General features: G+C 61.0%; 37 protein-coding genes and 5 pseudogenes. 18 read left to right on the top strand and 24 right to left on the bottom strand.

What is annotated here, in order from left to right:
• Positions 1-51 precede the first annotated feature (51 nt).
• The 4 genes from polA to cbiR are packed head-to-tail and all read right to left on the bottom strand — an operon-like array spanning position 52 to position 5,051.
• Positions 52-2,682 carry a DNA polymerase I gene (gene polA, locus JCM12178_RS06430; protein WP_054649795.1) on the bottom strand — a complete coding sequence of 877 codons (2,631 nt, stop codon included), beginning with the start codon at positions 2,680-2,682 and terminating at the stop codon, positions 52-54.
• A 14-nt stretch (positions 2,683-2,696) separates the two neighbouring features.
• Positions 2,697-3,692: a DHH family phosphoesterase gene (locus JCM12178_RS06435; protein WP_054649797.1), complete on the bottom strand. Its 996-nt coding sequence runs from the start codon at positions 3,690-3,692 to the stop codon at positions 2,697-2,699.
• Positions 3,693-3,699: 7 nt separating this feature from the next.
• Complete coding sequence (locus JCM12178_RS06440; RefSeq protein WP_054649799.1) at positions 3,700-4,203, bottom strand: bifunctional adenosylcobinamide kinase/adenosylcobinamide-phosphate guanylyltransferase; 504 nt, start codon at positions 4,201-4,203, stop codon at positions 3,700-3,702.
• On the bottom strand, positions 4,200-5,051 hold the full coding sequence (gene cbiR, locus JCM12178_RS06445) for a cobamide remodeling phosphodiesterase CbiR (RefSeq protein ID WP_054649802.1): 852 nt from the start codon (positions 5,049-5,051) through the stop codon (positions 4,200-4,202). The genes JCM12178_RS06440 and cbiR overlap by 4 nt, the downstream gene beginning before the upstream one ends.
• A gap of 49 nt (positions 5,052-5,100) precedes the next feature.
• Between cbiR and JCM12178_RS18625 the strand changes: the two genes are divergently transcribed.
• Complete coding sequence (locus JCM12178_RS18625; protein ID WP_172677077.1) at positions 5,101-5,250, top strand: hypothetical protein; 150 nt, start codon at positions 5,101-5,103, stop codon at positions 5,248-5,250.
• Here the strand turns inward: JCM12178_RS18625 and JCM12178_RS06450 are convergent.
• A pseudogene (locus tag JCM12178_RS06450) lies at positions 5,247-8,341 on the bottom strand (UvrD-helicase domain-containing protein). The gene JCM12178_RS18625 and the pseudogene JCM12178_RS06450 sit on opposite strands and share 4 nt — an antisense overlap.
• A 105-nt stretch (positions 8,342-8,446) precedes the next feature.
• On the opposite strand from JCM12178_RS06450, the gene JCM12178_RS06455 reads away from it, so the two are divergent.
• The 4 genes and pseudogenes from JCM12178_RS06455 (at position 8,447) to JCM12178_RS06465 (ending at position 13,278) form a co-directional block, all read left to right on the top strand.
• Positions 8,447-8,923, top strand: coding sequence for a MarR family winged helix-turn-helix transcriptional regulator (locus tag JCM12178_RS06455; RefSeq protein ID WP_054649804.1), 477 nt, complete (start codon positions 8,447-8,449; stop codon positions 8,921-8,923).
• Positions 8,924-9,191: 268 nt separating this feature from the next.
• Positions 9,192-9,356, top strand: a complete 165-nt coding sequence (locus tag JCM12178_RS19475; protein WP_245628655.1) for a biotin/lipoyl-binding protein — start codon at positions 9,192-9,194, stop codon at positions 9,354-9,356.
• Positions 9,356-10,120: an efflux RND transporter periplasmic adaptor subunit gene (locus tag JCM12178_RS06460; RefSeq protein WP_245628656.1), complete on the top strand. Its 765-nt coding sequence runs from the start codon at positions 9,356-9,358 to the stop codon at positions 10,118-10,120. The genes JCM12178_RS19475 and JCM12178_RS06460 overlap by 1 nt, the downstream gene beginning before the upstream one ends.
• Positions 10,121-10,129: 9 nt before the next feature.
• Positions 10,130-13,278, top strand: a pseudogene (locus JCM12178_RS06465) (efflux RND transporter permease subunit).
• Between the two features lie 904 nt (positions 13,279-14,182).
• Here JCM12178_RS06465 and JCM12178_RS06470 read toward each other — a convergent pair.
• Positions 14,183-15,292, bottom strand: coding sequence for a hypothetical protein (locus JCM12178_RS06470; RefSeq protein ID WP_054649806.1), 1,110 nt, complete (start codon positions 15,290-15,292; stop codon positions 14,183-14,185).
• 196 nt (positions 15,293-15,488) lie between these two features.
• On the opposite strand from JCM12178_RS06470, the gene JCM12178_RS06475 reads away from it, so the two are divergent.
• Together JCM12178_RS06475 and JCM12178_RS06480 are read left to right on the top strand one after the other, a co-directional pair.
• Positions 15,489-16,175 (top strand): SDR family NAD(P)-dependent oxidoreductase, encoded by a 687-nt coding sequence (locus JCM12178_RS06475; protein WP_083465772.1) that lies wholly within the window; start codon positions 15,489-15,491, stop codon positions 16,173-16,175.
• 25 nt (positions 16,176-16,200) lie between these two features.
• Positions 16,201-17,076, top strand: a complete 876-nt coding sequence (locus JCM12178_RS06480; protein ID WP_054649810.1) for a carbohydrate kinase family protein — start codon at positions 16,201-16,203, stop codon at positions 17,074-17,076.
• A 1-nt stretch (position 17,077) separates the two neighbouring features.
• Here the strand turns inward: JCM12178_RS06480 and JCM12178_RS06485 are convergent, their stop codons facing one another.
• A complete protein-coding gene (locus JCM12178_RS06485; RefSeq protein WP_054649812.1) occupies positions 17,078-17,749 on the bottom strand; it encodes a D-lyxose/D-mannose family sugar isomerase in 672 nt (223 codons plus the stop codon).
• A gap of 268 nt (positions 17,750-18,017) precedes the next feature.
• On the opposite strand from JCM12178_RS06485, the gene JCM12178_RS06490 reads away from it, so the two are divergent.
• The 9 genes and pseudogenes from JCM12178_RS06490 (at position 18,018) to JCM12178_RS06525 (ending at position 26,847) form a co-directional block, all read left to right on the top strand.
• Complete coding sequence (locus JCM12178_RS06490; RefSeq protein WP_054649814.1) at positions 18,018-19,064, top strand: UDP-glucose--hexose-1-phosphate uridylyltransferase; 1,047 nt, start codon at positions 18,018-18,020, stop codon at positions 19,062-19,064.
• Positions 19,065-19,191: 127 nt separating this feature from the next.
• A pseudogene (locus JCM12178_RS20465) lies at positions 19,192-19,323 on the top strand (galactokinase family protein); the annotation flags it as partial.
• 139 nt (positions 19,324-19,462) lie between these two features.
• Positions 19,463-19,714: a GHMP family kinase ATP-binding protein gene (locus JCM12178_RS19485; RefSeq protein WP_245628657.1), complete on the top strand. Its 252-nt coding sequence runs from the start codon at positions 19,463-19,465 to the stop codon at positions 19,712-19,714.
• Positions 19,715-20,352: 638 nt separating this feature from the next.
• The gene (locus JCM12178_RS06500) at positions 20,353-21,381 is read left to right on the top strand and encodes a LacI family DNA-binding transcriptional regulator (RefSeq protein WP_054649818.1); all 1,029 of its coding nucleotides are present in this window, start codon (positions 20,353-20,355) and stop codon (positions 21,379-21,381) included.
• Positions 21,372-22,397: an aldose epimerase family protein gene (locus tag JCM12178_RS06505; RefSeq protein ID WP_054649820.1), complete on the top strand. Its 1,026-nt coding sequence runs from the start codon at positions 21,372-21,374 to the stop codon at positions 22,395-22,397. Before JCM12178_RS06500 ends, JCM12178_RS06505 begins: the two co-directional genes overlap by 10 nt.
• A gap of 3 nt (positions 22,398-22,400) precedes the next feature.
• On the top strand, positions 22,401-23,498 hold the full coding sequence (locus JCM12178_RS06510; protein ID WP_054649822.1) for an ABC transporter ATP-binding protein: 1,098 nt from the start codon (positions 22,401-22,403) through the stop codon (positions 23,496-23,498).
• Between the two features lie 72 nt (positions 23,499-23,570).
• Positions 23,571-24,833 carry an ABC transporter substrate-binding protein gene (locus tag JCM12178_RS06515; RefSeq protein ID WP_054649824.1) on the top strand — a complete coding sequence of 421 codons (1,263 nt, stop codon included), beginning with the start codon at positions 23,571-23,573 and terminating at the stop codon, positions 24,831-24,833.
• Between the two features lie 64 nt (positions 24,834-24,897).
• Positions 24,898-26,016: a carbohydrate ABC transporter permease gene (locus tag JCM12178_RS06520; protein WP_054649826.1), complete on the top strand. Its 1,119-nt coding sequence runs from the start codon at positions 24,898-24,900 to the stop codon at positions 26,014-26,016.
• Positions 26,017-26,019: 3 nt separating this feature from the next.
• Positions 26,020-26,847: a carbohydrate ABC transporter permease gene (locus tag JCM12178_RS06525; RefSeq protein WP_054649828.1), complete on the top strand. Its 828-nt coding sequence runs from the start codon at positions 26,020-26,022 to the stop codon at positions 26,845-26,847.
• On the opposite strand, the gene JCM12178_RS06530 is transcribed toward JCM12178_RS06525, so the two are convergent.
• On the bottom strand, positions 26,837-27,400 hold the full coding sequence (locus tag JCM12178_RS06530) for a cysteine hydrolase family protein (protein WP_054649830.1): 564 nt from the start codon (positions 27,398-27,400) through the stop codon (positions 26,837-26,839). The two genes, JCM12178_RS06525 and JCM12178_RS06530, sit on opposite strands and share 11 nt — an antisense overlap.
• 100 nt (positions 27,401-27,500) lie before the next feature.
• Between JCM12178_RS06530 and JCM12178_RS06535 the strand changes: the two genes are divergently transcribed.
• On the top strand, positions 27,501-28,445 hold the full coding sequence (locus tag JCM12178_RS06535) for a GlxA family transcriptional regulator (protein WP_054649832.1): 945 nt from the start codon (positions 27,501-27,503) through the stop codon (positions 28,443-28,445).
• A gap of 57 nt (positions 28,446-28,502) precedes the next feature.
• Here JCM12178_RS06535 and JCM12178_RS06540 read toward each other — a convergent pair whose 3' ends face one another.
• The 11 genes and pseudogenes from JCM12178_RS06540 to JCM12178_RS06590 all read right to left on the bottom strand — a co-directional run bounded on the left by JCM12178_RS06540 (position 28,503) and on the right by JCM12178_RS06590 (position 38,824).
• On the bottom strand, positions 28,503-29,207 hold the full coding sequence (locus tag JCM12178_RS06540) for an amino acid ABC transporter permease (RefSeq protein WP_054649833.1): 705 nt from the start codon (positions 29,205-29,207) through the stop codon (positions 28,503-28,505).
• 68 nt (positions 29,208-29,275) lie between these two features.
• A complete protein-coding gene (locus JCM12178_RS06545) occupies positions 29,276-30,028 on the bottom strand; it encodes a basic amino acid ABC transporter substrate-binding protein (protein ID WP_054649835.1) in 753 nt (250 codons plus the stop codon).
• A 63-nt stretch (positions 30,029-30,091) separates the two neighbouring features.
• Positions 30,092-31,627: an ABC transporter ATP-binding protein gene (locus JCM12178_RS06550; RefSeq protein ID WP_054649837.1), complete on the bottom strand. Its 1,536-nt coding sequence runs from the start codon at positions 31,625-31,627 to the stop codon at positions 30,092-30,094.
• 3 nt (positions 31,628-31,630) lie between these two features.
• Positions 31,631-32,548 carry an ABC transporter permease gene (locus tag JCM12178_RS06555; RefSeq protein WP_054649839.1) on the bottom strand — a complete coding sequence of 306 codons (918 nt, stop codon included), beginning with the start codon at positions 32,546-32,548 and terminating at the stop codon, positions 31,631-31,633.
• 6 nt (positions 32,549-32,554) lie between these two features.
• On the bottom strand, positions 32,555-33,634 hold the full coding sequence (locus JCM12178_RS06560) for an ABC transporter permease (RefSeq protein WP_054649841.1): 1,080 nt from the start codon (positions 33,632-33,634) through the stop codon (positions 32,555-32,557).
• A gap of 15 nt (positions 33,635-33,649) precedes the next feature.
• A complete protein-coding gene (locus JCM12178_RS06565) occupies positions 33,650-34,783 on the bottom strand; it encodes a BMP family ABC transporter substrate-binding protein (protein WP_054649843.1) in 1,134 nt (377 codons plus the stop codon).
• 108 nt (positions 34,784-34,891) lie between these two features.
• Positions 34,892-35,370: pseudogene (gene gpt / locus JCM12178_RS06570) on the bottom strand (xanthine phosphoribosyltransferase).
• 41 nt (positions 35,371-35,411) lie between these two features.
• A complete protein-coding gene (locus JCM12178_RS06575) occupies positions 35,412-36,881 on the bottom strand; it encodes a dihydrolipoyl dehydrogenase family protein (RefSeq protein ID WP_054649845.1) in 1,470 nt (489 codons plus the stop codon).
• Positions 36,882-36,906: 25 nt separating this feature from the next.
• Entirely contained in the window at positions 36,907-37,296 is a 390-nt protein-coding gene (locus JCM12178_RS20260) for a glucokinase (RefSeq protein WP_054649847.1), read from the bottom strand.
• A complete protein-coding gene (locus tag JCM12178_RS20265) occupies positions 37,293-37,865 on the bottom strand; it encodes a glucokinase (RefSeq protein WP_054649849.1) in 573 nt (190 codons plus the stop codon). The genes JCM12178_RS20260 and JCM12178_RS20265 overlap by 4 nt, the downstream gene beginning before the upstream one ends.
• A 65-nt stretch (positions 37,866-37,930) precedes the next feature.
• Positions 37,931-38,824, bottom strand: a complete 894-nt coding sequence (locus JCM12178_RS06590; RefSeq protein WP_054649858.1) for a glycosyltransferase family 2 protein — start codon at positions 38,822-38,824, stop codon at positions 37,931-37,933.
• 222 nt (positions 38,825-39,046) lie between these two features.
• On the opposite strand from JCM12178_RS06590, the gene JCM12178_RS06595 reads away from it, so the two are divergent.
• Positions 39,047-41,695: a cyclic nucleotide-binding domain-containing protein gene (locus tag JCM12178_RS06595; RefSeq protein WP_054649851.1), complete on the top strand. Its 2,649-nt coding sequence runs from the start codon at positions 39,047-39,049 to the stop codon at positions 41,693-41,695.
• Here the strand turns inward: JCM12178_RS06595 and rfbD are convergent.
• From rfbD to JCM12178_RS18635, 5 genes and pseudogenes are all read right to left on the bottom strand, one after another.
• Positions 41,688-42,560 carry a dTDP-4-dehydrorhamnose reductase gene (gene rfbD, locus JCM12178_RS06600; RefSeq protein ID WP_172677078.1) on the bottom strand — a complete coding sequence of 291 codons (873 nt, stop codon included), beginning with the start codon at positions 42,558-42,560 and terminating at the stop codon, positions 41,688-41,690. The genes JCM12178_RS06595 and rfbD overlap by 8 nt on opposite strands.
• Positions 42,560-43,576 carry a dTDP-glucose 4,6-dehydratase gene (gene rfbB / locus JCM12178_RS06605; protein WP_054649853.1) on the bottom strand — a complete coding sequence of 339 codons (1,017 nt, stop codon included), beginning with the start codon at positions 43,574-43,576 and terminating at the stop codon, positions 42,560-42,562. Before rfbB ends, rfbD begins: the two co-directional genes overlap by 1 nt.
• A gap of 80 nt (positions 43,577-43,656) precedes the next feature.
• Positions 43,657-44,103 carry a tRNA (cytidine(34)-2'-O)-methyltransferase gene (locus tag JCM12178_RS06610; protein WP_054649855.1) on the bottom strand — a complete coding sequence of 149 codons (447 nt, stop codon included), beginning with the start codon at positions 44,101-44,103 and terminating at the stop codon, positions 43,657-43,659.
• 25 nt (positions 44,104-44,128) lie between these two features.
• Entirely contained in the window at positions 44,129-44,836 is a 708-nt protein-coding gene (locus JCM12178_RS06615; protein ID WP_054649857.1) for a molybdopterin-guanine dinucleotide biosynthesis protein MobB, read from the bottom strand.
• 11 nt (positions 44,837-44,847) lie between these two features.
• A pseudogene (locus JCM12178_RS18635) lies at positions 44,848-45,068 on the bottom strand (ABC transporter ATP-binding protein); the annotation flags it as partial.

Genomic DNA, 45,068 nt, shown 5'->3' on the forward strand with positions numbered 1-45,068 from the left:
ACCGCTTTTGCAAAAGCGGTTTCCCTCTCCCCTTCCTCTCAGCCGCCGGAGCTAATGGGCTTCAGCCCAGTTAACGCCGATGCCGAGATCCACTTTGAGGGGCACGTTGAGGTCGGCGGTGTTCTGCATGAGCTGCTGGATGCGTTCGCCCGCTTTCCGGGCGTTTTTCTCTGGCACTTCGAGGACGAGTTCGTCATGCACTTGCAGGATGAGCTGTGCGTCGAGGTCACGAAGGGTCTCGTCCTGATGGGCTTTGATCATGGCCATCTTGATGATGTCGGCGGCACTGCCTTGAATGACGGTGTTGACTGCCTGTCGGCGGGCCTGTGAGATGACCTGATTGTTGCGGGAGTGCAGCTCGGGGAGCAGGCGTCGGCGACCGGCGAGGGTGGTGACGAAACCGTGCTCTTCGGCGTCGTGGATGATGCTTTCGTAGAAGCCTTTGAGGGTGGCGAGTTTCTCGAAGTAGCGTTCGATGAACTCTTTGGCCTCGTTCATGGTGATGCCGAGTTCGCGGGCGAGCTTTTGGGGTCCCATGCCGTAGATCAGGCCGAAGTTGACGGTCTTGGCGTTGCGGCGTTCCTCGGGGGTGACGTCGTCGTTTGTCTTTTCCGAGAGCAGGGCCGCGGTGGTGGTGTGAATGTCGGCGTCGTTGTTGAAGGCGTCGACGAGCGCGGGATCTGCGGAGAAGTGGGCGAGGACGCGCAGTTCGATCTGGGAGTAGTCGGCGGCTGCCAGCAGGTTGCCTTTTTCTGCGGTGAAGCAGGCGCGCATGCGTTTGCCGTGCTTGCCCCGGATGGGGATGTTCTGCAGGTTCGGGCGCGAGCTGGAGAGGCGTCCGGTTGCAGTTGCCAACTGGTTAAAATGGGTGTGGATTCGCCCGTCCTCGGCCGCTAGCTTCGGGAGCGGTTCGAGGTAGGTGGAGCGCAGTTTTTCCAGCATCCGGTATTCGAGGATGTCCTCGACGATGGGGTGCTGGTCGCGGATCTTTTCCAGCACGGTGTTGGCTGTGGAGAGCTGCCCTCCGGCGGTCTTTCCGGCCGGTTTGAGGCCGAGGGTGTCGAAGAGCACGGTGGCGAGCTGTTGGCTGGAGCGGATGTTGAACTCTTCGCCCGCCTTGTCGATGATGTCGCGGGTGAGAGATGAGAGCTGGCCGCTGACTTCTTCGAGGAACCCGTTGAAGGCATCGTTGTCGATGGCGACTCCGGCGCGTTCCATGGCCACGAGCACGGGGATGAGCGGGATTTCGAGGTCGCGCATCAGCGGGCCGAGCTTGGCGTTGTCCACCTGCGGCATCACGCCTTTCATGTAGGCGAGGGCGGCGAGGCCATCAGCATCGGGGTGCAGGTCGTCGGTGACGTGGGAAAAGTCCTGTCCGGCGTGCAGAGACTGCTTGAGGCGGTCCCAGCCGTAGCCGCGCGCTTCGGGGTCGAGCAGGTAGGCGGCGAGACTCAGGTCGTACCACTTGGTGCTCGGGATGTCCGCCCAGCAGGTGTCGTGGCGGATAAGCTCCTGCAGGCTGGGCGTGGCAAGCAGCCGGGCTTTGCCGAGGCGTTCGGCCAGCGGTGCGGCTTCGTTCTTGTAGAAATATTCCTTCTTGCCGAGGCCGATGCGGAAGCCGCCTTCCACGGGGCAGAGGCCGACGTCGGCGTTGTCGAAGTCGGGCAGGGCGTCTGCGTCGGCAACTGTTACGACCTCAAGCGGGGCGAGATCCTTGACCGGTTCCGGGGCGGTGCCGAAGAGTGAGAGTTGGGTCGCGCCGGACGGTTCGGCCTGTTTCTTCGGAGCCTTGGCTGGTTGGTCCGCAGGTGCGGGGACGGCGGCTGCGAGGGAGCGCAGTTCGTAGCCGAGGAGGAAGTCGCGCAGAGCTTCGCGGTCGGGGTCGCTTACGCTGAAGGCGGAAAGCTCGTCATCGCAGCAGTCCAGCTTCATGCGGGTCAGCTCGCGGTAGGTAAAGATGTTTTCCAGCTCCGGCTCGACCTTTTCGCGCAGTTTGGGCGGCAGGGATTCGTATCCTTCTCGCAGGTCTTCGAGGGTCGGGAAGTCGGCCATGATCTTTTTGGCAGTGACGGGACCGACCTTGGGGATGCCGGGGATGTTGTCGGACGAATCGCCGATGAGGGCCTGAAAATCGGGCCACTGGTTCGGCTCCATGCCTTCCTCTTCGCGGAAGCTCTCAAGGGTGATGATCTTCTCTTTGCGTCCGGCCTGATTCAGGATGCAGACGTTTTTATCAAGACATTGCTTGAGGTCCTTGTCCGAGGCCACAATGACCACCGGGCGTTCGGCCTTGAACTTGTTGGCCAGCGCTGCGATGCAGTCGTCGGCTTCCACGCCGTCGGAGACGATGAGGGTCACGCCGAGCATCTTCACGCCTTCGCGGACCGGATCGATCTGGGCGGCGAGGTTCTCGGGCATGGCCGGTCGGTTGGCCTTGTACAGGTCATAGAGCTCGTTGCGGAAGGTCGGCCCCTTGCCGTCCATGAGGAAGGCAACGTATTTCGGCTGTTCGTTCTTGAGCAGGTTGAAGAGCGAGCGCAGGGTGGTGTTGATGGCGCCGGTGGGGAATCCGTCCGAGCGCGTCAGGTCCGAGCGGGCGTAGAAGGAGCGGTACAGCAGCGCGGTCCCGTCGATGAGGTAGACGGGGTCCTTGTCGAAATTGAGGCGGTCTTTGAGGGGCATGGCTTTAGGGGGGGCTAGATGCGTTTGATCACGCCCCGTTTGCCCTTGCCGAGCTTCTTGAGCATGAAGATTTCGGGGTCCTCGTCACCGAGGCTTTCCAGCGGCACTTCGGCCCTGGCTGCTTCCTTGTGTCCGCCTGCGGAGCCGAGGTCGCCGAGCAGGTTGCCGGCCATCTTGCCCATGTCGCGGCGCATGCCGTCACCCCGGAAAATGACAACGAGTTTGTCATCGTAGACACCGGAGACGACAAGCCACGGCACGCCGTGGATGCGGGTGAAGAAGTCGGCTACAATAACGAGGATGTCCGGGTTTTCCACGTTTCCGGCGTGGGCAAAGAGGCCTTGTCCCACGCGGCGGAGGTTGTAGAAGGAGCGGGAGAAATAGCGCATCCAGTCGAGGTGGAACTCGCTGCGGCTGATGCGGTTCATGAGTTTTATGTCCGCGAACTTGTTCAGGTACTTGAACGCGGCCATGTCCGTGTCCGTGAATTCCCGCTCAAAGCTCCGGGTGTCGCTCTTGATGCCGTACATAAGCGCGGTGGCCAGCAGTTTCGCCGGGCGGATGCGCATGTTGTACAGGTATTCGGTGAGCATGGTGCAGGTGGCACCGTACTTGGGGCGAACGTCCACGAAGGGGGCTTCGGGCTTCTGGTCTGGCAGGATGGGGTGGTGGTCGATGATGATGGAAAAATCGAACTGTTCAAATTCCGGGTTGTGATGCGGCTGCGAATCCACCAGCGCGAATTTGTCGTACTGGGCCACAAGGTTCGGGATGACCTTGCGGGTGGGGATGCGCAGGTAGCGGATCATGGCCAGATTGTCCGGCCGTTTGATCTCGTTGATCTGCCCGATGCCTACGTGGGCCACCTTTCGGGTCATGATTCGCTTGAGGGCGAGGGCCGAGCCGAGGGCGTCGGGGTCGGCGTTAATCAAGATGAGCCAGGCGTCGTCCTTGTTGAACTGTGCCGTCAGGTTTTCGACTTGCTCGTCCAGCTGCCTGAAGATTGCCATGCTTTCCCTATTTGAGTTTGAGCGGCAGCCCGGCGGCCACGAGATGAACCGCATCCGCAATGCGGGCAACTTCTCGATTCAATGCGCCGAGGCTTCGGATGAAGGCCCTGACCGTACCCGACATGGGCAGGGGGCCCAGACCGGCTTCACAGGAAACCAGTATCAGCTCCGCTCCTCTCCAGTTTTCAAGAACATCAAGTAATTCCGAGATGTTCTCGGTTTCGCTCCTTGCCTCGCGGGATGCAAAGAGCCAGAAATCAAGACTGTCCGCAATCACAGACCGAAAGTCCGTGTTAGCTTGTCTGAGCTTTTGAGGCAAGTCCCGACCTGCCTCAAGCACCTCGATTTGAGGATTTCTTTCGTGACGATGGGTGTTTATCTGCCTTCGGAATTCCTGATCCCCCGCCTTTCCGGTTGCTATGAAGGCATGCGGGCCGGGGTGGGATTCCAGCAGTTCAAGGGCGTAATCCGACTTGCCGGATTTGTTGCCGCCGAGAACGAGCGTTATCATCGTTTCAACCCCCATCCGTCAAGCAGTGCATCCAGTTCGTTCAGCGAGGCTGTCAGGTGTGCTTCGCGAAATACTTCCAGAACAACGGTTTTCAGGGACGCCGCGCGTTTCAGCCAGTCGCGGAGCACGTCCCTGCCGCGGTCGTCCAGCCGGGTCAGCGGCCCGTGTTCCCCTCTGGGGCCGGGGCCGTAGACGTGAAGCATGCGCACTCGCTCCCACAGGCCCGGTATATCCGTCAACCCCTTCTGCCCGAAGGCGAGATAATGGCCGAGGTCGAGGCAGAAACCAAATCCGCAGCGGATTGCCGCGTTTGCGCATCCCGTCAGGTCGTTGTTCTCGATGTTCTCCAGAAGCACCGTTTCCGGGTCCGTCCCGGCTTCGTGCAGCCGTTTGGCCAGAGGCTCCAGTGCTGCCGCATCATCCGGGGGATGGAGCACATAGGCCGCGGGGCGAAGATAGTCAACCTTCCGGGCCAGTCCGAGAATGGTTTCTGCCACGGCGTCCACGCCCAATGCCCATGGCAGGTCCAGCGGAAGATGGACGTGATAGCCGAGCGGCAGGTCTGCGAGGTCCGGGGCAAGGTCTTCGTCCGTATAGTTCAGGCAGGCCTCGGACTCGAAAAAAACCAGCGCTGCCTCATCCACTTTTCCTGCCAGAAAACGGCAGTTGCCGGACACCGTATCCGGGATCACGAACGAGGGCGCAGCCACCGTGAACGGGGCGTCGGAAATGCGACGGGCGTGCAGATTCTTCCCGTTTTCGTCAGGTTTTGATGCACCAGCGCCCGCAGGCTCATGAGAGGCGGAATCACAACCGCCTGAAAGGGAATGATTATCGTTTGAAGGCATGGCTATTGCTTACAGACTGTATCGACAACCTCATCCGGGAGTGTTTGCCATGAAGGCCGTCCGGAACATCGCGCAACACGCGCTCAATCCACTGCACATTTTTTGCCGCCTGCGTCAGGCGGGCATGAATCATCGTGCGGCGAGGATTCTGTGTCGCGTGTACGAAACCTGCCTCTACCGCATCGTGTTTCCCATTTAGTCCAGAAGGCTGATCTGCTTTTCCTTCTGAACCTTTCTGGCGGTCATGGTGCTTTTGGTAAAGAGTTCTTCGGGGATTTCCCTGAGATATCGAGAGGGCGGCAGGTTGAGCCGCTTTCCGAACAGTTGGCGTGATTCCGCGCGGCTGAGGAAGAGCATCCGCTTGGCGCGCGTCATGGATACATAAAGCAGCCGCCGCTCCTCGGCGAACGACTGTCCCCGTCCCGGCGTGAGCGTGACCTTGGCCGTGAGCAGGTCCAGCCCGGCAAACGGCATGATGCCCTCCTCCAGCGCCGGGATGAATACGGCTTCGAATTCCAGCCCCTTGGCCGCGTGCATGGTCATTATCTGAACCTTTTCGGCAGCCTTGCTGATGAGCTCGGTCTCGCTCTGCAGGCTGACCCAGTTCACCAGCCCGGCCCAGCCGCCGCGCCTGTCAAACTCGGTCTTGAGCTGGCGGAACGCCTTGCTTTCCCAGAAAAACTGGTCAAATGGCGGCACTTCGGCGAGGTAGGCCGAGAGTCCGATAGGCCCTTTTGCGAGGATGTGCTCCGGCACTTCCAGTACTTCCTCGCTCCCCACCATGGTCATGCCGAGGAAGCTGCCTGCCGCGTCGAGGATGAGCTTGCAGCGCGGGTCGTTCCAGAAAGCCTCGGTCTCGGGCGTGGAAACCGGCAGGCCGAAACGCTTGAGCGCGGACTCCATGAGCGGAACCAGTGCCTTGAAGCGCACCAGCACGGCGATGTCTCCGGGCGTCACGGTGGTGTGCCCGGTGCTGTCGGCGATTGTATGGCTGGTTGCCCCGATGAGTTTCTTGGCTCGATCCGCGATCCATGCCGCCTCGCGCATGCCGTCCGGCGATTCGAAGGTGTGCATGACGGGTTCCCTGTCGCGGCGTGCGATTATACGCGTGTCGTCCGGGAACAGGGATTGCGCGGCCGTGAGCACGTTCTGTGCGGAGCGGTAGTTTTCGTCCAGCGTCACGGTCTTGAGCGAGGGCCAGAATTCCTTGAGCCTTGCCTCGGCATCATCGGCGGCGCCGCGGAACCCGTAGATGGACTGGCGCGGGTCGCCAATGCAGAAGACGCCTTCTCCGGACTCGGGGGCGATGCCTTTTATCACCGCCAACTGGAGCGGGGTGAGGTCCTGCACCTCGTCCACGAGCACGTGCTTCCACGGCTGGTGGAAGGTGGGCGCGCCGGTCTGTTCCAGCATGAATTCGAGAAGGTCGGTGTGGTCCAGCAGGTTCCAGTGGTTCTTCTGGTTGCCGTAGTTGATGTGGGCCTCAAAGATGTCATCGGGGATATCTTCAAGACGCTCGCGGGAAAGATTGTATTTGTCCCAGTAATGTTTGAGGTGTTTCTTGTCTATGTCCGGATTGACCTCGTGGAACAATCGGATGGCGGCCTCTTCGGGCAGGATCACCGGGGTCTCGGAGTAGGCGTGTTTCCAGTAGTCGAAGCACAGGGAGTGGAGCGTTCCGGCCTGAGGCGGATTTTCGTCCTCGCCGCGTTCGCGCTGCAGCCTGTCGCGCAGTTCCTGTGCGGCGCGCCGGGTGAAGGTCAGGCAGAGAATGCTTCTTGCGCGTTCTCCTTTGTCCAGCAGACGGTTCACGCGGCCCATGAGGGTCTGGGTCTTGCCTGTGCCGGGGCCGGCCATGACCAGAATCGGCCCGGGGCCTGCCTTGATGGCCTTCTGCTGGGCCTTGTTATAGGTAATGGCCTCTTCCTGCGGGGTGCTCGGCATAGTCATGGGCGGGCAGGCAAGCGTGGCTGCCTCGCCTTTTTCCGGGCGAGGAATGGTCACCAGCGTGCCGCCGCTCTTGATCTGGTCGCGCTCCTGCTGGGTGAAGACAGTGATGACGCCGAATTCGCCGTCAAAACCGGGAGTGCGGATGACGCGGCCCTCACGCATTCTGCTTATGCCTTCGGCCAGTGCGCAGCCGTATTTTTTGAGGTCGTCCTCGGGGGCGCGCTGCAGGATGGTCAGTTCGGAGCCGAATTCGGCGATGAGGTCCATGTAGAGCTTGTGGACTTTTTTGGAGCCGGGGCCGACGCCAACGACTTCGGACAGGACTTCCTTGAGCGGGATGAGCGAGGTGAAACCGGGCTGCCCTGCGGGCTGCACCGGCTCGTCGCGGTCTGCAAGTTCCAGCACGCGGGCATAGACGCCTCTGGTGACGGGCTTGCCGCAGACCGGGCAGAGCCCGCCGCGCGCCTCGGTTTCGTGCGGGTCCATGACCACGCCGCACTTGCGGTGGCCGTCCATGTGGTACTTTCCTTCCTCCGGAAAGAATTCCACGGTGCCGAGAAATTTGTTGCCCAGTCCCTCGCCCTTAAGCGCTCGGTAGATGCCCTCAAAGGACATTTCCGCGCGGAAGAGGTTGGCCTCGCGCCCCAGCTTTTCACCGGAATGGGCGTCGGAGTTGGAGATGAGCCGGATGCGGTCCAGCTCGCTCCATGTCCAGTTCATGTCCGGGTCCGAGGAGAGGCCGGTCTCCATGGCGAAGATTTCCTTTGCGTAGTCGCCGTAGCATTCGGCTATGGAGTCGAAGCCGGATTTGGAGCCGAAGAGCGAGAACCACGGGGTCCAGATATGCGCGGGCACCACGAAGGCCATGGGGTGGGTGTTCATGACCAGATCGACCAGATCGCGCGAATCAAGCCCGAGGATTGGGCGGCCGTCCGACTCGATGTTGCCGATGGCGGCCAGCTTCTCGTTCAGGCGTTTCACGGATTCGAGGTCCGGCATGTAGACGAGGTTGTGAATCTTTCTGGTCTTGCCCGCGCGCTTGTATATGGAACTGATCTCCGCTTGAAGCATGAAGCGCGTGGTCCCTGCCAGCGGACCGGACGTGCCGGGTATCTCGTCTTCGAGCCCCTCTGCATTCTTGAGGGTGAAGAGCCCGGAGCCGTCGTCCACGAGGTGTTCCTCGATTTCCTCAACCATGCGGGGTGGGTGAAATCGCCGGTTCCGAGGACGTTGAGGCCCTTGATGCGGGCCCATGCGGCAAGATTCCTGATGGTGAGATTCTTGCTTGTGGCCCGTGAGAAACGAGAATGAATGTGCAGGTCGGCGGTGAATCGTTCCATGCCGGAACACTATGCCCAACCGCCTCATATTGCAACCCGACGGCGGAAAAATTCACCTTGACGGGTGTAGTTGTTGCGCCTACAACAAACCGCATGAAACCTGACATGATAAAGGCCAGAGATTCCTTTGGCTATCTTTCCTATAAGACGAGTCGGCTTATTGTGAACGGGCTCACGGCGCTCTTTGTTGAGAACGGCGTGGACATCACCGTGGAACAATGGCGGGTGCTTTTGCCTCTGCACCAGTATGACGGCCTCCCGCAGGGCGTCATCGGCGAGGCCTTGCTGCAGGAGAAAACCGGCATCAGCCGCCTTGCGGCTGGGCTGGAGCGACACGGCTACATCCGCCGCGAACCGGACGAGGAGGATCGCCGCCTGAAGCGGCTGTTCATTACCGACGCCGGGCGCGAAGTGGTGGAGAAGACCATGCCGCTGGCCGCCTCGCTCATGGCCGAGGCCGAGAAGGGCATTCCAGAGGATGAAGTGCACCTCGCCAAGAGCGTCATGCACCGTGTACTGGAAAACCTCCTTGGTCACCCCGACCCCGCAGTAGTCTGTTGCGACGACGAAGAAGGGGTCTGACTGTCCCGTCCCAGTCCCGAGCATGGCTCTCCGAGCCAAACGAGATCTCATCAAGCCGACCCCTGTAGCGGTCACGGTTTGAGTGCTATAGACTTTTTACGCAGAACCAGAGGGTATATCTCATGAAACGTATCATAACCAGCGTGCTTCTCTTCCTGCTGGCCGTCACTCCCGCGTTGCGGACAAGCCCGAGGGCGGCGGACCGCCTCCGGCTGTTGTTGTTACCGCAAAGGTAACGGCGGGCAAGGTCGCCCCGCAGACCGAGTACGTGGGCACAGTCTTTTTCTCTGAGCAGTCCAGCGTGGCGGCGGAGATAGAAGGCAAGGTCGTGGAAATTCCGGTGAACCACGGCTCTCACGTCAACAAGGGTGACGTGCTGGTTCAGCTCTCCACGGATATCATCGACCGCAAGATCGCCACGCCCGGGCGTTGATGAATCAGGCCCGCGCGGACTACGAGACCGCACGTCTTGAAGGCGAGCGCGTCAGCAAGCTCTTCGACTCCAAGTCCGTTGCCAAGGGCGAATACGACAACAAGCGTCTCGGTGCCGAAGCCGCCCAGATGAAATTTGTCGCATCCCGCGCAATCATGAATCGCCTGCAGCTTGAAAAGGAAAAGAAAACCATTCGCGCGCCGTTTGACGGCATCGTGCTGGAGCGTACGGTCAGCCGCGGCGAATGGGTTGGCGTAGGAACGGTCGTCACCGAGATGGGCCGCGACGACGAATACGATGTCGAGTGCAACGTCCCGGCCCGGGCCTCCTCCGTGATCCAGGAGGGCCTTGAAGTGGTGGTCCGCGTGAGCGACCGGGAAATCCCTGGCAAAGTCTACGCGGTCATTCCCAAGGGTGACGTCTCCACCCGCACCTTCCCGATCAAGATTCGCGTGAAGAGCCCCGGTTTTCTTGCTGAAGGCATGGAGGCCCGCGTGGCGCTGCCTTCCGCGCCCGCCGGGAAAACGCTCATCGTGCCCCGTGACGCTGTCATCTCGTCCCGTGGCCAGATGGTCGTCTGGGCCGTTGTTGACGGCAAGGCCGTACCCATGCCGGTCCGCGTGACCGGGTTCAAGGACCTTGAGGCGGGTGTGACCTCCGAAAAGCTGCAGGAAGGCATGACCGTGGTGGTCAAGGGCAATGAACGGCTGCGCCCCGGCCAGCCCGTGGCCCCGAAACCGCAAACGCCTTCCAAAGAGCAGTAGGGGGACCGCATGGATATCGTCAAAACGGCTATTTCCAAGCCGGTCGCCGTCCTTGTGGGCGTCATCCTGATTTTGCTTTTCGGGATTCTTGCGCTCTACGGACTGCCGTATCAGCTCACTCCCAGCGTGACCGAGCCGGACATCTCCATCACCACGACATGGCCCGGTGCCACGCCGTACGAGATTGAACGCGACGTCATCGAGGAACAGGAAAAGGTTCTCAAGGGCATACCCGGACTTGTGGAAATGGAATCCACCTGCTCCAACGGTCTCGGCGAACTGACCCTGACTTTCGAGATCGGCACGGACGTCAACGGCGCGCTGCTGCGCGTCTCCAACAAGCTGGACGAGGTGCCGGACTATCCCGACGACGTGGACAAGCCGATCATCTCCGCGTCCGGTGCGTCCACCTCGCCGGTCATCTGGATGATTCTGCGGACCCTGCCCGGCAACGAGCGCGATCCGCAGACCTATCGGACCTTCTTTGAAAACGAAGTCCGGCAATATATCGAGCGCGTTCAGGGCGTCTCCGACCTCTTCATGGGCGGCGGGCGCGAGGACGAGATGCAGGTGGTCGTGGACCCGGTCAAGCTGGCCGCCTACAACCTGACCATCGGCAAGCTCATGGAGGTCATGCAGAGCGCAAACATCTCCATGTCAGCGGGCAACCTCGGCCTTGGACGGCGCGACTACCGCGTGCGTACCCCGGCCGACCTGAATTCGCCGGAAAAACTCCTGAACATGGTCGTCAGCTCTTCCGGACAGTTCCGCGTATTGCTGCGCGACGTCGCCACGGTGCAGCGCGGCAACGACAAAGCCAGCGTGGTCATGCTCCACAACGGTGTGGAAGGCATGGCCGTCGGCGTGAAGCCGGAACCGGGCAGCAACGTGCTCGATCTCACGGACCGCGTGTACGATGTCGTGGAGGGTCTCAACGCCGGGATAATGAAGGACAACGATGTCCAGCTGGATTGGGTCTATGACCAGCGACCTTACATCAACGGCGCCATTGATCTCGTGCAGCGAAACATCATCATCGGCGGCCTGCTGGCAATCACCGTGTTGCTGGTGTTCCTGCAAAGCGGCACAGCGACCGTCATTGTCGCCGTCGCCATTCCCATCTCGATCATCGGCGCGTTCATCATTTTCGCCTTTGCCGGGCGAAGTCTGAACGTCGTCTCAATGGCGGGCATATCATTCGCGGTCGGGATGCTCGTGGACAACGCCATCGTCGTTCTTGAAAATATCGACCGACACCGAAACATGGGCAAAGGGCCGTTCGAGGCTGCCTATGACGGGGCAAGCGAGGTATGGGGCGCGGTGCTCGCATCGACCCTGACCACCGTGGCCGTGTTCCTGCCCGTCGTGTTCATGGAACAGGAGGCCGGGCAGCTCTTCAAGGACATCGCCATCGCGGTGACGGGCGCCATTATCCTTTCCCTGTTCGTGTCTGTTTTGGTCATCCCCATGCTCGCAAACCGTCTTTACTCCTTTGCCGCCAAGCGCCAGAGCAACTCGCCGCGCGACCCGCAGGGCATGAAGTTCCTCAAGCGGGTCATGCTGCCGCTGACCAAGATCGGCGGCAAGGCATCGGACTTCATCATGGGCCTGCTCGAGCGCGGCATCGCCACGTGGAAGGCGAGGTTGGTGACCATTCTTTCGCTGACCCTTGCCTCGATACTCATGGTCTGGGCCTTCTTCCCCAAGATGGAGTACCTGCCGCAAGGGAACCGCAACCTGATCATCAACTTGCTTATCCCGCCTCCGGGACTTTCGCTCGATGAGCGCGAGTCCATGGGCAGATATGTCTTTGAGCAGACCAAGCCCTACTTTGAGAAAGAAATCGACGGCCTGCCGAAACTCGAAGACATGTTCTTTGTCTCCGCGCCGACCATCAACCTGTTCGGTGCCATTTCCAGCGAAGAGCAGCGCGCCGGTGAACTGATTCCCATGTTTTCGCGCGTACTGAACTCCATGCCCGGTGTGTTCGGGGTCTCGCTTCAGGCCAGCATCTTCGAGCAGGGGCTTGGAGAGGGCCGCAACATCTCGGTGGATATCAGCGGGTCGAGCCTTGAAAGCATCGTTGCCGCCGCCGGGACCATGTTCGGTATGGCGATGAAAGAGATTCCCGGCTCACAGGTCCGTCCTGTCCCCTCGCTGGAGTTGCTGTATCCGGAAGTGCGCTTTGTGCCGGAGCGTGAACGTGTCCGTTCTGCCGGGCTGACAGCCCGCGACCTCGGCGTGGCCGTGGACGTGATTCTCGATGGCCGCAAGATCGGGGACTACAAGGAAGAGGGCAAGAAGAAGATCGACCTTGTCCTGAAGGCTCGGACGAGGACGTGAAGACGCCGGAAGACCTTGAGCGCGCTCTGGTTGCCACCCCTCAGGGCTGGGCCGTGCCGCTTGATTCCCTTGCAAAGGTCGAGCGCACCTACGGGCTGAACCAGATTCGCCACCTTGAACGCAAGAGGACCATCACCCTGCAGATCACCCCGCCCAAGACCATGCCGCTGCAGCAGGCCATGGAGACGGTGGATCAGAAGCTCATCCCTGCCGTGAAGGGCATGGGGCTGCTGCAGAATCTGGAAGTGCGTCTCTCCGGCGCGGCGGACAAACTCACCGTTACCCGCAACGCGCTGCAAGGCAACTTCCTGCTGGCGCTGCTCATAACGTATCTGCTGATGGCGGCCCTGTTCGAGAACTTCATCTACCCGTTCATCATCCTCTTCACCGTGCCGCTGGCCGGTGCTGGCGGGTTCCTCGGACTGAAGCTCGAAAACTGGTTCATTGCCCAGCAACCAATGGACATCCTGACAATGCTCGGGTTCGTCATCCTGATCGGTGTCGTGGTCAACAACGCGATCCTCATCGTCCACCAGTCGCTCAACAACGTGCGCGAGCACGCCATGGAGCATCTGGATGCGGTGCTTGAGGCCACGCGAACACGATTGCGACCAATCTACATGTCAGCGTCCACCTCGATATTCGGCATGCTGCCGCTGGCAGTGGCACCCGGGCCGGGTTCGGAGCTGTACCGCGGCCTCGGAGCGGTCGTGCTCGGCGGGCTGGCGCTCTCCACGGTCTTCACTGTGTTCGTCATCCCCGCGCTGCTGATGTTCTTCATCAAGATGGAGAAAGTCGGCAGCAAGGCCGCCTAGCGGTCCCAGAGATAAAACAAGCCCCCGGCAGCGTCTCGTTGCCGGGGGCTTTTCTTATGCGGCCCCATGGAAAAAGATCGGTCTCTTTCTCCTTCACAGGCGGTTTGATGTCGTCCATTCTCAGTCTTCCGGTTGGGTGATTGTTTCTTCTTGTTCGTACTATGAGGTGCTAAGCACTGCTCCAATATGTAGTAAATGCCGGATCGCCATATTGTTTGTGTGTTCCGTGCTATATATCATCCCAAAATAATACACGGTCTGCCACTGGTAGACTCTGGCGTCTAACTTACCTCGACATTTGTCGGTCCACTGCCCATTCGCCTTTTGCGGCAAGCCGATTTGACTTAATGCCCAACAGTCTAGCTTCAATTAGCGTCAATAACAGCAAATGAATGCCTTGCTTTACTTTTTACAACGAGTGCGGGTGCTGTGTCGATGGGCGATGGTGGCAATCCTTCCAATTGACCCTGACATGTCAAATCTTGGGAGCAAGATGTAGTCTAGGTGGTCGGATTTGTTGAAAGAAGCGATGGTCTGCGAACCCCGGCTGTGGTGACAAACAGTGCCATGAAACCAGTAGCTTTGATATGCCAGGCCAAACTGAATCCGGTTGGGCTAGTTTCTAGTAGATCGGTCCAATGGGGCTACCGGAAGTGAGGTGGGCAAGAGGGCACAAGGTCGCTGGACCCAGTAGGCTTGTATCAGCCATGTTTCTTGCCACCTGGGTATAGAAAACCCGCGCGGCATGATGTCCTTGGATGGAGTTATCAACTCGAAAGCGGACGACGGAAGTTCTCCCACCGAAGCTGCGAGTCGGTGATTTGATGTTCTTCCCAATCAGGCTCCCCCAGAGGTTCCGTTCTTACTATCCAGCTACTCAAACCACGGAGTGCTGACATGGTTTTCATTTTTCTTTGACGAACTTTGCAATCGTCTTGCCGAGAAGGGTGTATCCCGTTTTGTTGAAATGATTCCAGTCAGTTGGTCCGTGCACGAAAGAGGTGTGCGCAAGCTTCCTAACATCTTGAGAAAATCGAATGGGTTCAAAGCCATGAGTGATGGCGATCTCGTTTAGGCGTTCTTCCAGATGTTCAGAGCGGATTCTTGATTCTTGGGCTTCTTCCGTCGTGATTTCATAGATAGTGATAGGCGCAGGAATGTAGACGAATCCCTTGCGGGCATTAGGCCAGAATTGGGCCACTTGTTCGATGGCTTTGTCGAATATGCGGATAGCGATGGTAATTTGCTCTGGGCTGTACTTGGTGAGCATACCTTCTAATCCATCTGGAAGCATGACCGTCTTTCCGCTGATTTGGGCTGGGTAGTTTTTTCCTGAGGGTGGTGGGGTGCGTTCACGGGTGGAAGAATAGATTAGCCCTTCAATATACCGGCTGATAAGGTTTCCTGCTAGAAAGATGTCTTGCGTCCTGGGTAGGTTCCCTTGAACGTGACGTTTTTTCATCATGCTTTCAAAGCGAGAAAAAGCATCGTCGTCAAAGAGTTCCTTTCTATCGAAAATGGGAGTGAAATGACGAGAGACAAATTGAAGATTGTTTCTGATGTCATTGCCCTCATAGAAATAGACTATGACACTTTCGGGTGCAGGTATATCAAAACCCATGTCTTTGAGGTAGAGATATGTGTTTAGCGCATATATTGCTGCACCATCATAGTTTCCGGAGCCAGCGCGTGAAAGCGCGATGACGTCTTTGCCCGTTTCATCGTGCAAAACATGTGTTGCCTGATATTTCGTGTCTGCGCGGAAGTGGTTGTCCACAAACCAATCCCCCTGTCCGGCACCGTATGAGTCGCCAATGATTGCAACATAAGGAGCTTCGGGCGTTACACCGGATTTGGAAGTCTGCCCAAGGGTGCGCAACTCTCGGCATTGGTTGTTGAATACGTTTCGAGGCATGAACGGCAGGGATACACGAATCATAGCTTCAAGAAGGCCATAGCCGACCAGAATGCCTAGAATAACTAGAGAAATATTGAGGGATATTTTTTTTATCATGAAGTTCAGGTGGATGCTTTTCAGAGCGAGTGATTTGATATCGTTAGGCCGATCGGACTCTGGATGTCATATCTTCTGAAAATGTGCAACATCTCGTTTTCTCCCTCCGGGGTGGACATCATCCGGATTTCCGGAGATTATATACTTTTGACTGTATGAGAATCAGGCTTTCCCTAGGAACTGCCAGTGAGGAAATATGACTGAGATAGCAATAATAACCGGCGTTTCCAAAGGGCTTGGACGTGCGCTGGCGCTTCGATTGATACAGGACGACGTGACCGTTGTCGGCGTCTCGCGTTCCGAACCGGGGGATCAGGAACTCAAGCAGGCAGTGGAGCAAGGGAAATTGCTGCATGTCGCGGCGGACGTGACCGAGGCGGGAGTGGCGGAAACCGTTGTGGCCCGGGCTGCCGAGGCCGGTGCGGTGCGGCATCTGTTCAACTGCGCAGGTGCGGGCGTGTTCGGTCCTTGCGGCGGGTATTCAAGGGCCGATCTCGATAAGGCTTTTGGCGCGAATCTCACCGGGCTCATCCTTATGAGTGAGGCTGTCACCGAACCATTCAAGTGCGACGGTGGCGTTATCGTGAACGTGATGTCCACTGCCGCGCTTGCGGCCAAGGCGGGCGAGGCGGTTTACTGCGCGGCCAAGTGGGGGGCGCGGGCCTATACCGAGTCCTTGCGAGCCGAATGCAAGGGGACCGCCGCAAAGGTGGTCGCCGTGTATCCGGGCGGCATGAAGACCGGATTCTGGGAGTCGGCCACCAATTCCAGCGTCAATCCTTCGAATTTCATGGACCCCGACGAAGTGGCCGGGATCATGATCCGTGCGGTTGGCAATCATGAGACCGCATACGTAAGTGATCTGACCATCAACAGGAAATAGCGGGCACTGCGGCGGAGGAAAGCAGATGGGAGTGGTTATCGGCCTCGGAGAGGTCTTGTGGGACGTGCTGCCGGAGGGCAGGCAGTTGGGCGGCGCCCCGGCCAACTTTGCCTATCACGTCAATGCGCTTGGCGGCACGGGGGTTCCCGTGTCCAGAGTGGGCGACGATGAGCTGGGCCGTGAGGCCCTTGATATATTGCAGGAGCGCGGGCTTGACGTCAGCCATATTACGCTTGACCCGAACCATCCGACCGGGACCGTGCTGGCCGAGCTGGATGCGGAAGGGAAGGCGACCTATACTTTCCCGCCGAACGTGGCCTGGGACTATCTGGAGATTCCGTCCGCCACCGCAGTAATGGCCTCAAGGGCGGACGCGGTCTGCTTCGGTTCGCTGGCCCAGCGTTCCCCTGTGTCGCGCGCGGCTGTTCAGAGATTTCTCGATTCCATGTCCGAGGACTCCGTCAGGGTTTTTGACGTGAATCTGCGCGGCGAGCTTTACACGCCCGAAACCATCGCGGAATCGCTGGAGCTTGCCAATGTGCTGAAGGTAAGTGACGAGGAACTGCCGATTCTCGCAGATATTTTCGGGCTGAACGGCACCGAGGGATCGGTGATTGAAGCTGTTCTGGAACTGTTCTCTCTCGACCTCTGCGCCCTGACGCGAGGTGGCTCGGGAAGCCTCCTGCTTGCCGCTTCCGAAAGCCATGACCACCCCGGACTGTCCGTGGACGTCGTGGACACCATCGGCGCGGGTGATTCCTTTACTGCGGCCATGACGCTCGGCCTGCTTGCCGGATGGTCGCTGGCGGAGATCAACAAGCACGCCAACCGGGTTGCCGCAGCGGTCTGCGGTCATGCCGGAGCCATGCCCGTATTGAGCGAAAAACTGAAGGTTGCCTGATCTAGACGTATTCGGCGTAGTCGCCCACCAGCAGATGAACGGGCGGCTCGTCTTCGTCGATTTCAGGAAATCTCGGCTGCGGTTCGTGGAAGCGGTTGTCGGTGTGGTCGTCGTTGACCGAGCTGACTTCGCCCACCAGCACGCGGCCCGCGCCTGCCTCGCCATAGAAAGTGTGGTACATGCCCCGGCGCAGGGTGATGCTCTCGCCCGGCGTCAGGATTACCTTCCCGCCCGGTTCCACGGTTCGCTCGAAGCCGTCCACGCTCACGGTGAGCGGCTGATCCGAGAAGTTACCGTCCTTGTCCGAGCCATACAGTTCCAGCACCAGATTGCCGCCGCCGCGGTTGATGATGTCCTCGACCTTGGTCCAATGGAAGTGCATGGGGCAGATCTGGCTTTCGTTTACGATCATGATCTTTTCCGCGTAGGGCTTGGAGCTGTCCGGCCCGGGCTTGCCGTTGCGGATGGTGAACAGGATGAGCCCCTTGCTGGCAAAGTCGCCTCCACCGTAATCGGTAAGGTCCCAGCCGAGCTGGTTGGCGACCACTTCGGAGCCGCCATGGCCTTTCCAGTCCTTCGGGCCCCAGAAGGCCCACGGGGGCAGGGCAAAGTTCATGGACGAAAAGAATGCTTTTGCATCGCTGATGAGGGCGTTTATCTCGCTTCGTTTCATGATCGGCTCCGTGCTTGTGGGGCAGCCAAATCCGGCCGCCGTGAAGAATTGACCGCCGTCTGCCGTGCAAATGCACCCGGGCGGACGCTATCGTACGCCTTTTTTAGCCCATTTGACGATTTCGTGGCAACCCGTTGACAGTTTTGCGCTGGTGTGCAAATCTTTTTCGGAAACGTTTGCGGTGTCGTTTGCGGAAGTCGCTGCCATGGGGGAAAGTGAACCTTCCGGCATCGTTCGTTTTCCCGATTTCGTTCCTTGAGGGGGCCTCATGGATGCAATGCAGGAGCAGCCGCACAGGCGGTACAATCCGCTGACCGGCGAATGGGTTCTCGTCTCGCCGCACCGGACAAAACGTCCGTGGCAGGGACAGCAGGAGACGCCCGACGCGCAGGCTTTGCCGCAACACGACCCGAATTGCTACCTCTGTGCGGGCAATACCCGCGCCGGGGGAGAGGTCAATCCCGACTACAAGAACACCTTTGTTTTCACCAACGATTTCCCCGCGCTGCTTCCCGACGCCTCTGAAGCTGACTCCACGGCCGATGACCTTTTCCGGGCCGAGCCCGAGACCGGCACCTGCCGTGTGATCTGTTTCTCCCCGCGCCACGACCTTTCTCTTGCCCGAATGCAGCCGGACGCCGTGGTCCGCGTTGTGGACCTCTGGTGCGACCAGTTCCGCGAACTCGGCGAGCGAAGCGACATCGGCTACGTCCAGATTTTCGAGAACCGGGGCAGCGTCATGGGGTGCTCAAACCCGCATCCCCACGGCCAGATATGGGCCACCCGCAAGGTCCCGCCCATCCCGGAAAACGAGTCCGCAAGACAGCGGGAGTACCTGCGCGAAAAAGGCCAGTGCATGCTCTGTCGCTATATGGAGCGCGAGCGGGGCCTCGGTGAACGCATCATTTTCGAGAACGGTTCGTTCGTGGCTTTGGTGCCGTACTGGGCGGTATGGCCGTTCGAGACCATGATTCTGCCGCGCGAGCACATGGGCGCGATCACTGACATGTCTGCAACACAGCGACGCGATCTTGCCGAAGCTCTTGTGCGGATGGGCGTTCGGTTCGACAATCTTTTCAAGACCTCGTTTCCCTATTCCATGGGCATTCATCAGCGGCCGACAAATGGAGAGGAGGGTGAGCACTGGCACTGGCACATCCACTACTATCCGCCGCTGCTGCGTTCCGCCACGGTGCGAAAATTCATGGTGGGGTACGAAATGATGGCCATGCCGCAGCGCGACCTCACCGCCGAGCAGAGCGCGGCACGGCTGCGTGAACTTTCCGAAATCCATTACCTTGATGTGGATGCCTGAGATGAACACCACCGCGCAGTATCGCAAGGCTCTGGAGGCCGGGAGGCTCGACGATCAGCTGGTCGTCATGCACGGCACTTCGTGGCTGGACAGCAGTTACGCGCGTATCGCTTCTTTGTTGGATGGGATGGAGCGTCACTTCGGGGAAGGCCCGGCGATTATCGCCAGTGCGCCGGGACGTACCGAGCTCGGCGGCAACCACACGGACCATAACCACGGCCACGTTCTCGCGGCGGCCGTACATCTGGACTGTCTTGCCGTTGCCGCGCCCGTGGACGAGCCAGTGGTCACGATTGTATCCGAAGGGTATGACTCGGCCATCACGGTTGACCTTTCTGACACCGCCCCCCGCCCTCTCGAAGAGGGGACCAGCGAGGCAATGGTGCGGGGCGTGGCCCATGCCTTTCAGCGCAACGGATGCGGCACAGGCGGGTTCAACGCCTGCGTGTCGAGCACCATCTGTGGGGGCCGGGCTGAGTTCGTCGGCTGCCTTCGAGGTGCTGATCGGCCGCATCTTCAACGAGCTTTTCAATCACGGCGACGCCACCCGGCTGGACATCGCCCGCGCCGCACGACACGCGGAGAACGTACATTTCGGAAAACCTGCGGGTTCATGGACCAGATGGCCTCGTCTTTCGAGGGCATCCTGAGCATCGATTTCGAAAACGCGGGCAATCCTGCGTTGGAGCATGTGCAGGGCGGCTTCGAGGGCAGCGGCTATCGTCTATGCGTGGTGGATACCGGCGGCAGCCACGCCGACCTGACGCCCGATTATGCCGCCATTCCCGAAGAAATGTTTGCGGCGGCCAAGGCGCTTGGCCGTGAGAGCGGCCGCGGAGTCGGCATGAGCGAACTGCTGGGAGCCGCGGGTTCCCTCAGGGAGAGCGTCAGTGATCGCGCGGTCATGCGGCTGATGCATTTTGTGGAGGAGAACGAGCGCGCAGTGGCGCAGGCCGAGGCGCTGGCCGCAGGCGATATGGCGCGTTTTCTGAAGCTGGTGGCCGAGTCCGGCGTTTCATCGTGCCGTCTTTTGCAGAATTGCTACAGCACCTCTCGGCCCACGGAGCAGCCCGTGCCGCTGGCTCTGGCCCTGACCGACAGGCTTCTTGGCGGCGATGGGGCCTGCCGGGTTCACGGCGGCGGTTTTGCCGGGACTATTCAGGTGTTCGTGCCCGATGCCTCCTTCGTGGGCTACCGCGCGTTCATGGAAGAGGTGTTCGGCAATGGTTCGGTGATCCCCTTGGACATCCGCCGTCCGGTGCCGGAAATTTTGCGGGTGGAGGACTAGATGGCGCAGTTCACCATCAAGGACCTTGCCCGGAAGCTGGGCGTATCGCCGTCCACGGTGTCGCGCGCGCTGCACGACCATCCGGACATCAGCGAGGACACCAAGCGCCGGGTGGTGGCCGCAGCCGAAAAATACCACTACCAGCCGAATCTCATCGCCCAGAGCCTGCAGAAAAAGAGCAGCACCACCATCGGGGTCATCGTCCCCGAAATCCGCCATCATTTCTTTTCCACCGTTATCAGCGGCATCGAGGAAGTTGCGTACGAGGCCGGGTATATCATCATGGTCTGCCAGTCCAACGAGACCCTTGCCCGCGAGATCGTCAACACGCAGGCGCTTGTTGCCAACCGCGTGGCCGGGCTGCTGGTGGCCATCTCCACGGAAACCACCCGCTACGATCACCTTAAGAGCGTTCTCAAGCGGGGCGTTCCGCTGGTGCAGTTTGACAGGGTGGTGGAGGAGCTTGAGACCAGCAAGGTGGTCATCGATGACTACAGCGCGGCATATGAGGCCGTGATGCATCTGGTCCGGTCCGGGTACCGGCGCATAGGGCATCTGGCCGGGCAGGAGGGCATTGCCCTGAACCGCCATCGCTTTGAAGGGTACAGGGCAGCGCTCGCCGACAGCGGCCTTGCGTTTGAGGAAAAGTTTCTCGTGCCGGGCGGCTACCGCGAGGAGGACGGCCGCAGGGGAGCCGAGGTGTATCTTGCCATGGACGAACTTCCGGACGCGATTCTCGCCATCAACGACCCGGTGGCCGTGGGCGCGTTCTCGCGATTCCGGGAGGCCGGGGTGCGCATCCCCGAGGACGTGGCGCTGGTCGGTTTTTCCGACACCCCGGCGGCCGCACTCATTGAGCCAGCGTTGACGACGGTCTACCAGCCTGCGTTCGAAATGGGCCGGACCGCTGCAACGCTGCTGCTGGAACAGTTTGTGACCGAGGGCCGATTCACGCCCCGAACCGTGACGCTTGATACCGAGTTGCTGGTGCGCGGCTCCAGCAGGCCGAAGGGGGCCGCATGGGCGTAACGGTCAGGTCATGGGGAACCACGCCGCAGGGGGCGGCGGTGGAGCGTTACACCCTGAAGGACGGTGCCGGGTTCACTGCGTGCGTGAGCACCTACGGCGCGGCTCTGACGGCGTTGCACGTACCCTGCGGGGAAAACAGTCGGGATGTTGTTCTCGGTTTCGATTCGTTGGATGGGTATCTGGCGGATGCCCGCTACTTCGGCCGCATGGTCGGGCGGTTTGCCAACCGGATACGGGGCGCGGCGTTCGAGCTGGACGGCGTGCGCCATGACCTTGACCGTAACCACGGCAGGCATCACCTGCATGGCGGCAGCGCGGGGCTGCACAACAAGGTCTGGTCGGCGCGGCAGGTCGGTGAAGACGCTGTTGAAATGAACTGTGTGTGCCCAGACGGGGAATCCGGCTACCCCGGTGAACTGGAAGTGACCGTTATTTACGCCCTGACGGGGGACGGACTTCGTATCGAGTGCCGGGCACAGACGGACAGGCCTACTCCGGTGAGCCTGACCAATCATTCGTATTTCAACCTCGGCGGCAAAGACGGGCATGATTTCGCCCTTCGCTCCGAGCGCGTTTTGCTCACGGACGACGAGCGCATCCCTACCGGGGATTTTCATGACACCGGCGGGGTGGCAGTGCTGGCCATGCCGGGGAGTGCCGGGGCTGACGTTGAAAAGGCTGTCGGCGGATTCGATGAATACCACATCCTTGCAGCTGGACACGGCGCACCGCATGTCGTTGTGCGCAGCGGGGAGTTGGTCATGGAACTTTTTACGACCCAGCCGGGAGTGCAGGTGTATTCCGGCGGGTTCATTCCTGCGGGAACGCGGGGCAAGGGCGGGGCTGTGTACGGTCCCGGCTCGGGATTCTGCCTTGAAACGCAGGCGTATCCCGACGCGCCCAACAGGCCGGAGTTTCCGAGCGCGATTCTGCGCCCCGGCGAGATATACGAGCATGCAACCGAGTACCGTTTTCGGCAGGCGTCCGGGCGGTGCGAAACGAATACAGGCGAGTAGAGGATGGCAAACGTAGATTTGAAGGGTGTGGTCAAGCGGTACGGGAACGTGGAGGTCATCCACGGCATCGACCTCTCGGTGCGCGAGAACGAGTTCATCGTCCTTGTTGGCCCGTCCGGGTGCGGCAAGTCCACCGTGCTGCGCATGGTGGCGGGGCTCGAAGCCATCAGCGGCGGCGAGATCAGCATCGGCGACCGCGTGGTCAATCAGGTTTCGCCCAAGGACCGCAACGTGGCCATGGTGTTCCAGAACTACGCACTCTATCCGCACATGACCGTGCGCGAGAACATGGGCTTCTCCCTGAAAATGCGCAGGAAGAGCCGCGAAGAGATGGACTCGCGGGTTCAGGAGGCCGCGCGGGTGCTCGAGCTTGAGCCGTATCTGGAGCGCAAGCCGTCCGAGCTTTCCGGCGGGCAGCGCCAGCGCGTCGCCATGGGCCGGGCCATGGTCCGCAAGCCCGACGTTTTTCTTTTCGACGAGCCGCTCTCCAACCTCGACGCCCAGCTCAGGACCCAGATGCGCATGGAGCTTCGCAAGATGCACATGCGCCTCAAGACCACCACCATCTACGTGACGCACGACCAGATAGAGGCCATGACCCTTGCCGACCGCATCGTCATCCTCAAGGACGGTCACATCCAGCAGGTCGGCTCGCCCATCGAGGTGTTCGAGAAGCCCAACAACGTGTTCGTGGCCCGGTTCATCGGCAACCCGCCCATGAACATCCTTGAAGGCGTGTTCGGCGTGGAGGACGGCAAACGGTTCGTGACCGTTGGCCCGTCCCGTTTCCCGGTGCCGGACGGCAAGGGCGATAGCCTTGTGGACGGCGCGCCGATGCTTGTCGGTCTTCGGCCCGACGCCATCAAGATGGGTGAGAACATTGAGCGCCTGCCCAAGGACTGGTGGTGCAAGGGCGAAGTGGTGGTGTCCGAGATTCTCGGCGGCCATTCGCTTCTGGAGATCGTGGTGGACGGCCAAAACGAGTTGATCGCCGAGGTCGAGGGCCGCGTGGTGGCCCATCCCGGCGAGATCGTGCCCATCGGCTTCGAGTTTGACCGCATGGTGCTCTTTGATCCCGAAACGACCAATGCGCTTTCCTGATGCTTCGGCGAGAGCGATGATTGGATAGAGTTGCAAGGTCCGAGGAACTGTTTGGAAACCTTAGGAGGTATCATGAAAAAGACCTTGGCGAAGATTTGTTTCGTTCTGGTCGCCGCGTTCATGCTTGCTGCGCCGCAGGGCGCGCAGGCCAAGAAACTGAGCGGTGATCTGGAGATCTTCTCCTGGTGGGCTGGCGACGAAGGTCCGGCCCTGCAGGCGCTGATCGACATCTACAAACAGAAGCACCCCGACGTGAACGTCATCAATGCCACCGTCACCGGCGGTTCCGGCGTGAACGCCCGCGCAGTGCTCAAGACCCGCATGCTCGGTGGCGAGCCGCCGGACAGCTTCCAGGTTCACGCAGGGCAGGAGCTCATCGGCACCTGGGTCGAGGCCGACCGCATGGAAGACCTGACCTTCCTGTTCAAGGAACAGGGCTGGATGGACGTCTTCCCCGAAGGCCTCATCAAGCTCATCGGCACCGACAAGGGCATCTGGTCCGTTCCCGTGAACGTGCACCGTTCCAACGTGCTGTGGTACGTCCCGGCCAACCTCAAGAAGTGGGGCGTGGACGTTCCCAAGAACTGGGAAGAGTTCATCAAGATCGCGCCCAAACTGAAGAAGGAAGGCGTCGTGCCGCTGGCGCTGGCCCAGAACTGGACCGCCAACCACCTGTGGGAATCCGTTGCGCTGGCCTCTCTCGGCCCGGACAACTGGGACGCCCTCTGGAACGGCACGCTGCGTTTTGACAGCGAAGAAGGCGTCAAGGCGTGGGAACTCTTCGGCAAGGTGCTTGAGTACACCAACCCCGACGCTTCCTCCCTGTCCTGGCAGCAGGCCACTGACATGGTCATCGACGGCCGCGCGGCCTTCAACGTCATGGGCGACTGGGCTGCCGGTTACATGGCCACCACCAAGAAGATGGAACCGGGCAAGGACTTCGGCTGGGCCGCTTCTCCGGGCACCAACGGCGAGTTCCTGTTCCTGGCCGACTCCTTCGGTCTGCCCAAGGGCGCGCCGCACCGTGACAACGCCATCGCGTGGCTCAAGGTGCTCGGCTCCAAGGAAGGCAGCGACACCTTCAACCCGCTCAAGGGCTCCATCTCCGCCCGCACCGACTCCGATCTGAGCAAGTACAACGCCTACCTGCAGTCCGCTTCCGCCGACTTCGGCAAGGACCGCGTGGTCGGCTCTCTGGCTCACGGCGTCGCCGCCAACGAGACCTTCATGAGCGGATTCGCTTCCGTCATGGAAATGTTCCTGAAAACCAACAACGCCAAGGCTGCGGCCATGGCTTGCCAGCAGCTGGCCGACAAGGCCGGTCTCGGCAAATAAGCGATTAAACGGGCATACGTGCGCCGGGAGTCGTCCCGCGCGCGGCCCGCAAGGGGTTTGCGACATGCGGGAAGCATCGCTGGACAGGCTCAAGGCGTTTCTGACGCTTCTGCCGTCAATCGTTCTGGTAGGCGTCTTCGTCTACGGCTTCATCGGAAACACGGTCTGGATATCCCTGACCGACTGGGGCGGCAGCGGCTCGCTGGCCGTGGACCCGCAGAAGAACTACGTGGGGCTCGCCAACTATGCCGAGCTGTTCACCGGCTTTCTGGCCGGGGGCTTCCGGCAGGACCTCGTGAACGCGGTCTTCTATTCCGTGATGCTTCTGGCCGGAGCCATCGGGCTGGGCATGTTCATCGCCATCCTGCTGGATCGCAAGCCCAAGGGCGAGGATGTGCTGCGCACCATCTTCCTGTACCCCATGTCCCTGTCCTTTATCGTATCCGGTACCATCTGGCGTTGGCTGCTCGCACCGCAGGGCGGAGTGAACATCCTTCCCACCTACGTTGGACTTGACCCCCTGACCTTCGAGTGGACCTCCAGCACCAAGGCCGTGCTTGAATTCAACTGGCAGAACCTTTTTCAGATCATGCTCTATGTGGCCGCCTTCATCCTGATACTTGTCGGACTGTGGGCGTTCAGGAACGATCCGCGCAAGGCGCTGAAACGCTGGCTCGGACCGGGCATCGTCATAGGCGCATTCGCGTGGCTGGGCGGCAGCATCCTGCCGCAGGCGCTTTTCATGGAGGAGACGCACGGCTTCAACCTTGCCACGCTGGGCATCATCATGGCCACGGTCTGGCAGTATGCCGGGTACACCATGGCCCTCTATCTGGCGGGCTTCAACGGAATTTCGCAGGACCTCAGGGACGCGGCCATGCTCGACGGCGCGTCCGAGGTTGCCTACTACCGCCACGTGGCCATCCCCATGCTCAAGCCCATCACCATCAGCGCGGTGATCATCCTCTCGCACATCTCGCTCAAGATGTTCGACATCATCTTCGCCATGACCGGCCCGGACAACGCCCAGACCGGCCATCCGGCCCTGAACATGTACCTGACCACCTTCCGGGCCAACGACTTTGCCCGGGGCGCGGCCATCGCCATCGTGCTCTTCCTTGTGGCGGCCATGTTCATCGTCCCGTATCTCGTCAGCCAGTACCGCCAGAGGAAGAGAGGATAACCCATGCACGCTCGCAGAATCACACCCGGTTCCATCTTCGTCTACGGCACGCTCGCCGTGCTGGCGATTCTCTTTCTGATGCCCGCCTACATGGCGCTGGTCACGGCGCTCAAGTTTCCGGCGGACATCACTCTGCCCACTGCGTGGGAACTGCCCGCAAAGTTCAACTGGTCGAGCTTCTCCGATGCCATCGACCTGCTTAAGCCGAACTTCGTCAACTCCATGATCCTGACCATCAGCGCCACTGCGCTGTCCACGGTGCTCGGGTCGCTCAACGGCTACGTCTTTTCCAAGTGGAAGTTCCGGGGCAGCGAGGTGCTGTTCACGCTCTTCCTGTTCGGCATGTTCATTCCGTATCAGGTCATCCTGATCCCGCTCTTCCAGACGCTGCGGGCCATGAATCTCTATGGCGGCCTGCCCGGGCTGATTCTCGCGCATGTGGTCTACGGCCTGCCCATCACCTCACTCATCTTCCGCAACTTCTATGCCCAGATTCCCACGGCGCTCATCGAGTCCGGACGGCTGGACGGGGCCGGATTCTTTTCCATCTACACCAGAATCGTGTTCCCGCTTTCGGTGCCGGGTTTCGTGGTCACCAGCCTGTGGCAGTTCACGCAGGTCTGGAACGAATTCCTGTGGGGCATCTGTCTCACGCGGCACGCGGACAACCCCATCACTGTGGGGCTTGCCCAGCTCGCGGGCGGGCAGGCGGTGAGCTGGAACCTGCCCATGGCCGGTTCGATCATGGCCGCCATTCCCGTGCTGGCGATTTACATCTTCCTTGGTCGCTACTTCATTCGAGGCCTGCTGGCCGGATCGGTCAAGGAGTAACACCCATGGCCGCGAGGTGTTCCTTGCAGGAGACCACCGGGCAGTAGGCGAAGCCGAGCGCAGCCGTAAAGGCCGCGTGAACCTGTTGCGCGGTCACGTCCACTCCATTGAAGGAGAGCGGGGCGGCGGCGCATGCATCATGCACCAGCGTGCAGGCGTACCCCATGTCCACGGCGGCGCGAACCGTGGCGTCCACGCAGTTGTTGGTCATCATGCCGCAGACCGTCAGGGTGTCGATGCCCTGTTCCTTCAACACTTCCTCCAGAGTTGTGCCGAGAAACGAGTTGGCCCGGTGTTTGACCACCACAGCTTCGCCCGCTGAGGGGGTGAGTTGTTCGTGGATGCCCATGCCGTGAGTGCCGGGCAGGAAGAAGCTCGCCCCTTCGTGTACGGCCTCGTGCTGGATATGAATGACCGGGAGGCCCTTGCCTCTGAATGTCTTGAGCAGCTTCACCGCGTTGGCCGCAGCCGGGGCTGCGTCGGGCAGCGGGAAAGCGCCACCGGGCAGGTAGTCGTTTTGCATGTCGATGATAAGCAGTGCTTGCCTGTTCATGGAATCCTCCTTGTTTTTCAAGAAGGATATGCGGTCTCCGGTCTTGACTGAATTGGCATAATCGACAAATGATTTGCTGAAAGCGACAAAGGTGGTCGATATGCTGATAGCGGTTCTGGCGCATCACGGGTGTGTCGCATCCGGGGTGAGCGGTTTTTCCGATGTGTTTGCGGTGGCGAACCACCTGTTTGGTAAGCAGCGGTTCAAGGTTCACATACTGAGCGCGGAGGGCGGGGCGGTACGTCCCTTTTCCGGCCCCGATATGGCTGTCCACGGACGGCTTGCCGACATGGTCACGCCGGACGTCGTGTATGTTCCCCCGTCTTTTGGAGTGAGCGGCTCGGGAACGGATGAGGTCACGTGGCTTCAGGAGTGCCACGGTGCCGGGGCCGTGACCTGTGCTGCCTGTGCGGGCGTGTTTTTTCTTGCGGAGAGCGGACTGCTGGACGGGCGGGCTGCCACCACGCATTGGGGCCTTGTTGAAGATTTCCGGATTCGTTTTCCCAAGGTCCGACTGGAGCCGGAGCGGATGCTGGTCGACGGCGGGGACTATGTGTGCGCCGGGGGATTGACCGCCTATTTCGACCTCGCCCTGCACCTTGTTGCGCGCTTTGCGTCTTCGGAGCTGGCGGCGTCCTGCGCCCGGACGCTGTTGCTTGATCCGGGCAGGGTGCGGCAGACGCCGTACATGCGGCTGGTGGGCAATCCTAATCACGGTGACGAGCCTATAGCCCGCGTGGAGCGTTGGCTTGCGGACAATTACGCGGCGCACGTCGGGGTGGCGGACCTTGCGGAACTGGCACACCTTGGGGAGCGGACGTTTCTCAGGCGGTTTTCCAAGGCCACGGGCAGGACGCCCAAGGGGTATTTGCAGGCCTTGCGGGTGGAGCACGCCAAGCGGCGGCTGGAGACCGGCGCGGAGTCGGTGGAGGATATCGTCCAGCGGGTCGGCTACCGGGACGGGCCTTCGTTTTACAGACTTTTCAGGAAGATGACCGGATTGACGCCCGGAGAGTATCGGCGTCGATTCGCCATTGCAAGGTAAGAAAAAGCCCGCCGTGCAGCTGCGCGGCGGGCTTTTTGGTTGTCATTCGCAGGTGGGTTAGCCGAGGTCCAGAATCTGGCTGTCGTCGTCCCGGTTGCCCACGTTGAGTTTGCGTTCGGTGAACTCGAGGATCTTGGCGAAGGTGAAGGTCAGCGAGAGGTAGATGACGCCTGCGCCCAGCAGGAACGGGACGTAGGTGTAGTATTTCGCGCCGAGAACCTTGGCGGTGTACATGAGTTCGGCAAAGCCGACCACCGACACCAGCGAGGAGTCCTTGAGCAGCACGATGAGTTCGTTGCACAGCGGCGGAATCATGCGTACGAACGCCTGCGGAAGAATGATGTTGCGCATGGCCTGCCCGTGGGTGAGCCCGGAGCAGCGGGCCGCCTCCATCTGACCGCGATCAATGGACAGGATGCCCGCGCGGATGATCTCCGCAGTGTATGCGCCGGAGTTGATGCCGAGCGCGAGCATGCCGAGCCACAGCGGGTCGTCGATCATGCGCGAATCGAAGATCATCATGTAAAGTTGCGGCAGGCCGAAGAAGAAGAAATAGATTTGCAACAGCATGGGAGTGCCGCGGATGATCTGGATGTACACGTCGGCGGAGCGGCGAATGAGCGCGTTGCGGCTGACCCTGCTGGTGCCCGCGACAGTGCCGAGCACGAGGCCGATGCCGAGTGCGCCGAGCGTGATCTTCAGCGTGTTCAACGCGCCGAGCAGAAAGAGATCGTAATGTTCGAATACCAGCGAAAAATCCACGAAGCCCCCCTATGGAGCGTGAAAAGGCCGGAAGGATGCACCTTCCGGCCTTTTTGTTCTACGAGTGCTTACTTCATCCACTTTTCGACAAGCTTGTCGAGGGTGCCGTCGGCCTTGACCTTGGCAAGTGCGCCGTTCAGGGCGTCAACAAGGTCCTGATTGCCCTTGGGCACGATGATGGCGTTCAGTTCTTCGGTCAGCGGCTCGGGAGCGATGACGAAGCCCTGCTTCTTGGCGAACTCGTCGGCGACCGGGATGTCGGCCACGACTGCGTCGACAGACTTGGTCTTGAGCATCATGAAGGCCACGGACCAGTTTTCAGGTTCCACGACTTCGGTGCCTTCGACCTTCTTGGCGGCTTCAACGCCGGTGGTGCCGATCTGGGCGGCTACGCGCTTGCCCTTGAGGTCTTCGCCGGACTTGATGTCGGAGCCGGGGGTGACAACGATGACCTGACCGGAGCGGTAGTACGGCTCGGAGAAATCAACGCTGCGCTTGCGCTCTTCAGTGATGCCGAAGCCGGAAAAGCCGATGTCGACCTGCTTCATGGTCACGGCGGCGATGATGGTGTCGAAGCCCATGGTCTTCCACTTGACGTCCACGCCGAGGTGCTTGGCCATGGCTTCCATCAGGTCGATGTCGAAGCCGACGCGCTTGTCGCCGTCCATGTTTTCATACGGCGGATAGTCCGGGCTGTTGCCCACGATGATTACGCCGTCTTCCTTGATTTTGTCCCACATGCCAGCGTTGGCGGTGGCGGCTGCGCCCATGACCATGACCAGAGCCATGACCGTAACCAGAATCTTGCTCATTTTTTTCATTTCAATCCTCCTAGAGTAATGACCAGTTTCCGACCAATAACCGGACTGTTGTCCGGTGAAAAACTATTCTTCGCTCAGACCCGCCATGAGGGGGCCGATGCGTCCGGGAGTGTCCTCGTCGCCCACCGGGAGCATGCCGAGAATCCGGCCCCGGTAGATGACCGCGACCCGGTCCGCCAGCTGCAACGCCTCGTTCAGGTCGCCGGTGACGAGCAGCACGCCCGCCATCTCGCGGACTTCGAGCAGCCGTTTCCATACTTCCTCGGTGGCCGAGACATCAAGCCCCTGCGAGGGCTGTTCGGCCACGATCAGCACCGGCTCGCGGAAGAGCTCGCGCGCGAGGACGGTCTTCTGCAGGTTGCCGCCGGAGAGCTGTGAGGCCAGCGCCGTGATCTTGGGCGGGCGGATGTCGAACTTCTCGATGAGGTCCTGCGCCTTGGTGGCCGCCTTTTTCTTGTCCAGCCACGGGCCGAAGGCAAAGCCCTTGCGCGTGGTCAGAAGCAGGTTGTCCACGAGGTTGTGGTTCTTGAGCGTCGCCAGCCCGAGACGGTCTTCGGGGATGTAGGAGAGCGAGCGCTTCCACGTGGACTCGGCAAAGAACTTCCGCCACGGCTTGCGGTTGATGAAAATGGTGTCGCGCGGGGGTTTTCTCAGGCCGCAGATGGCTTCTATGAGCGCCTTCTGGCCGTTACCCGCCACGCCGACCACGGCCAGCACTTCGCCGTGCCGAATGGTGAAATTGACGTCTTCGAGGCCCATGCCCGTGAGGTTCTCCACGCGGAGCACCTCTTCGCCGGGCTCCATGGGGGTACGGTCGATCTCAAGGAGCACTTCCTTGCCCACCATGCGTCGGGCCAGGTCGGCCTTGGATTCGATGGAGGCCGGGTCCACCTCGCCTTCAATCTTGCCGCGCCGCAGGATGGCGATCTCGTCGGCAAGGGCGATGACTTCCTCAAGCTTGTGGCTGATGAAGACGATGGACTTGCCCTGATCGGCCATCTTCCAGAGCGCCTCGAAGAGCCGGGTGGTCTCTTCCGGGGTCAGCACGGCCGTGGGTTCGTCGAAAATGAGAATCTGGGATTCGCGGTAGAGCAGCTTGAGGATCTCAACCCGCTGCTTTTCGCCCATGGAGAGTTCGCAGATTCTGGCTTCGGGGTCGATGTCCAGTCCGAAGTCTTCGGCTATGCCGCGAACCCGCTCCACCATCTCGCGCGGATTGACGAAGAAGCTGCCTTCCTGCCCGAGGAGCACGTTCTCGGCAACGGTCATGGATTCCACGAGCATGAAGTGCTGGTAGACCATGCCGATTCCGGCTTCGAGGGCGTCCTTGGAGTTGGAGAAGGATACTTCCTTGCCGCCGATCTCGATGAAGCCTTCGTCGGGCTTGTAACGCCCGGCGAGCATGCTCATCATGGTGGATTTGCCCGCGCCGTTCTCGCCGAGCAGGGCCTTGATGCGGCCGGGATAGATGTCGAGATTGATGCTGTCGTTGGCGATGACCTTGCCGAAACGCTTGGTGAGGTTCACCAGACGCACGGCGGGGACATTGCCGAACTGGTCCGCAGGGGTACGGTCGCGGGTGGGGAACTTGTGGTCCACGTCCTAGCCCTCCGGTTCGATGTTGGTTCCAAGCGCTGCGGGCGCTTCGGTGCCGCGTCCGCGGAAGGCCGAGAACACCAGCACGATGATGGTCAGGGCGTAGGGCAGCATCAGCAGCAGGGAGGAGGGCAGGTTGGTGCCCGAGGCCTGCAGCCTGAGCTGGAAGGCCATGACCCCGCCGAAGAGGTACGCGCCGATGACGGCCCGGCCGGGACGCCAGAACGCGAAGATGACCAGCGCGACCGCGATCCAGCCGCGACCGCCTGAAAGGCCGTTGGTCCACAGGTGGGTGTAGGCAAGCGAGAGGTACGCGCCGCCGAGACCCACAAGGAATCCGCCCACGCCTACCGCGAGATAGCGCAGCCGCACGGGCTTGAGTCCCGCCGCTGCTGCCGCCTGCGGGTATTCGCCCGTTGCGGTGATGGCCATGCCGAGGCTGGTCCTGCGGAAGAAGAACCAGAACAGCACCGGAATGATGAACGAAACATAGACCAGCGCGTCGTGACGGAAAAAGATGTTGCCGAGCACCGGGATGTCGGAAAGGAGCGGGAAGGCGAACTTGTCGAAGCCCGGCGCGGCCATGCCGATGTAGGGCGTGCCGAGGAACTTGGTCAGGCCAACGCCGAGGATGGTCAGGGCAAGGCCGGAAACGACCTGATTGCCCAGACAGGAAATGCAGACGATGCCGTGCAGCGTTGCCATGAGCATCCCCGCAATGCCTCCGGCAATGAAGCCGAGCCACGGGGAGCCGGTCATGTATGCGGTCACGAAGGCCGCGAAGGCCGCGACGCTCATCATGCCTTCCACGCCGAGGTTCAGGATGCCGCCTTTCTCCGTGAACATCTCGCCGAGGGTGGCGAAGAGCACCGGGGTGCCGGACTGCACGGTGGCGGCAAGGAGCGGGACGATCAGTTCGGTCATGGCCGTCTATGCCTCACGCGCGGAGTCTTGTTTCCGCTCGAGTCGATAGGTCAGGAAAAGCTGCCCGGCGAGCACGGAGAGCAGGATGATGCCTTCCATGATTTCACCGAACGCGGCCGGAATCTGCATCTTGAGCTGCATGTTTTCCACGCCAACGCGAAGCGCGGCCAGCAGGAACGCGGCAAAGGCGATGTTGCGCGGTTCCAGCCGGGCCAGCCATGCCACGACGATGGCGGTGTAGCCGTAGCCCACCATCAGGCTCGGCTGCAGCCTGCCGAGGATGGCCGAGGTCTCGATGGCTCCGGCCCATCCGGCAAGGCCGCCGGACACGCACATGACGAAGATCACGAGAAAGCCGTATGGCATGCCGGCGTAGCGGGCTACGCGCGGCCCCTCGCCACTGGCCTTGAGCTCGAAGCCCATGCGGGTGAAGCGCATGAAGGCCCAGAGCAGCACGCCGACGATGGCGCAGAAAATGATGCCCCAGTGATACCGGGTGCCGGCGATGCCGGCGATGATGCCGCCTTCGGAGAACTCGACGGTCATGGGGAAGCCGAAGCTGGACGGGTCGCGCCAGACGCCGAACACGAGATACTCCAGAAGGAGGATCGCGATGTAGTTGAGCATCAGGGTGGAGATGATCTCGTTGACATGCAGTTTGAGGCGCAGGAAGGCCGGGATGAAGGCCCAGATGCCGCCGAAGATGAAGGCCATGATGAACATGAGCGGCAGTTGTCCGTACCACGGCATGTTCGGGAAGGTCAGGGCCATCCATGTGGCGCCGATGGCACCGAGGGCGAACTGGCCTTCGGCCCCGATGTTCCAGATCTGCATCCGGAAGGCAACGGCCACGCCGAGCGAGCACATGAAAATGGGCACCGCCTTCAGGAACGTGCCCTGAAAGGCGAAGGCGCTGCCGAACGCGCCGGTCCAGAGAATGTAGAGGCCGTCGAGAGCGCTTTTGCCCTGACCTTCAAGGAGCAGGCTGCTCACTATGAAGGAAAAGAGCAGGGCGCCCGCGAGGATTATCGGGGCGCCCCACTGCCAGGGTTCGTCGCGCTTCTTCAGCTTGAATCCAAGCGTCATAAGCGTTTATTGGCGTTATTCGGTGTTACCGACAACGCCTTCGATGAAGTAGTTCATGCCGAGCAGCTGGCCGTCGTCAGCCTTCTTGCCTTCTTCGAGGACCACTTCACCCTTCTGGTTCTTGATGGGGCCGACGAATACGATGTCGTTGCCCTTGGCCAGTTCGGCCTTCTTTTCTTCAACCATTTTCTTGACGTCTTCGGGGACCATGTCGCCCAGCGGAGCGATGTCCACGACGCCCTTGTCCATGCCGACCCACAGGGACTGGTTGCCCTTCCAGTTGCCGTCCTTAACCTGCTGCACCGCTTCGGTGTAGAGCGGAGCCCAGTTCCAGATGGCGGCGGTCAGGTGCGCCTTGGGAGCAAAGCCGGACATGTCGGAGTTGTAGCCCACGGAGTAGACGCCGCGTTCCTGAGCGGCTTCCTGCGGGCCGGGGGAGTCCTGATGCTGGGCGATGACGTCGCAGCCCTTGTCGAGCAGGGCGACGGCAGCGTCTTTTTCCAGCGCCGGGTCGTACCAGGTCTTGGTCCAGACCACGCGGACCTGCGCCTCGGGGTTCACTTCCTTCACGCCGAGGGTGAAGGCGTTGATGCCGCGGATGACTTCCGGGATGGGGAAGGCGGCCACGTAGCCGATTTCGTTGCTCTTGGTCATGGAGCCGGCAACGAGACCGGTCAGGTAGCGGGCCTGATACATGCGGCCGAAGTAGTTGCTCATGTTTTCAGCGGTCTTGAAGCCGGAGCAGTGCATGAACGCGGTGTCCGGGAATTCCTTGGCGACGCGCTTCATGGGGTCCATGTAGCCGAAGCTGGTGGCGAAGATGATGTCGAAGCCGTCGTTGGCCATGTTGCGGATGACGCGCTCGGAGTCGGCGCCTTCCATGACGGATTCGACGAAAGAGGTTTCCACACCGTCCATCTCGGCCACGGCCTTGCGGCCCTGATCGTGAGCGTAGGAGTATCCTGCGTCGCCGATGGGCGAGACGTACACGAAACCGGCCTTGATGGGCTTGGCTTCTTCGGCGGGTGCGGCGGCTTCCGTCTTTTCAGCCGGTTTTTCCTCGGCCTTCTCCCCGCCGGAACAGGCGGCGAGAGCCACGAGCATCACGGCGCAGGCCGCGAGTGCGAACATCTTCAGAAAACGATTCATGAAACCCCTCCATGTGTAAATTTGGTATATGGTCAATAGCCCAGCATCCGAATTTGCGCAACGCATCCGTAACGGTTTGCGGGCCGGCCGACGCGCGGTTTTCTGTGGCTATTCGAGCTTGGAAATCGGCTCGATGAACTGGGCTTGCGAGTCCCACGGGAAGAGAATCCAGGTGTCCTGGCTCACTTCCGTAATGAAGGTGTCCACGTTGGGACGGCCTTCCGGCTTGGCGTATACAGTGGCGAAATGCGCTTTCGGCACCATGTCGCGGGCTATCTTCGCAGTCTTGCCCGTATCGACCAGATCATCAATGAGAAGCCAGCCCTCGCCCTCGTTGGTCACGGGCTTGAGGATGTTGGCGCTGCCCTGATTCTGCCAGTCGTAGCTGGCGAGACAGATGGTGTCGATGAGTCTGATGTCGAGTTCGCGGGCGATGATCGCGGCGGGAACGAGGCCCCCGCGCGTGATGGCGAAGATGCCTTTCCAGGGACCCTTTTCCACCAGCCGCCACGACAGGCGCGGCAGTCGCGGTGGAGCTGCTCCCATGAAACCGGGAACATTTTCTTGTATCGATCTTTGTTGGCCACTCTCGCTCTCTCCGGGGAACGTTTGTCGGAAAGGGGGGTTATTAAGCTTTTTCTTCATGATTATCAAGGGAACAGGCACGCCCCTTGTAATCAAAGATGAAATGCAGCGTTTTCCGTACCTTGTCCGAGAAAAGCTTCTCTGCCAGCACCCCGCCCGCCACGCGCTTTCCGATCTCGGCCAGTGTCGGGTAGGGGTGCACGGCCGAAGCCATGGTGGAGAGCTTGGCCTTGGCGTTGAGCGCCGCCACCCACTCTCCGATGAGGTCCCCGGCGTGTGGGCCGCATATCTGCACGCCGAGCGGTCTTTCCGAGGAGTCGAGCACCAGCTTGATGCGACCCTCGGATTCGCCCTCGGCGAGCGCGCGGTCGTTGTCGGCAAACTCTTCGGTCCAGACCGAATAGTCTTCCCCGGCCTCGCGGGCAGCTTTTTCGTTCATGCCGATGGAGGCCAGTTCCGGGCCGGTGTAGGTGCAGTGCGGCATCCAGCGGTAGTCCGCTTTGCGCGGAATGTGGAACACCGCATTGGAAATGACGATGCCGCCCTCGTATCCGGCGGCGTGGGTGAACAGGTACTGACCGGTGACGTCGCCCGCCGCAAAGATGTGTTTCTGGCTGGTTCGCAGTCTGGCATCAACGACAACGCCCTTGCCGGTGTACTCCACCCCGGCCTCGTCGAGGTCGAGTGTTTCGATGTTCGGTTTGCGGCCCAGCGCCACGAGCAGTTTGTCGGCGTGCAGGGTAAAGTGGTCCTCTCCTTGGGTATAGTCCACCTCAAAGCGGTCGTCGCCGTGTCGCACGGCCTTGAGAGATGAACCCAGTTCAAAGCGGACGCCGTCGGCCTCCATGGACTGCTGCACCACCGCGGCCATGTCCGGGTCTTCCTTACTGAGAATTTGCGGGCTGCGCTGGATGATCGTGACGTGGCAGCCGAGGCGGGCAAAGCTTTGGGCCATTTCGCAGGCGATGGGGCCACCGCCAAGCACGATGAGTGACGCGGGCAGCTCGTGCAGGGAAAAGATGTCCTTGTTGGTCCAGTAGGGCGTTCCTTCAAGCCCCGGAACAGGCGGTGCCGCAGGCGAGGACCCTGTGGCGATCACCCAGCGTTTGGCCGAGACGGGGCCTTGCCCGTAGTCCACGGTGTGCGTGTCGAGGAAGCGGGCGTCGCCGAACACGACCTTTGCGCCGAGCGAGCAGAACCTGTCCTCGGAGTCGTGTTTCTGGATGGTGTCGATGACGGAGCGGATGCGTTCGGTGACGGAGCCCATGTTTACCGGTGGCGGCGTCACAGGCGGCAGGCCCCAGCGCTCGGCATTGCGAATCTGGTGATAGACCTTTGCGGATTTGATGAGCGTTTTGCTGGGCACGCAGCCGTAGTGCAGGCAGTCGCCGCCCAGCCTGTCTTCACGTTCCACGAGCAACGTCCGCGCCCCGAGCTGCGCGGCCCCGGAGGCTATGGTCAGTCCTGCCGCGCCGCCGCCGATGATGCCGATGTCGTAGGCTCGTTCCGTCATCGTGAAACTCCTTGAGAACAGATGGTCAGGGTGCAGGGGCCTGATCGAGCACGGCCTGTGCCGCGCCGTAGAGGCCGCTCAGGCCGTTCCGGTTCAGGCGGACCTGTACGGTCTCCATGAACTCCGCGTATTCGTCGTCGCCGATGAAGGCGTCCCGGAAGGCTTCGTGTGTTACCAGCACCGGGTTGTGACCCGCCACGCCGCCGCAGATCACCATGCCGCCGAGGCAGTAGGTGGCTATGGCCCAGTTTCGGCAGACGCGGCCGTAGAAACGGGCGTGGGTTTCTGCCACCGGGCCGTCAGGGTCGAGACGGGTTCCGGCTTGTTCCGGCGTGACTTTTTCGCCAAGCAGGAATTCGTGCAGCAAGGCCAGTCCGCCGCCTGTTACAATATGGTCGCCGGTGCAGACTTTCACGCCAAGGCGTTTTTCACGAACTCGGCGTAGCGCAGTTCCTCGGCATCGAAAAAGGGGAAAGGCAGGTGCCCGCCTTCGGAACGCATCGGAACCCGTCCGGTGCCGCAGGGGACGAGCGCGGAGTGCCCAAGGCCGGTCCCCGCGCCAATGACCGCTATGGTCTGCGCCGGGTCGGGGGTGCCGTCGAAGATGGTCTGGGCCGAGTTCATGACCGGGGTGAGGCAGGCCCGGGCCTGTGCCTCGAAATCGTTTATGAGCTGAAAGCGTTCGGACCACGGTCCGGCGTCGCGCACGTCCGCGTCCCATGAGACGTTGGGGAGCATGGCGCGGCCGTCGTGAATGCCGCCGGGAACGGCGAACGCCGCGCCTGAGCATTCTGCGGGACTTTTCGGAAAGCCCATTTCCCCTGCCTCGCGCAGAAGCGCTGCAAAGGACGGGAACTCCCGGACCGGAACGGTCTCCACGCGAAGCGGGACCGGATTGCCGGATTCGATGCCGAACAGGCCGAAGCGAGCGGAGGTGCCGCCGATGTCGGCCGTGAAGATGGGTTTTGCGGTGGTGTCGTTCACGTCGGGAAGGGTACCATAATGGTCCGAAAAGAAAAGTCCGGAACCGACAGTCTTTGCCGGGCGGGTCAGGCGCTGAATGAGACGACGTTGTTCTTGAACTGGCGTACAGCCTCGGCTGCGCTGCTGCCGCCGTCAATCTCGTGCATGGCCTGGCTGTGCAGCATGCGGGTCACGTCCATGGGGCTCGGGATGACCATGAACTGTCCGGCCTCGGCCCACTTCTCGCCGCGCAGGTGTGAGAGAGCCCAGCGCAGGGTGTGCCCGTGGAAATATCCGGGGTTGGCGATGACGAGCATTGCCTTGCCGCGTCCGTCGAGGGCGCGTTCGCGGAAGGTGACCTTGCGTTGCGGCACGGAAAGGAGCGGATATGCGGTGTGCAGGAACGCCTTTCCTGCCTGTGCGGCGCGGATGCGGAAATCCCAGTCAGGATACACGGCGTCCTCGCGGTATCCGCCGAGTTCCTGGAAGAGCGCGGCGCGGATGCAGACGGACGGGCCAAGCGCCTCGCGCTCGCGCAGGCGGTCCTCGTCGAATGCGCCGACCCTGACCACTCCGGACGCGCCGCGACCGCTCGAGGCGGACATGCGCACGTAGTCCGAGTAGATGATGTCGGCTTCGGGAACGTCCTTTGCGGCGTCAAGCATTTCGCCGAGGAAGCCCCTGTCCAGACGGAATTCGGGGGTGACGAAGTGGAGCAGGTCGCCTTCGGCCTGCTTTGCGGCGGCGTTTCGGATGGCGGGGGTGGTGGCCTCTTCGTCGGTTGCGACGGTTCTTACGGGGCAGTTCACCACAGCCTGCCACATGCGGGCATCGGCGATGACGCGGGAAGGGCCTGCAACGAGGATTTCAAGAGCCTCGACACCGGCGCGCTGGAGCGCGATGGACTGCAGCAGGCGCGGCAGCATCGGGTGCTCCTCGGTGAGCGCGATGATGAATGAGGCTCCAAGTCTTCCTCGCATGAGCAACCCTTCCATGGGTTTGGGGCATGGCACGTCCGTGTGCGCAATTCGCCGTCTTCGTGTCAATCTTATCGACGGCAACAGGGATATCTTTAGGGGCTGATGCAAAAAAGCTGTGATTCGTGATAGCCGGGCGGGTTGCTTGAACCATATCCTTTGCGTATACAGGGAAAAGCATTGGAATTTCACGGTTGGCCATTCGAGAAGACGACGGAGGGAGTTGTGGCGGTTTTCAAGTGCCCTGCCTGTGGTTACGAAAAGCTGGTTCCTGAAGGAATCGAGGGGCGTCCTGCCCGTTGTCCGGAATGCGGCATGGCCGCAGTGGTCACCGATGCCGGGCAAGATGGCACCAATCAATCTGCCGGTGTGGTGATTGATCTTGAAAACGTCGAACTTGACCAGTCGACGCTGGACTCCGTGGTGTGCAAGAACTGCGAGCACATTCTCGAATCTTGCGATGAAAACGACGGCATCTGTCCGGAATGCGGCGATCCCGTCTGTGTGCCAGATCCCGAAGTCAGCGAGGAAGAGATAGACCTCAGCGATTTTGAAAGAGACAGCGGCGAGACATGGGAGCATCCGGACACGGATGACCATCAAGCAGTGGGAGAAGGATTCGAGGAGGAACTGGTCGAACGCGCCTCGACTCAGGGGCGTTTGCTTCGCGGCGGGTTTGCCAACAATGTCTTTGCCGGTCTTGTGGCCGGTCTTCTCGGTTACATAGGCGCACTGTGCATGGGCCTGCTTACAGGGTCGCAGGTGCCCGACGGCCTGTTCCTGCCTTTTTCCGCGTCAATGGCGTTGGTTGCCGCCACGCTCGGCGGTTTTCTGTTCTCGCTGCGCAGCCGTCTTCCCTTTGCGCTTGCCGGGCCGGAATCCGTCATGTGCGGCGTGCTGTTCCTGTACGTCGGTTCGCTTTACAGCACGATGAACGGGGTGGCCCCGCCGGATGCTATCGTTCCGACACTGACCGCGGGGGTGGTGGTCGCCACTGTCGTGACCGGGCTTTCTCTTTATGCGCTTGGCCGTCTCGGGGCGGGCCTCTGGGTGCGGTTCACTCCGGTGCAGGTTGTTTGCGGCGTGGTGGGTGGAGTCGGCGTTTTCATCATGCTGGCCGCGCTGTGCATCATTACCAGCGAGGGCGGTATGCCCCACGGCATCCTGCCGGGGGTGCACATGCTTCGCATGACCTTCGATCTTTCTGCCGGGCCGCTGCGCTGGGGACCGCCGCTGCTGCTGGGCATCCTGTTGTTCCTGCTGTCTTTCCGCTTCAGCAAGGGGCCATGGCTGCTTGTTGTGCTGGGGCTTTGCATCATTGGTGGGCAGGCTGTGCATGTGTGGCTCCCTGAGCCGGTGCTGCTTAAAATCTTCGAGCCGTTCTCCATGCCAGTGGATGCCGAAGCATTTCATGCCACCATCCTGAAGGCCGGCTTCTGGGGGTCTGTCGAATGGTGGGTCATTGTGGACCACGCCTATTACATCGGAGCGCTTATTGCCCTCGGCTTCATAAAGGTTATGTACCGGGGCGCGCTTCTTGAGGCGGTCAGCCCGGTGGCCGAAGACGGAACCGACGACTTCGAGGCCATGGGGCTGGCCAACGTCGGGTCGGCGCTGCTGGGGGGGATGCCGGTCTCCTTCAGCCGTAGCCGCAGCCTTGGCAATCTGGCTCTTGGTGGGGGCGGCGCACTTTCCGGCATCATTGCCGCGCTCATTTGCGGCGGGCTGTATCTGGCCGGAGACATTCCGGTTACAGCGTTGCCGCGTTTCGTCCCCGAGGGGTTGCTTTTCTATTTCGGCCTGTCGTTGGTCTTCGACTGGATGATTCGTGGCCGGACCGCTTTCAGTCGCCGCGACGATGTGGTCGGCATGGTTGTGGTCTTTCTGATCACGCTTGTTCTCGGCGTGGTCATCGGTGTCGGCTTTGGCGTGGCTTTCGGTGCGCTGATGTCCATTCGGCGGTTCAGCCGCGAAGGCGGCATCCGAACCGAGCTTTCCGGGGCAGTCTACCACAGCAACGTGGACCGAGCTCCGGCACAGGCGCGCCTGCTGCGCGAGGTCGGCGATCATATCCACGTGATCTGCCTCAACGGCTTCGTCTTTCTTGGAAGCATGGAGAAACTTGTGGAGCGCGTCCGCTACCGTACGCTGGATCAGGAACGGCTGGACGTGGAGTTCCTTGTGGTGGATTTCGGAGGGGTCACCGGTTTTGCCACCTTCTCCAACCTCGGGTTCGGCAAGTTGCGGAATCTCGCGCTGGACGAAGAGCTGAACGTCGTGTTCACGCGCGTGCCGCTGGAGCTTGAAGAATATCTCGCCAAGAGCGGGTTCGCCACCAACGACATGGAAGGATCGTTCAATCTTTTCATGGACCTTGATTTTGCGTTGGAGTGGTGTGAAAACCGCCTGCTTGAGGCCGAGGGCATTTCGCAAAAGAATTCGGGCAGTCTTCAGGATATGTTGGCCCCGTTCCTGCCCGATCCACGCTATGCGCAGGCGCTTGGCAAGATCATGAAGCGGCTGGAGGTCAACAAGGGTGATATTCTCTTCAGGCAGGGCGATCCCTCCGACACCATGTATTTTGTGGAGAAGGGCGCGCTGGAAGTGGAGATGGAGAAGGACGGTCGCAAACACCGCCTCAAGAAGGTCGGCCCGGGCGCGGTTGTTGGAGAAATGGGTATTTACACCGCGTCGCCTCGTTCCGCCACGGTGCGGGCCTCGGAAGACAGTGTACTCTACCTGTTGACCCGCAAGAAGCTGGAACTGGCCGAGCGCAAGGTGCCCAAGCTTGTGACCGTACTCAATCGCTTCCTCATCAATCTCATGTCCGAACGCCTTGCCGAGGCGAACCGGCGTAATCGCGATCTTATGTGACGGGCGTAAGCTGCTCCACGTATTCCCGCAGGGCGTCTCTCCAGTGTCTTGGAGTGACGCCCGTTTTTCCCGTGAATTTCGTGGTGTCGAGCACTGAATAGGCGGGGCGGGTCGCCTTGGTCGGCCACTCCGAGGAGGAGATGGGCTCCACATTGCACTCGATTCCCGCCATGGCGACAGCCGCGGAGGCGAGGTCGTGCCATGTTGCCACGCCCGTATTGCAGAGATGGTAGACGCCGAGGGCGTCCTTCTTGATAAGTTCAAGGGTGTTGGCGGCGAGGTCCGGGGTGTAGGAGGGCGAGCCGGTCTGGTCCGCCACCACGGTGAGGCGGTCGCGTTCGGCAGCCAGTTCCAGTATGCGCTGGACGAAATTCATCTTGCCCGGCCCGAATAGCCACGAAATGCGGATAATGAGCGTGCGCTCGTAGTCGAGGTCCATGAGTCCCTGTTCGCCGCCCGCCTTGCTGATGCCGTAGATGGACACGGCTCCGGGTTTCTCGTGTTCCTGATAGGGTATGTTGGCGTTGCCCCGGAATATGAAATCCGTGCTGTAGTGGACGAAGAGCGCGCCCACCCGGGAGGCCTGCGCCGCCAGCAGCGGCGGGACCGTGGCGTTCAGGGCGAAGGCGTCCTCCTCCTTGTCTTCGGCAAGGTCTACCTGAGTGTATGCAACCGCGTTGAACACCGCGTCAGGCTTGAACTCTTCGATTATTCGTCTGACCGATTCCTGATCGAGGACATCCACTTCGTCGCGTGATGGGGCGATGACTTCCGCGCCAGCCTCTTGCAGGGCCTTGACCAGCGACTGGCCGAGCAGGCCGGTCCTGCCGCCGAAAACCACGGCCTTCATCGTGTTGATGAGCATCAGGAGCGCTCCTTGTACCATTCATCCATGAAGTTGCGGTACGCGCCGCTTTGCACCGTCTCCAGCCATTCGGTGTTTGCCTCGTACCATGCGATGGTCTTTTCCAATCCTTCGCGGAAACCGAGCGTGGGCGCAAACCCGAGCTCCTCGGCCGCCAGCGAATAGTCCATGGCGTAGCGGCGGTCGTGGCCGGGTCTGTCCTTGACGTAGGTGATGAGCGATTCGGGCTTGCCGAGCACGGCGAGGATGGTTCTGACCACGTCGATATTCGTCTCTTCCGCGTCGCCGCCGAAGTTGTATGCCTTACCGTCACGACCCTTGAGCAGCGAGAGTTCCACGCCGAGGCAGTGGTCTTCCACCCATATCCAGTCGCGCACGTTCATGCCGTCGCCGTACACGGGCAGGGCCTTGTCCGCCTTGGCGTTCAGGTAGATGAGCGGGATGAGCTTCTCGGGGAACTGGTACGGCCCGTAATTGTTGGAGCAGCGGGTGACGACCATGGGCATGCCGTAGGTCTCGAAGTATGCGCGGGCCATCATGTCGGCCGATGCCTTGCTTGCGGAATAGGGGCTGTTGGGCGCCAGCGGCGTGGATTCGGTGAACTTGCCGTCCGGGCCGAGGGTGCCGTAGACCTCGTCGGTTGAAACGTGCACGAAGCGCGAAATACCGGTCTGGCGGGCACATTCCATGAGATTCTGCGCGCCCTGAATGTTGGTGGTCACGAACGGGGTCGGGTCGTTGATGGAGCGGTCCACGTGGGACTCGGCGGCGAAGTTGACCACCGCGTCGAGGTGTCCGTCCTCCATGAGCGAGGTGACCAGTTCGCGATCGCAGATGTCGCCCTGTACGAACTCGTAGCGCGGTTCGTTTTCCTCAAGGTCCATGAGGTTGAGTCGGTTGCCCGCGTAGGTGAGCTTGTCGAGGTTGACGATCTTCCAGTCGGGATGCTTGGCGAGCATCATGCGGATGAAATTGGTGCCGATGAAGCCGCAGCCGCCGGTAACGAGTATCTTCATGCCTATTTCCTGAGCTGGCTTATGTGATTATGGCCTCGATTCTCTTACTAGGGCCGGAAGGAAATAACAAGTATCCGCTATTAAGGGATGGAGCCGCTGACCGCCAACGCCTGATAGAGCAGGATGCCCGTGGCCGTGGACTGGTTGAGGCTTCTGACTTCGCCCCAGATGGGGATGCGCACGTGCTCCCGGAACCTGTCGAGGACAGCGGTAGGGATGCCGCGCGTTTCCGGCCCGACCATGATGGCGTCGTCCGGCTGGAAGGCAAAATCGTGCAGCAGGGTGCCTTCGCGGGCGCTGGAGCAGACCACGCGACAGGGCACGTTATCCAGAAAATGATCGAGGTCGGGATGGACCGTGACGTCCACATGCGGCCAGTAGTCCAGCCCCGCGCGCTTGAGGTATTTGTCGTCAAGAGAGAACCCCAGCGGCTCGATGAGGTGCAGCGGGGTCTTGGTGGCCGCGCACAGCCGGGCGATGTTGCCGGTGTTGGGCGGTATTTCCGGTTCGTAAAGGACGATTCGCATGCGCGGGAAGATACCCGCGAGCGGCCTAGACGTCCACTTTGATTTCGGCCTTGCCCGGAGCAAAGCCCTTGAGCGTGCTCAGCATGCCCCGCACAGTGGCCGCGATCATCTTTTCCACGAACGGGTTCGTACCCAGCGGCGTGCCGTTGATGGTGATTTCGGCGGCAGCGGTGAGGGAGGCGCAGTCCTGAACAGTGGCTTCGCCCGCGACGATCTCCGTGGCAAGGCTCCTGCAGTCCGGGCGGCCACAGGCTTCGCAGTCCAGCGCGGGCAGCACGAAGCCGCGCTCCAGCACGATGTCGGCCAGCTCTTTGGGGTCGCGCGTGGAGGGAATGCCCGGAATCTCGAAACGCCCGAAGACCGCCACGGCCAGTTCGGGGCTGAGCCAGTCGATACCTTCGGCGGGCTCCTCGTCCAGCACCAGCACGCGCGGCATCCAACCGAGGTACTTGCCGCCTTCCACCACCATGAACTCCGCATCCATGAGCGGCAGCAGGTCGATGAGCGGGCGGACCTTGGGCCAGACCGCAAAGGACTCGTTGGGACCGAAGCCCAGAACGCCCGAACAGATTTCCGCGTACCGTGCGGTGTCCGTGTCCTGCCTGTCGAAGCCGTGGCTGGAGTGCTTGGCTGCGGCCACCTGAATGCCGCGCTGCCTGAGTTCCGAGCACAGGGCCAGACCGAGGGTGGTCTTGCCCGCCTTCTTGGGACCGACGATGGAAACGGCGTTCATGGAATTCTCCCTCAGGGTGTCTTGCTGTTCACGATTTTTCCGCGCTCCATGCGGATGATGGAGTCACAGGCCGCTGAAAGCCAGTTCATGTCGTGGCTGACGATGACGAGCGTGGTGCCGAACTCGTTTCTTGCCGAGAGGGCGGCCTCGCGGATGGTCTCCGCGCTGGCTTCGTCAAGGCTTGCTGTGGGCTCGTCGAGCAGCAGCAGCGCGGGACGGATGGCCAGCCGCG

Source organism: Salidesulfovibrio brasiliensis JCM 12178 (assembly GCF_001311825.1).
Lineage (GTDB): Bacteria > Desulfobacterota > Desulfovibrionia > Desulfovibrionales > Desulfovibrionaceae > Pseudodesulfovibrio > Pseudodesulfovibrio brasiliensis.

What these genes read in the sequence shown, in the direction of transcription:
- JCM12178_RS06470 (WP_054649806.1), bottom strand. Translation starts at nt 15,292, where the DNA reads ATGATAAAAAAAATATCCCTCAATATTTCTCTAGTTATTCTAGGCATT.
- JCM12178_RS19485 (WP_245628657.1), top strand. Translation starts at nt 19,463, where the DNA reads ATGCCTTTCAGCGCAACGGATGCGGCACAGGCGGGTTCAACGCCTGCG.
- JCM12178_RS06555 (WP_054649839.1), bottom strand. Translation starts at nt 32,548, where the DNA reads ATGACCGAACTGATCGTCCCGCTCCTTGCCGCCACCGTGCAGTCCGGC.
- JCM12178_RS06490 (WP_054649814.1), top strand. Translation starts at nt 18,018, where the DNA reads ATGGATGCAATGCAGGAGCAGCCGCACAGGCGGTACAATCCGCTGACC.
- JCM12178_RS06480 (WP_054649810.1), top strand. Translation starts at nt 16,201, where the DNA reads ATGGGAGTGGTTATCGGCCTCGGAGAGGTCTTGTGGGACGTGCTGCCG.
- JCM12178_RS06440 (WP_054649799.1), bottom strand. Translation starts at nt 4,203, where the DNA reads ATGATAACGCTCGTTCTCGGCGGCAACAAATCCGGCAAGTCGGATTAC.
- JCM12178_RS06590 (WP_054649858.1), bottom strand. Translation starts at nt 38,824, where the DNA reads ATGCGAGGAAGACTTGGAGCCTCATTCATCATCGCGCTCACCGAGGAG.
- JCM12178_RS06455 (WP_054649804.1), top strand. Translation starts at nt 8,447, where the DNA reads ATGATAAAGGCCAGAGATTCCTTTGGCTATCTTTCCTATAAGACGAGT.
- JCM12178_RS06510 (WP_054649822.1), top strand. Translation starts at nt 22,401, where the DNA reads ATGGCAAACGTAGATTTGAAGGGTGTGGTCAAGCGGTACGGGAACGTG.
- JCM12178_RS06530 (WP_054649830.1), bottom strand. Translation starts at nt 27,400, where the DNA reads ATGAACAGGCAAGCACTGCTTATCATCGACATGCAAAACGACTACCTG.
- JCM12178_RS06485 (WP_054649812.1), bottom strand. Translation starts at nt 17,749, where the DNA reads ATGAAACGAAGCGAGATAAACGCCCTCATCAGCGATGCAAAAGCATTC.
- JCM12178_RS06435 (WP_054649797.1), bottom strand. Translation starts at nt 3,692, where the DNA reads ATGGCAATCTTCAGGCAGCTGGACGAGCAAGTCGAAAACCTGACGGCA.
- rfbD (WP_172677078.1), bottom strand. Translation starts at nt 42,560, where the DNA reads ATGCTCATCAACACGATGAAGGCCGTGGTTTTCGGCGGCAGGACCGGC.
- cbiR (WP_054649802.1), bottom strand. Translation starts at nt 5,051, where the DNA reads ATGCCTTCAAACGATAATCATTCCCTTTCAGGCGGTTGTGATTCCGCC.
- JCM12178_RS06535 (WP_054649832.1), top strand. Translation starts at nt 27,501, where the DNA reads ATGCTGATAGCGGTTCTGGCGCATCACGGGTGTGTCGCATCCGGGGTG.
- JCM12178_RS18625 (WP_172677077.1), top strand. Translation starts at nt 5,101, where the DNA reads ATGAAGGCCGTCCGGAACATCGCGCAACACGCGCTCAATCCACTGCAC.
- rfbB (WP_054649853.1), bottom strand. Translation starts at nt 43,576, where the DNA reads ATGAAGATACTCGTTACCGGCGGCTGCGGCTTCATCGGCACCAATTTC.
- JCM12178_RS06515 (WP_054649824.1), top strand. Translation starts at nt 23,571, where the DNA reads ATGAAAAAGACCTTGGCGAAGATTTGTTTCGTTCTGGTCGCCGCGTTC.
- JCM12178_RS06520 (WP_054649826.1), top strand. Translation starts at nt 24,898, where the DNA reads ATGCGGGAAGCATCGCTGGACAGGCTCAAGGCGTTTCTGACGCTTCTG.
- JCM12178_RS06560 (WP_054649841.1), bottom strand. Translation starts at nt 33,634, where the DNA reads ATGACGCTTGGATTCAAGCTGAAGAAGCGCGACGAACCCTGGCAGTGG.
- JCM12178_RS06505 (WP_054649820.1), top strand. Translation starts at nt 21,372, where the DNA reads ATGGGCGTAACGGTCAGGTCATGGGGAACCACGCCGCAGGGGGCGGCG.
- JCM12178_RS06500 (WP_054649818.1), top strand. Translation starts at nt 20,353, where the DNA reads ATGGCGCAGTTCACCATCAAGGACCTTGCCCGGAAGCTGGGCGTATCG.
- JCM12178_RS06475 (WP_083465772.1), top strand. Translation starts at nt 15,489, where the DNA reads ATGACTGAGATAGCAATAATAACCGGCGTTTCCAAAGGGCTTGGACGT.
- JCM12178_RS06460 (WP_245628656.1), top strand. Translation starts at nt 9,356, where the DNA reads ATGAATCAGGCCCGCGCGGACTACGAGACCGCACGTCTTGAAGGCGAG.
- polA (WP_054649795.1), bottom strand. Translation starts at nt 2,682, where the DNA reads ATGCCCCTCAAAGACCGCCTCAATTTCGACAAGGACCCCGTCTACCTC.
- JCM12178_RS06525 (WP_054649828.1), top strand. Translation starts at nt 26,020, where the DNA reads ATGCACGCTCGCAGAATCACACCCGGTTCCATCTTCGTCTACGGCACG.
- JCM12178_RS06575 (WP_054649845.1), bottom strand. Translation starts at nt 36,881, where the DNA reads ATGACGGAACGAGCCTACGACATCGGCATCATCGGCGGCGGCGCGGCA.
- JCM12178_RS06610 (WP_054649855.1), bottom strand. Translation starts at nt 44,103, where the DNA reads ATGCGAATCGTCCTTTACGAACCGGAAATACCGCCCAACACCGGCAAC.
- JCM12178_RS06545 (WP_054649835.1), bottom strand. Translation starts at nt 30,028, where the DNA reads ATGAAAAAAATGAGCAAGATTCTGGTTACGGTCATGGCTCTGGTCATG.
- JCM12178_RS06615 (WP_054649857.1), bottom strand. Translation starts at nt 44,836, where the DNA reads ATGAACGCCGTTTCCATCGTCGGTCCCAAGAAGGCGGGCAAGACCACC.
- JCM12178_RS06565 (WP_054649843.1), bottom strand. Translation starts at nt 34,783, where the DNA reads ATGAATCGTTTTCTGAAGATGTTCGCACTCGCGGCCTGCGCCGTGATG.